Here is a 51,368-nt window from a genome sequence, read left to right on the forward strand (position 1 = left end):
TACAGAAAGATTCCAAGAAAAACTTCACGGCCTTTCCCCGATAGAATATCGGGAAAAGGCCGTGGCATAATACTCTTTTTATTACTGTCTACTTGACAGGGAGATGACCAATGTGCCTCTTTTTATTTTTTATTCAAACTAATATAGCAGATAACTTAAAAATCTCCCCTACTAAAGAAGAAATTTAATGTTCTTTATATATACGATTCAATACAAATGAAGTTATACAAATGATATTAGCCTTTAAAGCTTCTTTCGGCCAATTCGGGTATAATTCCGAAGCGCTAACATTTTTTATATACTCCTTAAAATCCACTTTATATCTTGGAGCATTTTCATAAGAATTCCCATCATGAACTATAATATATTGCGGTATTTGTAGATTATGTGCATGTAAAGGAATATCTGTAGAATACATAGAGTACTGCTGAAGTTGTCTTTCTAAATGCTGTTTAGTTAATTTATGCTGAGGTACATCAATAATTTCTATTGATTGCAGCTCTCCTGTTCGATTTATAGGAATCATTTCTACTCTTTGTTTTGCTGTAGTTCCCGCAAAAATTTGTACACCTCTAACTATTTTCACACCATAATTAGGTGCTTCAATTGTAAGGATATATTCTGAATAAGGTTTAGGGCCCGAAGGATCTGAAGCAGATTCTTTAGGGAGAGCAGATAAAGAAATGACACTTGTTAAACCAATATCATTTGTTTGAAGTGTGGTAATAATTTGACTACCCTCATCTTGCTTACGAACGAATACCTTTGCACCTTTGATTGATTTATCTGTATTCATTTCATAAACAGACACAATTAACTTGCCACTTGATGCGCGATAAGTATCCGTGTATCATAAAAAAATTGTTGATTATTCAAAAATATATTTGGTTGATAGCATAACTGCTTTCCTGTATCCCATGGATAAGAGAGATAATCAATCAAAACTATTCGCCCTGTCTCTATAACAATTCATTGCAATCACTCCTTTATATTTTTATTACTTTCAATGATTAATAATTAGGAAAGTATCCATTTTGATTATAGAATGATTGTGGGTAATGAGATATGGAGGAATTTGTCATAGAAGGTGTAGAGAAAGGATTAATAAACAATTGGTTTGTATGTTGAGAAGTTGTGTATGTTTTAATATTTGCATCTGTATTTGTCTGTACTGGTATGGGGTTATATTCCAAATCCCTTGTGGTACCTGCAGTATATTGTAATTCTTCAAGTAATCTCCATAGTTCTTTACGCACTACTCCTGTTACAGTAAAACTTTTAATTTTTTGAAATTCCTTTACTGATTTTTCAGTTTCAAGTCCAAAAAATCCATCTATTTCCCCTGTGTAAAAACCATACCTTTTCAATAAACTCTGTATCATTTTTACACTTTCTCCTTGATATCACAATTGGGGATTAGCCTTTGATGCAGCACCTTATGAAAATAATTCTATACCCTGGAATAACATCAAAAAATTTAAGCAAATGGGATATATAGGGGAACAACTTGGTCTAACTTGGGGTGGGCGCTTTACTACCCTAGTTAATTACCCGGATTTCGAATATTCTTTTGGATTAAGTACTTGGGATCTCCTTAACGGTATTACCCCTCCTATTTTAAATATATAGCTTTTCATATAACTTAAATTACATCAAGATTTTTTTCTATTTATAACATCTTCTGGAATTGAAAAATCGATTAAGGGGCCGTTGGATGACAATAAACTATTCTGTTAAGGAGCCCTTTAATTGAATAAAGGTTATTCAGTTAACAATGAGGTTGCGTATGAATATAGCACCTTAATAAACTATAGAGGGAAAATATATAATAACGTATTTTAAATTGCACCTTTAAGGAGGCGAAGTCGATGAGAAAATATTTTTATTTGATTGGGCAAAAAACAAGAGGATAACGTTTCACTAGCCCATAAACTAAGTGGTTCCTCTTCAATACTAGAAGGAGAGTATCAAATTGAAGAAAATTTATTTAAAGCCTATTGACAAAAGTAATTGGGAAGAAGCAATTAGACTGTCTGTTAAAGAAGAACAGCAAACATTTATTGCATCCAATCTCTATTCTATCGCAGAAGTTCAATTTCTAGATAATTTCTATGCAAAAGGTATTTATCTTGATAAAAAAATGATAGGATTTACTATATTTAGGATAGATCCTGCTGATAATAATTATTGGATTTATATACTTATGATTGATGAAAAATTTCAAGAGAAAGATATAGGTAAACAGGCTATATAACTGGTTATTGATGAGATAAAACAAGATAACTATACAAGCATCCCTTTAATCATGATTGGATATGCTCCTGAAAATCTTACAGCTAAATTTGTATATAAAAAGACAGGATTTATTGAAACAAAATTATCTTCTTTGGGTGAACAGTTAAGCTAAGTATTCTTTATGAGCACTTGGATTCTCCACATTGAATATTAGATTTATTAAAGTGGATATTTGTTTTTTATTAAGATGATTCTAATGTATAAATAAAAAAATAGGAGGAACCTATAGTGACAGCCCCCCTGCAAAAAAACTGTAATATACATGTTGAAAATAAATTTATTTTACTAATAATGAATATCCACCATTTTTATCATTAAATTTATACATATTCAAATAATATTTCGCTTTATAGTATTTCCTTCATCTTCACCACAAGCTACGCAATTTTGCATGCCTAATTCATGATAAGATACCCATGTCATTCCATTATTTTGTTTATTTACCACGGAGATATCCATTTCTTTTGGAACTGTAACATCAAACTTATAAACATCTGTTTGATCAGGATTAATCATACTTCCTTTTACAAGCTTATTAAACCGGAGTATCTTCTCTTCTTCAAGCGATCCATCTGTTTACGGATCTTTTTACAGTAACTTTTATTTGTTCTTTACTTTCTTTTCCTCTACTATCTTTAACTTTTAGTTCTACATTGTATATTCTTTTTCTCCATATACATGTGTAGGATTGGCTTCTGTACTTGTTTTACCCTCTCTAAAATTCCATAGATAAAAAATAATTTTTCCATTTTCACTTTCTGTACTATCGCTATGGAATTGAATTTCTTCATTAGAATCATAGGAAGGATAGCTTATTTGTTATTTAAGGAATATTTTGTGAGTAAGTTCAATTTATAATTATAGTCTTATATACATAAGGATTATTATTAACCCTCTCAATTACTTTAAGCGATGGTAACTTATCTAATTCAATGATCATAATATTATTTATCTTTTGAGATGAACTTTGAATTTTTATAATATTAATTTCATAATCACTGCATAAGGATGTTATAAAAGCGAGAAATTTACAACTATTTTTATTCCTCACCAAAATAGTTGGATTATTTTCTGATATGTTAAAATTAAAACCATTAATTTCTGAAATAAGTATTTTTCCTATATCATTTTTATATGTAACAACTTCTATACTTTCTTTTTCATTAAATAAAGAAATTTTTGCAGTATAAGAATAAGGTGTTTTTGCAAATTCTTCTACAAATTTAATTCCAGTGCTATTACCAATCCTAAAAGGAGCTTGTTCCAATATACTTTTTTCTGTAAGATTAAATATCCCTTTCAAAAAACCTATTTGCAATTCATATTTATTTGTAACGTTTTTAAAGCTTCCATAGACTGAAATATTCACTTGTTCTGGTCTTAAAATAAATAACTCTCTAGCTAACTTACCCATTTCAGTTCCTAAAATTTCAGGTGATAAATTATTAGTTTTTACAAGATCGAACATAGGACAACTCTCCATAATTAACTCCCCCCTCACTTAAAATACCCCATATAAATATGGGGTATTTTAAGTAGTAAACTACATGTAATTTTAATATTCTAAAATATCATTTGATTTATAATTAAAATAATTATATATATAAATATTATACTATTACTTGTTCTTCCTTCAAGAAAGGTATATCGAATGCAATAAATACCTCAGTCAATGCATTTGTTAATTGTATAATTTGTTCTTCAGTGTGATTTGGAGTAATATTTACCCTAAATCTCTCGGTCCCAATTGGTACAGTTGGTGAATTAATTGGTTGTAAATAAACATTATGTTTCTCAAGTAACTGACGTGCAGCAGCTTTACACTTTGTTGCATCACCAATTAAAACTGGTAATATATGCGTCTCGCTTGAATTCATAATTGGAATTCCTGCTCTTTCAAAAGAATTTCTCAACATTTCTGTTTTTTTATGTAAACCATCTCTTTCTACTTTAGAAACCTTTAAGTGCTCAACACTTGTATAACATGCCGCTACTATAGCTGGTGGTAGTGAAGTCGTAAATATAAAACCTGAGGCAAAAGATCGGATTGCATCAATCATTGGTCCCGAACCTGTAATATATCCTCCGATAACACCAATTCCCTTAGCCATAGTCCCTTGAATAATATCAACTGAATCCGCAATACCTAGATCAGCAGCTATCCCTGCTCCTCTAGGTCCATACATACCAATTGCATGAACTTCATCAAGGAATGTTAAAGCGTTATACTTCTTAGCAAGTTTAACAATTTCTTCAATTGGTGCAATGTCACCATCCATAGAATAAACTGACTCAAAAACAATTACTTTTGGTCGGCTATATGGTTGTGATGCAAGTAATTGCTCTAAATGTTCTGTATTATTATGCTTAAATATTGTACGCTCTACCTTCGTACTACGTATCCCATTAATTATAGATGCATGATTAAGTTCATCGGAAAAAACAATACAATCTTCAAATAAACGTAGTAAACACTGAAGTGTTGCATCATTTGACCCATATCCTGTCGGGAATACAAGTGCAGATTCTTTACCATGCCATTCAGCTAATGATGACTCCAATTCCTCATATTGATAATGTGTACCACCAATATTTCTAGAACCACCTGATCCCGCACCATATAAATTAATTGCGTTATGCATGGCTTCAACAACAACTGGATGTTGTGACATTCCTAAGTAATCATTACTGCACCAAACAACTACAGGCTGACTATCTTCTGATCCATTTAATTTAGCTAAAGGATATTGCCCACGAATTCGATTTAATGTAACAAACTCACGATATTGCCCACTTTTTTTCAGTTCTACTAGTTTTTCATTTAATATTTTTGTATACATATAGTGCCTCCAATTATAAGTTCTCTAACTATCAATTTAAGGGGGTAATGTAAAAAAATGTTAATAAATTTGTGGTGCTCTCTCATTATAGGCATAATACACAAAAAAAACAAACAAAAATTTTAAAAATAAAATTTTTTCGGTAAATTATATTTTTACTCTTCCTATATATATATATTTATATTAAATTTTAAGCTTTAGTTCAATTAGAAATAGTGAAAAGCTTATAAATAGAGTGTTTACAGCCACTTATCTAACAAGAAAATGATTTTTTTGTTTTTTTAATTTATTTCTAAAGAGTTAGAAAATTAATATTGATATAATATTTAAGTCGTGATAATATTTGGCTCGTGAAAACTAATTTTACAAAAAAGGTATTTTTAGGTTATTAAAATTAATAGTTAAAGATCAACTATACATTCTCAAATTAATTTTATGATTATGAAAATAATTTATCATTATATTTTAATTAAGAGATAAATATGATGTCTTTAGTCTGGTTATTTCACCCCCTAAAAATACACATTCATCACACAAAGAACTTTAGGAGGAATTTTGATTATGCAAGAAAAATTATTGATTCGTAAAGCTACTATTCAAGACACTGAAGAATTAGTGGAATTAAGAAAGATTTTATTATCTAGTGGTGACACACATTATGCAGCAAAAAGTGAAGAAGATAATTTGGCCTGGCAAAATGCTTATCGCGATTGGATTAAAGAGAATATTTCAAATGAGGATGTACTGATTCAGGTCGGTCAATATGATGAAGATGAAAAAATATGTTCATGTGTTATTGGAATAATTGATTCACGCGCTCCTATGGTAGGTGCACTTAACGGACGAGTTGGTTGGGGACAATCTCTTGTAGTAAGCAAAGATAGACGTGGTCTAGGAATTGCAGAAGCAATGATGGATGCTTTTCATAATTGGTTTAAAGAAAATAATGTTCAAAAAATTGTTGTCCAATCTAGTAAAATGGCCGAAGAGTTCAATAGAAAAAGAGGTTATCTCCAAACTGGGGAACAGTTATTATTTAAAACAATAGAATAGGAGCGTACCAAAATGAAAGTTTTAATTATTGGAATGGGTTTTTCAGGGCAAATGTTTTTAGAAGCTTTCCAGAACATCTCACCTCTCTACAATAATGATATTGATATTGCTTATACTTCAAGATCTCAAAAAGATATTGATTTAGTGTATTATCCGACTATCGAATCTGCCTTGGAAGTATTTAAGCCAGATATTTTAGTAATATCCGTTAACGACGAAAATCATGGAGAAGTATTATTTTCAATTCAAAATTTCAATGGATTTGTAATATGTGAAAAGCCTTTTGTTGATCCAAATTTCAAGTTAGAAAATGCAGAGAAACTATTAAAATACACATCAGGCTTTTGTTTAAATATGGTTGCAAGATATTCACAAGCCGCTCGATTATTAAAAGCATATGTGAATGAAAATAATTTAAAATTAGTACGTGCCAACTTCTTATGGGAAAAAAATAGAATTAATGACTATCGACCTACAACAGGAGTTATCAGTGAAATTATACACTCTTTAGATCTTGTTCAATGGATCAACGGTAATTCACCATTACAATTAAGACATATTCAAGGGGTAAAGTCTGATTATTCAATCTCTGGAAATGAAATTTCAGATAGCGTTTCTGTTATGGGTGAAATAAATGGTGCTGTAGTAACAGGATATAGTAGTTTTGTAAACTTATTCAGAAGAAGAGAATTAGATTTTGTTTTTCAAGATGCTAATAATCAATTAATTTTTGCACAACTCTCTTATGACACACCAAACTGGTATGAAGATTCAGTAAAAATTTGGACAGAAACTAGCACACAATCTGAAGAACTGTTATACTTTAATTCCCTTGAACATGAATATAATGGGGATAGAAAAATAGAGCGAATTATAAATGTAGTCAAAGATGTTACTGATTTTGTTATGCTGGAAAAAGAACCTTCTTTTGGTTTTCCAAATCTAAAAGATGCAGTTCGCTTACAGGAATTACTTAATGAAATTGATTCTAAGAAATCGAGCTTTTATAGAGTTAAATATAACAGTTCTGAGAAAAGAGTCTTGCTCAACGAAAATAGCGGATTTGGACGATTAGGATAAAAAATAGCAAGGAACTTAAAATAAGTTCCTTGCTATTTTTATAAATTCCTGAACATAATGTCCTTCTGCTTGTGTTAATTCTGTAGAATGTTTATAAGATATGTATATATTTCTATAATGCCGATCCGGTAATTCATATATCTTTATATTATCAAATGATTTTAAGAAAAGCTTTGGTCCTATAGAAATACCTATTCCTAGATCAATCATTTTCACAATTGTATTGCAGTCACTTATATACGAATGAACCTTAGGCTCTATACTGTGCTGATTCAAAAATTTCTCAACTTGATTTCTGTATGGCGCTGCTGGCATAATAATATTATTTTGATCAAAGAAATCCTTTAAAGAGCAATCATCAGGAATTAACTTTAAGTTATTTGGTGTTGCTATAACTAACTCGTCTTCCCAAAATGGGACGGATTCACATCCGAATTCCCCGTTAATTGTAAATCCCAGGTCAATTACTTTATTAATAACCCATTCTTGTATTTCATCATAAGTCCCCTCAAATATTATAATTTCTATAAACGGATACAATTTATTAAATTCTTTCATAATTGGAGGTAATATATGTTTTTTTACACTTGTAAAGGCTCCAATCCTCAGTGTTTTAGGCAATAATTGTTCATTAAAATTAGTCTCTATTAATTTACGGTTTATATTTAATATCTGACCAATATACTCATAAGCTTTAGTGCCTTGAGGAGTTAAAGTAATCGTCCGACCAGTTCTCAGGAATAAAGACGTTCCTAATTCCTTTTCTAAGCTAGAAATTGCATGGCTTACTGCAGATTGCGTCATGTTTAATTTTTCGGCAGCTTTTGTAAAACTCCCCGTTGTAATAACTGATTCAAAAATTTCATACTTAATAATACTCATGAGTTTTTTTCATCCCTTGCATTAATATTATTCATTTTATTTAATCCCATTCATTAAGTATACTAATATTAACCTACTTAAGCTAGACGAGTAATGATTATCAAATGTTATTTTACCTTAATTTAATCTGCAGATTTTTTAATTACTATGGCATTATTCAATAATTATATATAGCTCAATTATAATTGTAAGTAACATCATTATAGAGTTATATATTGATTCAATAATCATTCTCTATCTGTATAAAACTAGCAACTAGAGTGTATAAGATTGATAATTTATTATAATCTTGACAATGTAAAGGTGGCAGAACTATGAAAAAAGTTATCTTTTTAGCTATTGGTATGTTTGCCTTGGGATTCGATGCTTATATTATTGCTGGACTGGTTCCTGGAATTAGTGATACCTATCAAAAAAGTGCATCCCAAGTTGGGCAAGCGGTAAGTATATTTACATTATGCTATGCAATATCCGCTCCACTGTTTGCCTCTCTCTTAGCAGGGAAACCTATAAAAAAAGTTCTATTGACTTCAATAATTGTATTTGGACTTGCAAATGCATTAACCGCAGTATCTCCAAACTTTTCGATATTCTTAATATCAAGGGCGATTGCTGGTGTTGGTGCTGGATTATTTTCTCCTTTAGCTGTTGCAGGCTCAACTATGTTAGTACCTGTAGAAAAGAAAGGACGCGCACTTGGCTTAACAATCGGTGGCATGAGTATGGGAACTGTATTAGGTGTTCCGATAGGTCTTTATATCGCAGACAAGTTTGATTGGCAATCAGCAATGTGGTTTGTGGTAATACTTAGTTTAATTGCTGCTATTAGTATTCTTAAGTTTCTACCACATGTTCCAGTCACTGCACCACCTGCTATGAAAGAAAGACTTGCAATGTTTTTAGATAAAAGAGTTACTATCACTGTTTTAATAACATTCTTTGCAAGTATTTCAAGTTTAGGTTTATATACCTATCTATCTCCATTATTACAAGATCTTGATAGCACAAGTGATTTAACAATTTATTTATGGGCTTGGGGATTGGGTGGATTATTTGGAAGTATAACAATTGGATATTTAATTGATTACTTCAAAAAACCAAAAACTTTAATGGCTCTTATTTTAATTATTTTAACTGTCTCAGTTGTATGTATTCCTATAATGATTAATCTAACAATTATAAAATACTTACCATTTTTCATATGGGGAGCAATGGGATGGGCATCAGGAGCACCACAGCAACATATTTTATTATCCTATCAACCTAAGCACGGAAGTGCAGCTGTGGCCCTCAATAGTTCGATAAACTATCTAGGAAGTTCCGTAGGTGCCACATTAGGTGGAGTAGTAATTTCTCTTGGAATGGGGACTATGGCTCTAATCTACTTTGCGATAATTTCTATGATTATTTCATTAGGCCTACAATTTTATAGCATGAGAAGTAATACCTTTAAAATAGCTACTACTAAAAAGGCTGTTTAAAATAGATCCATTACATTTATAAAACATAAAAATGGGTATTAATTAGTCTGTATCTTTTTATAGAGAAACAAAAAGAAGACGGTTCTTTTGAAACCGTCTTCTTAAAATAATAATACCATCTATCATATAGCTAGTTATTTAATGTTTTTTATTAGATAATTTGATTAAACAATTTATATTTCTATCATTCCTCTCTTCTTTCATATTCATCTCAAATAATATTTTTATCCCACCATATTTATAAATTAGCACCGCTTTTTATATTAAATTCTTTATTTTATCTAGTTACCCCGAAAAAACAGTCTCTCAGATTCGTTTGTATCGACCTTTAAATACCACAACAATACCAAAACATACAAAATAACTTAAAGGCCTATTTTACATTGTAAAGGCGCTTAAAAAGAAACTGATTATTTTCAAATAGTTTTGTTAAGCAATTTCTATATACTATAAGCTAATCTCTCAATTTTTCATCTTTGATTTCTTCTAAGCCCTTTTTAAATCCCATTTCTTTCGTAATATGCTTCATTTTTAATTATACTAGGCTTAAATATAAACCGACATGTTCTTCATTATTTAACAAATGATTTTCAGGTATGACCACTACTTTATTCTGCGTATTAATTTTTACTCATCTGATTACAACAATTCGTTGTACAGGTTGTCCATTTCATATAGCTGTAGCAAATACTACTCAATTAAAAGAATTTCCATATGATTGAGTGTTTCTATAAGCACTTCATTAATAAATATTAAATGGTAAAAGTATTAATTTAAAACCTCTTTGGATGTTAGTCTTTAAACTTTAATTAAACCTTCATTTTCTTAGAAATTTATAAATCAGTTGAAATATTTATATCAAATTCATCTGGTATTTTAGCATCTATTTTTTCCCATCTATTGTTATCCTTGTTTTCTGTTTCGGATTTGCTGTTACCACCCAAGCATTAGGTAAATAACGATCTTCATGTGATAATGTAGAAGGTGAATTTATAACCTTGCCTCCTAAATATAGCGTAGCAGAAGAACCTCCATCCATAGCCATTGCATTTATAGCACCTTTTTCATATAGAATATCTTGACACTCTTTTAACGTAGCCCCTATACTATGCGTCTGTCTACCGTCAATGACTAGAAATATAATTGTACCATCTTCTTTTTGGGCCATAATACTTCGCGGAGCAGAACCCCAACCACCGTCTCCTTCTGTAATCATTTTTTCTCCATTTACAATTAACTGTGGCATAAATCCTGCTGCTGAAACGACTTGTTTATCCAAAAGTTGTTGTGTAGAATAATTTCCTGTTATCATTTGTCCAAACTTTGTTAAGCCTGTAATAATTGTAGGGGTATTTCTATCCATATTCGTATCAATAACTTTCCCATTTTCTATTACAATTCCAGTAGCAACATTTCCTCCACCCCTTCCTGTTTCATCTGCAAATCCACTTGCATTCACAGCAACAAGTGCATGATTACGCTTTGCCATTACGCTAATTTTTTCTCCTCTGTTAGCGCCCTGTGTTCCTTGATGGCTAACAAGTTTAACATTGAAGGGATTGCTAATAGTAACTAATTTTCCTTCAAAAAGAAAGCGACTATCTTTGTTACTTTTAATTGTTTCTACATCAATTTCTAATGGTTGATTTTTAAATTCTTCTAATCTTTTTCCTGCTATTTTTTTATAAATATGCTCATCACTATTTGACCATTTCGGATGATTAATTCTATCTTGCAATTTATCTAGTTCCTTTTGGGATAGGAATGTATATTTCGCATATTGTGGATGCTGAGAAGTTAGTATACTCCCAGCCATTGTTATGCGAAGCTCTCGGCCATAGCTAGTACCAAATAATATTCCTATGCCAATAAGCATGAAAATAGACAATAGAAGCAAAATTCGTTTGAAGATTTTTCTGAGATGTTTCATAGTTTTATCCTCCAGCATTCATTACATTCAATAAATCCATTAAAATATTATTTATCTAAAGACAAAATTGTTTGATTTCCTCATGCCTGAATTCCCAGCTATATTTTAGCAATTAGGGCAAAATACTTATTCCGAATTTCATTTTTTTCAGTGTATATTTATAAATTTAATAACGTTTTTGCAACCATGAAATAAATTACTAATCCTGTTCCGTCAACAAATGTTGTAATAAATGGACCTGAAACAACTGCAGGATCTAGTTTTAATTTTCTTAGAATTAAAGGTAAAACAGCAGCTACAAGAGAGGCCCAAATAACAATAAATAATAAAGTAATTGCTACAACTTGTGCAACTTCTGTTCCAACTCCTAACATATAAGCACGAGTGAGCCCAGCTATTCCAAGTGCAAGTCCGAGAAGCATCCCTATTGCAAATTCCTTTTTCATTACACGGAAAATGTCTTTAAATTTGACCTCTCCAATACCGATTGCACGAGTGATTGTTGCTACAACCTGTGTTCCTGTATTCCCACCAGTACCTACTAATAACGGAACAAAGAAAGCAAGAGCAACTACAGTTTCAATTTCGTCTTCAAAATACTTTAATACTGTACCTGTATATGCTTCAGCAACAAAAAGAAGTAATAACCATGGTAGACGTTTTAAGAAAATACTCCAAGTGCTAGCTTCAAAGTAAGATTGATTCAATGGTTCACTTCCGCCTAACTTTTGAATATCTTCTGTAGCTTCTGCTTCCATAACATTCATTACGTCATCAAATGTTATAATACCAATCATTTTATTATTTGCTGTTGTTACAGGTATTGCTGCTAAATTATAATTCAGAAGCTTTTTTACAACTTCTTGCTGGTCAACTTCAGCTTGTACTGAAATTACCTCTTGAATCATGATAGTAGATAATATCTCGTCATCTGCTGCTAATAATAACTCATGTATGGAAACGATCCCCTCAAGATAACCATGACTATCAAGAACATAACTATAAGATATTGATTCTACATTTTCAGAATGTTCCCTAATATACTTCAATGTCATTTTTACTGACCAAATTCCTCTAACTGCAACAAAATCACTTGTGACAAGACTTCCTGCCGTTTCAGGTTTGAAAGTCATCAATTTTTTTACGTTATGTTTTGTGATTTTATCTAAATACGCCATTAATTTAGCCTGTTTTTCCGGATGAACCGCTAGCAGTAAATCTACTAATTCATCAATCGGTTGTAAATTTAGTAACTTTTTAGCTTTGTTTTCAGATAAGCGAATTAAGATATTATATTTTTCTTCTGCACTCATATATTGAAGAATTTTAGAGCTTTTTAATACAGGTATCGTATTTAGTAATATGATTTGATCTTCAATTGAAAACTGTTTTACTTCTTGCGCAATATCATACGACGGATGATGTAAAACTTTCTCTGCATCCAAATTATTTTTGGTTACAAGTAATTCATTTAATAATTTCTTCATGTTAACTCCTCCTCATATTGCTAAGGGAGACTCTAGAGTTTCATGAGTGGTTTTGTTTTATTTTATCTGTCTTAAATTTTTTATTAGAGCAATAATAGTTACATTGCAATCAATTCATTATTTAGAATTACCTCCTTTTTGAATATAGACAAGATAAAACAAATAACATTAAACAGAAAAACCTTTACTCAAAAAGGAGTAAAGGTTTTTTACAATACAAATAAATGATTATTAAGACAGCTCTGCCAAAATCACAGAGGTGCCTTTCTATCAAATCGTATACCACTCCCTCGTTGAGTTTTAGCACTGTATAGCATAGGTTTTTATAACCAGCTACATTAAGAAGGGCCTTAATCCGACCGTTCCTGTTGACCCATTGGCGTCTCTCGACATTTTTGGGCAGCAGCGTTTCTCTATACAGGAGCCTCACCTAACAAAGTTTATTGAATTACTTCAAAATTTAAACCAGAATTTAATATTTGTCAACTGACTTTCAAATCCATTCATAAAAAATCTTTTATAGAAAATGAAATTATATTTTATTATAAATTTAAAATTCTCCTTAAAAAACATAGAATTTAAATAGATTTAATTCGAAGAAACGTTATAAAACATATGAAACTTATTGTTTTCAATCAAATTCCAACTTTATAACAGAGGATGAATGATTGGTTATTCTTTACTTCAAAAAAACATTTTTTAAAAAATCTTCTTTTATGATTAAAATCTTCTTTACTGTTTATCAAATTTATATGATTAAACTACTTAATCATACTTTACACTACAAGTCGAAAATATGTATTTATACGAAATGATTACATACATTTTCTCATATTATTTCTCAAAGGGCTATAAAGCTATAAATCATATAAAATTAGCAATACGGTTGCTTGACAAGCAAAAAAAATATATTTATGCTTGCTACACGAAACAAATACATAAAATTTATATTGCTGAACCTGTTAGGTGAGGCTCCTATACAAACACAGGCTATTGCCCAAAAATGTCGAAAGACGCCAATGGGTAGAACAGGAATTGTCGGATTAAGGCTCTTCTTAAGATAGCTAAGTAATGAATTTTCATTACTTTACGTTGTATAGTGCCAAAGCTCTACTAGGGGGAGAAAAGCCTTATTTAGTCATGCCATTTTAAATCCCTCTAGTTACATACTAGGGGGATTTTTGCGTAAAAAAACAGGGAGTAAGCGATAGAATCTTCCTAAACACAAGTCATATTTAGTAATTGACGAGAACAAGATTCTATTCATTAGCAAATGTAATATTATGTTTTGTTTTAAATCAGGAGGATATTAAAATGAAAAAAATATTAAAACTCGATTATCTATTGCTCCTTTCTCTATTCATAACATGTACTTTAGGTATTATCATGATGTATAGTGCAAGCTCCATTGTTGCTGTCCAACATTACGGTTATAACAGTAGACATTTTGTTGATTCTCAATTAACAAAGCTACTTTTAGGTACAATAGGATTAATAGTTTGTGCTTTACTCCCATATGAAATATGGAAAAAACGAATAGTCTCAATCTGTATTATGGTTGGGGGGATTTTTTTATTAATTATGGTTTTATGGAAAGGAAAAGTGGTAAATAACGCTCAATCATGGATCTTTGGAATACAGCCAGCTGAATTTCTTAAATTAGGAACAATACTTGTAACAGCCCGCTTTTTTGCATTACGACAAGAACAAGCTAAAAATAACTGGAGTGGTATCGGAAAACTTTTATTTTTTTTAGCTACAATTTTTTTTCTTATCTTTAAACAACCAAATTTAGGATCTGCACTTTTAATATTAGGTATAGGTTTTAGCATATTTCTATGCTCAGGAATAAATATTAATCTACTAATCAAAAGAACTATCATCAGTTCTATTTTGTGGTTACCTATTTTATATTTCTTGATTCAATATAGTTTGTCAGAAGTTCAAAAGACACGTATTACTACGATTTTCAATCCATTTCTTGATGCGCAAGGAAATGGATACCAGCTTGTAAATTCTTTTATTGCCATTGGCTCCGGAGGAATCACTGGTCGTGGATTTGGAAATAGCATACAAAAAACAGGTTATCTTCCGGAACCACATACAGATTTTATAATGGCAATAGTTTCTGAAGAACTAGGATTTATTGGTGTATTTATTATATTGGCTGGAGTTTTGACTATAGTACTTCGCTCCTTAAAAATTGCACAATTATGTGTAGATCCATTTGGCAGTTTTATAGCAATTGGTATAGGATGTATGATCGGTATGCAATCTGTTGTAAATTTAGGTGGTATTACAGGACTATTTCCTCTTACAGGTACCCCATTTCCATTTGTAAGTTTTGGTGGAAGTTCTTTAATGGTCAATTTAATAGCAATAGGAATATTAATTAACATTTCAATTTTTAATAAAATTGAGTTTGATAATCATAATATATAATTTTTATATATTAATTTAAAAAATTTTAAAATTCGACCTCATTAATTAATCTATATTTAAAGAATTTCTAATTATTTTTTTAACTGTATAAATATTAATATTTATGTTCGTTTTAATACGAAAAAAGGCAGGCATAAATATATGCTTGCCTTCCGTTCTCAAAATCAATTACACCTAAAACAACGTGAGGTTAACCAAATCTAGATACTGTCTTCTACGCCCTATTTTTTACTTTTCTAAAACAATTTCTGCTATTTCATTAGCATATTTTTTAGAGTCAAGTCCATCATAGTTACTTAGTACTACAACAGTCAAATATTCTTTTGGAAACCGCATGAAGTGTGAACGATAACCTGCCCAGCTACCTGAATGTTCCAAGTATCGACGGTTAAAACCTTCTGCAAGCCTTAGCCCAAAAGCATAATCTTCATTGTCAATAATCGTCTCCCCAGTTGCAGAAATTTTCGGACCTATTTCGCTCATTCTTTTAACAAGTTCTTTTCCACCAACGGTGCCTGTAGTTAAATTTTCTCCCCATCTTACAAGATCTTCAACATTTGTATGAACTGCCCCATCACCTGTATGTTCCCAAGGGCTTTCATAGATTTTATATTTTCCTTGCTCATTCTTCGAATACCCACTAATAATTGGTATAGTTGTTGGGTAGCAATCTACAATTGTTGTGTCTCTCATATGTAAAGGATCAAAAATACGCTCCTTTGTAAATTGACGTAGAGACTTGCCACTTACCTTCTCTACCACTTTTGATAATAAAAAATATCCTGTATTGCTATACTCAAATTTTGTGCCAACTGGGAACCTTGCAATTTGATGATTTTTAAGGTGCTCTAACGATTCTTCCACAGTTAATGTATCTGTAAATTTAATATTTGCTAATACAGCCAATTCCATATAATCAACTAGTCCACCAGTGTGATGAATTAGGTGTCTCAATGTTACTGGTTCAGCATATGTTCCAATAGAAGGGACAAACTTTACAATCGAATCATCTAAACTCAATCTTCCCTCTTGTTCTAAGAGTAATATAGAAAACGCTGTAAATTGTTTAGAAACTGAGGCGATATTAAAAACGCTCTTTGTGGTTATCGGTAGATTTTCCTCTATAGAAGCTAAGCCAACTGCACCTTTATACGTTACTCCACTATCAAAACTAGCAATATATGCAAAGCCAGGGGCGTTGGGTGAAAATTTGTTCAATAATTGTTTAATGGAAGTATGTGTCTTTTCATTATATGTATTATTCATCTCAATCACGTACCCTTCGCTTAAAGTGATTAAAAGTTATAGCATGAGTCGTATGGCCTATTATAAAAAGCAAACTTAATTAAGTTTGCCTCTTTAATGTTATTCCAAATCTCATTAGTTTTGATAATATATCTTTTGTTTACGCTGGAATGGATAAGTTTTAATTTCATCTGTATCTAAATTTTCATGAAATAGATGTATGGCTATAATTTGTCTACAATCATAGGTATGATAATAATATATACCAGACTCCATACACATTGCGCTTGTATAAATGGTATTATCTAATGTACCTTCTTCCGTTATCACTCCACCTTTTGGAAGCTCACAATTTGATAAGATATGAAAAATGGCCGATACCCCTTCCTCTTCATTATCTATCCCATGAATATTTTGTTTGCTATACGCCGCCCGAACAAACCTTGATGGTGGAGTGAAATCCCCAGGGATTCCCATCGAACCTGAACCTTGTCCAAAAGCACTCAATGATAAATCCCCCCATTGTGTAGGCTCATAGGGCTGTGATCTAAGACCAATATATTGTCTTAAATTTTGTAGATGCCAGTTAAACTCTGGACTATTGGTCATTACCCCTAACGGATTGTCATACACTTTTAGCCCCTCAGTTGTCGGCTCTAGTACAATACATTCTCCCCATTTATCCGCTATAATCCAATGTAGCGGCGGAGTAAGTCCTAAAATAGGTAATGGTACATCCAAAAAAGAAATACTATCAACAGACTTTCTTAACTCTTTAATAGAATTGAACTGCGTGAGACTCCAAGCCACAAAATCAAATGGAGCCAGATTCGTTTTATTGTCATCTATACTTTCATTATAAGCTGCGAAGCCTGGGAAATAGAGCGTTGCACAAGTCATACCTGCTTCATTTACTCCATCTGCCAGAATGACCCTTCCTTGATAGTTAATCCCCATCCCGATAACTGCTTGTTTCGTTTCGATGGTTTCACCAGTTATATTGTTCCATCGATAACTTCGAGGAACTATTATTACTTCTTGATTGAAATCTAATGTAAAATCCATCGTTCTTGCAAAAAGATGTTGACCGTTTTTTGTCTGTAATGTCAAACTAGTACACATAAAGAACACCCCTTTGTTTAGTTTATTTAAACAAAAACCCATTTAATTTCTATCCTTAAGTTGATAAGCACGAATCTTTTTTCTTACTCATATTTATTGATACTCCTTTCAAAATTTGAATTTTCTAATACAATAAGTCTATTACTATAAGGAAAATAAAAATGATCAAAGAGATTACTAATCTCCTTTATGATTCCCCCTAACAAGTTAAAGAGCTATTATAAACAAACTTCAATAAAAGATACCTTCTCCCTCCTTTTTTATTACTGGATTTTTAAGTGGTTGGATGTTATATAAAACAGAATTATTTATTGCATATGCTTCTTTCTAATTAATTCAACCTCCTAGTGAATAGAAATAAATGTGTGATGTGAATGTCTTAGATTTGTTAAATAGAATACAAGCAGTACTTCCTTCTATTATCGAGCGCCAAACAAATAATTAATAAAAAATTAGAGATTATCTGGAATATGTTTAGAATCACTTATTTTGCATTTTTCTTAGTCTCCTATTTAAACGGTATTTACTATGTAATTGTACATATTAACTAAATACTTAATAAACTCAATGTTACATGTGGTAAAATATATGAGAAAGGCACTTTCTATAAAGTAGGTTGTTAGAACAGAAGGCGTAACGCATCTTATATTCATGATGTAGCGTTACTGTTACCACCCATACATATGTAAACTATTTTTCAAATGAAGTCTATTGGTGTCTAGGATCCTGTTTTATAGGAAGGGTTTTTATGGGATGGGGAATATATATAGGAACATGGTTCAAGTCAAAGAAAAGGCACTCCTAGGAGTGCCTTTTCTTTGACTATTTAAATGTACGAACGCTTTCAAAACTATTAGATATAAATTGATGTACGCATTGTATTAAATGGTGCATTTATAGATGTCTTTTGGTACTCAAACGTTCCCTGTTGATGCCCAGAAGCATCCCATTTATAATACCAGCCAACGATCGGTCTTCCGCCAATTATAGTGGATCCAATACTTTTTACATTAGAGCCATTCATTTTAGCAAATGGATTTTGGCCATATCCCATTTCTTTCGTGGTAATATATAAGTATTTTCCTCCGTGATTACGTAATGTGCTAAAGCTGTTCTGGTCAATTGTTTCTACCCCGCCCAGTTCAGACTCTACTTGTACGACGTTTAGTGAAGTAAGAGGTGCTGCTGGTCCAGCAGAAGCCTCTGTTGCCATTCCTAATCCGACGAACGCTGTGATTGCTAACGTTGAAATCCCTAGTGCTGCTTTTTTAAACATAAAAAACATCCCCTTCCATCTATTGTTTTCACTTACATTGCCAATATATTCCTTATAACCTTATATATAAATAGATAACAATTGTAGAAATAATAGAAAGAACATTCCGATTTATAAACAGTGAAAATTTACTTTCAACAACTTGAATAAAGCATAAAACAATAATTCGAAGAGCTGCACGAGCAACCTCTGGTCATTTACCGCTGATTCTACCAAGCTGATCCACGAGACTTGTCAGAAAGCCAACCTCGGCATCGGAATCATCCCGAAATCTGCGTTTGAGCTGGCGAACCACAGTAGTCTGGAAATGGACAGTCCTTCCCTCCAGACCAGGATCGCGGCAATCTGAATCAAGGAACGTTACATGTCCTCATTGACCAGAAAGTGCTTGAAAAGTTTCAGTAAGGAATGAATCGACTGTCCACTCCTTTGAATTATAACCATAGGGTTCCGTGTAGCTTTGAAATAAAGATTGATAGAAAAGTGCTTGAAGCTTTATGTCCCCTTGGTTTAACAAATGATTTTTTGTAAATAATATGTTTGTTAAAAATTTAATTAAGGGGGACTTGTATGCCACAGGATCGAAAAGCAGAAGTTCAAAACGATACATACAAAAAAAGAGATTATGCCAGATAATTCACAATCTCTACCACTTCACATGCAAAAAGAGCTGCCTCACGAATTTTCTGTAAATCCTCTGTTTGCCCATGAAGGAGAATCCGTCGTTCCACGCTTTCATATATCTGATGAAGACATGTTACCCGAAACATCGTATCAAATCGTCCATGATGAAATTGCTCTTGATGGCAACACCCGCCTGAATCTTGCAACATTCGTTAGCACATGGATGGAGCCTGCCGCAGAGCAATCATATGCAAAATCATTCGACAAGAACATGATTGACAAAGACGAATACCCACAGACAGCTGAAATTGAGGAGCGGTGTGTCCGTATCTTAGCCAACCTCTGGCATTCGCCCAGCCCCCTTACGACTATGGGCGTTTCAACTGGACCGTCAGAAGCATGTATGCTCGGTGGGCTTGCCTTAAAGCGACGCTGGCAAAATGCACGTAAAAGCGAAGGGAAGCCGGTAGATCGTCCCAATATTGTGTTTAGTTCTGCTGTTCAGGTCGTTTGGGAAAAATTCGCGAATTATTGGGAGGTTGAACCACGCTATGTGAAGGTTAGCCCTGAACATCCTCAATTGGATCCTCAGGGGATCCTCGCAGCCGTGGATGAAAATATGATTGGTGTAGTACCGATTCTTGGTGAAACTTATACCGGTCTTTACGAACCGGTTGCCGCAATTTCGAAAGCGTTGGATGATTTACAGGCGAAGACTGATCTTGACATTCCCATGCATGTGGATGCAGCTTCGGGAGGATTTATAGCACCGTTTCTTCAACCAGATTTAGTCTGGGATTTTCAATTACCAAGGGTGAAGTCCATCAATGTATCCGGACATAAATATGGATTAGTCTATCCTGGATTAGATTGGATAATTTGGCGGGAAGCTGAAGATCTCCCTGAGGATCTAATCTTTCGCGTTTCCTATTTGGGCGGAAATATGCCGACTTTTGCCCTGAATTTCTCTCGTCCCGGTGCACAAGTTCTCCTGCAATATTACAATTACTTACGTTTAGGGAAAAGTGGGTACTATGATGTCCAAAAGACTTCTCAGAAAGTCGCTCTTTTTCTAAGCAAGGCCATTCAGAAGATCGAATCGTTTGAACTTTTGTCCGATGGGTCGGATATTCCTGTTTTCGCTTGGCGACTGAAAGATGGCTACACATCAAACTGGAATCTTTATGATTTATCTCGACAATTGCGTGTGTTCGGTTGGCAAGTACCCGCCTATCCATTGCCTCCAGATATGGAAGTGGTGACAATTATATTTCTGCAGTCATATGAAGCTCCTCAAGTCCTCTTTATCTTTAAATAAACTTCCATATAATAATGATTTCGTTAACCATTCGAAAAATCCCCTTTAGCAGAATAAAGATTAGTTAATTGTTCATTTCTGTTAACTTTCTGTATAACGAAGCTCTGGACACATTTGTAATTTTACAAATGTAATTTACGGTCATTCCTCCTTTTTTATATAGCTTTACTGCATAATTTATTCCCGCGTGATTTTTATGATATTTCTTTAACCGACCTTTAAACTTCCCTTCTTTCTTAGCCAGTTCAATCCCTTCACGTTGACTCATACGGATAAAATCTCGCTCTAATTGGTTAACACCACCCATAACCGTAATTAAGAATTGGCTGTATGGATTATCTTCAGCTAAATCTAGCCATGAATGGATTGGCAAGAGCTATTTTCTTCTGAAAGCAGGGTAAGCTTAGGGAAGCATCAACTGCAAAGGGCTAGTGCCTTAAATATAATCATTAATGTCATCAGTATCTGGAATACCTTACATCTAACAAAAGCAGTTGAATATCAAAAACAGGCTGGTAGTTTTAATGAAGAATTATTGCGCCATATGTCGCCTCTAGGTTGGGAACATATTAATTTACTAGGAGAATATCATTTTAATTCGGAGAAAGCGATCTCATTAGATGCTTTAAGACCACTAAAACTTTCTTAACGTTGTTAAAAACAGAGGAATCGTCAGGAAAATAAGCTTAACGTTGTAAATCTGCATTTTCCTGACGGGACCCCGTTTTGGGGATATTCAAAAATATTATACGGTAACCCTTATAAATCCATTTTTCTAATTTATGTATATTATTTAACTAATTCCCCCATTAATTTTCTGAGCTACTTTTAAATCTTTTGTTTTAAATCCGCTATTTATAGCCCATCTATAAAATAGAAATGAAACAATTGAAATAAGTACCATATCCCATCCATAAGTTATAATATTTAACCCACCAAATCTTTCACTTCCAGTGTACGATATACAAATCATAAATAATAAATACCCGACAATCCATAATCCAGCTAAAAAATTCTTTTTAAATCCAACCCATTTTGTTTTTAATTGATAATAAAAATATATAGGTAAGCCCATAAGTATAATAAACATTACTTCTCCTGTTAATGGCCATCTTGCCCAATATAATGTTAATGATGCAAAAATGAACCCTAAAGGTGCAATAATATTTAATCCTTTTATATAGAAAGGACGATGAAAATTAGGCGCTGTTTTTCTCAGAGTCATTACTGTTATAGGTCCAGTAACATATGAAATTAATGTAGCTACTGAAATAACTTCAGCTAAAACACCCCATCCTTTAAATAAAAATAAAAAAACAAAACAAATCATTAAATTAAACATCATGGCAAATCTAGGCACACCATATATAGGATGTAATTTCCCAAAAACTTTAGGAAAATATCCATTCTTCTCCATTCCGTATAGCATGCGTGATGTGGTTGCCATATAAGTAGTACCTGTACCAGAAGGAGATACAAAAGCATCTAAATATAATACAATAACTAACCAATTAATATTTAGTGCTATCGCTAAATCAGCAAATGGTGAATTGAAATTTAAATTCGACCATCCATTAATTATCATATCGGGATTTACAGCACCGATAAAAGCAATTTGTAATAATACATATATTACAGTTGCAATTAAAATGGATCCTACAACTGCCCGAGGAATAGATTTCCCTGGGTTCTTTGCTTCACCAGCCATATTAATTGGGCTTTGAAAACCATTGAATGCAAAAATAACACCAGATGTTGCCATAGCAGTTAATACATTTGACCAATTAGATACATGAAAGTCCTGATGACTAGTAAAGTTCTCTCCATGAAATCCAACAAATAGCAATGCACCAATTGTAAGACCAGGAATTATAATTTTAAATATGGTAATTAATGAATTCACTTTTGCAAATAGACTAACTGTCCAATAATTTAAAAAGAAATATATGATTATAAGTAAAGAATCAGCTGCAAGACCTTTTGAAGTCAGCATTCCATTATCCACTAAATCTTTGGCCCAACTTGCCCACTCCCAAGGCCACGAGCTCATATATTGTATTGAGGCTATAGCTTCAACCGGAATAACTGAGACGATGGCTATCCAATTAGCCCATGCAGCAATAAATCCTACGAAATCTCCATGTGAATATTGGGTATATTTTACCATTCCGCCAGCCTCTGGAATCATGGCTCCTAACTCGCTATATGGTAAGGCAATAAATAATATTACAATCATTCCTAAGACCCAAGAAAAGATAGCGGCCCCCCCGGATATTTTGGCGGCCTTCCATGCACCAAATAACCAGCCAGATCCTAAAATCGAACCAATCCCAGTCATTGTAAGCGCAAAGGTTCCTAGCTTACGTTTCATATTTTTCATTTTTCACACGCCCCTCGTTTACAAAATAAATAGAATCCTCTTATTCATTAACCTTTTACTCATATATACTCCCCCCTTTTATTTAAAGTAAGAATGTAAGTTTTATAGACTAATTCACTATAAAGTTTATCTCCAATCAACTCTTTATAATGTATGTATACCCCCTATAACTCTCTCTAAACCTAAAAACTTTTAACTACATTTGTTACGGAAAAACATCGTAATCTAGTATGCCTCTATATTGAGGCTTCAACGAATCGTGTTAGTGAAGCACTAATAACCACATTTGTAAGAGTCTACCTCTGCATTAAGAATATTTTAGTTCTAATAGACAAATTTCATCTTGTCAATGTTCTTAATTTGATAGGCATGGGATGTTCCCCCAGATGCATTCAAGATAGACAAGGAAATGAAGGAAACTGTTATAGAAATTTCTATATTTCTTTGGTAATTTATCGCTCCTTTCTTACAAAAAACTCAACTCTATTACGTCAAAAAGGTTCTGTATGAAAATATGTAGAATTAGCACATATAAGGTATTTTATAAATAAAGAGGTGATTGTGTTGAAGTATTTAACAAAATCAAAAAACTCATCAACAGGTCTGAGGGGATATTTGGAATCCTATCCGTTAACTTCATTTTTTGTAATGGCATATTTATTCTCATGGATTGTATTAATTCCATTTATCTTATCTCAATGGGGTATTTTCCCTAAAACAAAGGCATTTGATATTTTCTTTTTTGCCAATGCATTTGCAGGCCCTATGTTAGCAGCGTGTATCATGTTGCGAACCCTTGAAGGCAAAGAGTCATGGAAAAAAGTTAGAAAAAGTATTCTAACTACTAAGGTCGGTTTGAATTGGTACTTGTTTACTCTCATCGTTATCCCAGCTGCAATGTTTCTGGGGATGGTTATAGTAAATGGAGAGATACCTACTTTCCGTGACCTTAATTTTGAATTTTTTATAACCTATCTCTTCTCTTTTGTAGCAATTTTCTTTCTCGGTGGGCCTCTACCCGAAGAAATCGGATGGCGTGGTTTCGCTCTGCCTCGATTACAATCGAAATTTGGACCGTTAAAAGCTACATTACTACTTAGTGTTTTGTGGACTTTTTGGCATCTTCCACATTTCTTAACGGCTGCACAAAGGGGTGGCCCGGGTTCTGACCTTTCTCTTCTATATATTCATTTACCAATTTTTATTTTACTATGTTTGCCGATCTCAATTATTCTTACTTGGGTCTATAACTGCAATCACGGTAACTTATTTATTGTCATGCTAATTCATGCGAGTGTAAATACGTTTAGTTTAGCACAAACTCATTCCACCAACCCTGTTTTAAAGAATACGGATATGTTTGTAGTGATAGGATTGGGATTTGTCGCTTTACTTATTCTTATTTTCACACGAGGCAATCTAGGGTATAAACAAACTTTTACTGAAGTAGAGTTCAGTAACAATGAAAATATAAGTAAATAAAAACAAAAATCATAGAATAATAGGTTGATGACAATAGTGTACAGACACACTGCTATCAAGTTAAAAATCATATTCTTCTCCAAAACAAAAAACGTCATTCTTTATTCAAGGTGAAATATTATTGTTTGCAAAGAGATTCTCCCGATATTTGGTATCATATACCTTAGATAAATTAGATAGAAAAATAGGGTCTTTTTAACAGGAAAAGAATTTATAGTGGAAAGAATATATTTATATTGATTATAATAATTTATTTTGAATTGTACCTTTAAGGAGGCGTTGTCGATGAGAAAATATTTCTATTTGATTGGGCAAAAAAACAAGAGGATAACGTATCACTAGCCCATAAACTACGTGCTTCCTCTTCAATATTGGAAGGAGAGTATCAGATTGAATAAGATTTATTTAAAGGCTATTGACAAAAGTAATTGGGAAGAAGCCATTAAACTTTCTGTTACAGAAGAACAACAAACATTTATTGCATCCAACCTTTATTCTATCGCAGAAGTTCAATTTCTAGATAATTTCTATGCAAACGGTATTTATCTTGATGAAAAAATGATAGGATTTACTATGTTTGGGATAGATCCTGATGATAATAATTATTGGATTTATAGACTTATGATTGATGAAAAATTTCAAGGACAAGGTATAGGTAAACAAGCTATACATCTGGTAATTGATGAGATAAGAAGAAATAATAACGCAAACATTTCCATAATAATGATTGGATATGCTCCTGAAAACCTTACAGCTAAATTTGTATATAAAAAAGCAGGATTTATGGAAACTGAATTATCATCTTGGGGTGAACAGTTGGCTAAGTATTCCTTATAAGCACTTGAATTCTGCACATTAACTTTTAGACTTATTAAAGAAAAGAGTCTAATAGTATAGTAATGCAGATAGGAAATGATTAAACTTTTTTATAAAAGAATAAACCAACTGAAAATATTAAGAGCGTGTTTTGATTTACCTTTTTCAAAGCACGCTCTTTTCTATGATTGTTTATCAAGATTATTTAGTATTAATTTGATTAAAATTTATTTAAGGGCAACACAATGTCTAGAATAGAGAAAAAATACCCTCCGAGTCATAAAGCAAACATAAGAAGTATCTTGTTTCACCATGTGGATCTTCTACTTTTTATCTTTCTGAACATGATAGTTAATTAAAGATATTTACTATAGACAAATTACTTTTATTCACATGAAATTACATCTAAATTGAACATGCCATCCAGCCACAATTTGCTGTTTTCTAAACTCAAAGTTTACCTCTCTAATAAATGGAAATAATAGATCTATAAACCATTGGATGGAGGATATATATTGACAAATAACAATAATTACGATGGAATATTACCCCATAATGCCGAATCTTATTGGACGAGCAGTATCGATTTACCAAAATACCCTTCCTTGGAAAATGACATGCAAGTCGATGTTATTATTGTAGGTGGAGGAATTACTGGCATTACTTCTGCCTATCTTTTAGTAAATGAAGGTTTAAAAGTCGCAGTTATAGAAGCGGACAAATTATTAAATGGAACGACTGGACATACGACAGCTAAAATTACTGCTCAACATGATATGATTTATGACGAGCTTATCAGATATACTGGAAAAACTACCGCAAGATTGTATTACGAAGCAAACATAGATGCTTTAAATTTCATTCAAGCCACAATTAATAAACATCACATTGATTGCGATTTCACTCAACAAGATGCTTATCTGTATTCCACAACAGAAGAATATGCATTTAAGTTAGAAAAAGAAGCAGAAGCTTATAAAGAGCTTCGTATTGAAGGCGAACTTGTAAACAAACTTCCTATTAACTTAAAAATACACAATGCACTTGTTATGAGAAATCAAGCACAATTCCATCCCCTTAAATATTTAGCCCATCTTTCAAATATAATTACAGAAAAAGGTGGATACATCTTTGAAAATACCACAGCAGTAAATATAAAAACAGGCGAGCAACCTGTGGTTCTTACCCGTGGAGGAGCTCAAATTACAGGAAAGTATATTCTCTCTTGTTCCCATTTCCCTTTTTATGAAGGCGCAGGACTTTACTCTACAAGAATGCATGCAGATCGCTCCTATATAATTGCTGCTAGAACAAAAACAGATTATCCAGGAGGTATGTATATTAGTGTAGATGAACCGACACGCTCTCTCCGTTCTACAACAATCAATGGAGAAAAATTTATTCTTATCTCTGGAGAAAGTCATAAAACGGGACAAGGCGGAGAAACACTAAAACATTATGAAGCCTTGGAAATATTCGGGCAACAAGTTTTTGGGCTTGAAAATATTGCATATCGTTGGTCAGCTCAAGATTTAATTACACTAGACAAAATTCCTTATATCGGAGAAATCACCTCCGATCAGAGAAATATATTAATTGCTACTGGATACAGAAAATGGGGTATGACTAATGGGACTGCAGCTGCTCTTTTATTCCGAGACATCATATTAAAGGAAAAAAGCAAATATCGGGAATTATATACTCCCTCTCGTTTCCACATGAATCCTAGTTTAAAGAATTTCTTAGTCGAAAATGCCAATGTTGTTGGTCACTTAATTAAAGGAAAGTTAGAGATTCCTCAAAAATGTATTCATGATTTATCTAACGATGAAGGAGCCGTCATTGATATTGATGGCCATAGAAAAGGAGCTTACAAAGATGCAGAAGGTAAACTTCATATTGTAGATACAACTTGTACTCATATCGGATGCGAAGTTGAATGGAACAATGGTGAACGTTCTTGGGATTGTCCATGCCATGGTTCACGATTCTCGTATACAGGAGAAGTACTTGAAGGGCCTGCTGAAAAACCATTGCAAAAATACGATTATAAAATGATAGATAATCTTACTTCTGAAGACTCTGGTTACTAACTAAATTTATAAATGAGTGATATTGAATTTACAATATAAAACCAAGATACCCCGTTTGAGGGTAACTTGGTTATATTAGCTTGATGATGTCGTAACCATCCCCCTAAAATTGACAACTTATAAGGGAATATCTTTTCACCTTCTATCCTAACTAACAAGTCGTGAAATTCGTTTCTTTTTCCATGAAAATTTATAATATCCATATTGCAAAAGTAAACTTACAATAAATGCAGCTGGATATCCAATCCATATTCCTTTTATACCAAGATTTGTATGATAAGAAAGGTAATAAGCAACTGGGACTTCTACAAGCCATATCGATACAACACCGATAATAGTGGGCCATAATACAGTTCCACTTGCTCGCATTGTCGCACCAATAATTTGAGCATGGCCGAAAATTAAATAACTCCAAAGTGTAATCATCACCAAACTATGTGCAATTTCGATTGTATTCGAGCTCGTTAAGAATAACGATAAGATTTCTCTTGAAAACAAGTAAATAAAAGCAATTAATATACCACCAATTATATAGTTCATAACGATTCCAGCACGAATAACTTCCTGTAATCGATTAAATTGCTTTGCACCAATGGATTGCGCAGCGAAAATGGATACTGTTATTCCGAGACTGACTGCAGGCATCTGAACATAACTTGCAACCTGGTTTACAACCCCATATGCAGCAGTCGCATCAGAACCGAAACGATTCACAAATGCGATTACCGCAATCTCAGATAATGAAACAAGAATCATATTAATACTCGCTGGAATTCCAAGGCGTAATAATAGTTTTAACAATTCCCAATCCATACGAAGATATTTCCGTACGGTCTCATCTAATTGCAGTGGATGATTCTTCTTCTTTAAGTAAATAAGCATAACAATAAATGTTACAATGGTTGAGATAACAGAAGCATAAGCAGCTCCATATACACCAAGTTTGGGTGCTCCTAGCCAACCAAAAATTAGAATAGGTAATAGAATTATATTTAAGAATGTACTAACAATTAAGAAATAAAACGGTGTCTTAGAATCTCCTGTACCCCTAATAAACGTTGTATAAGAGAAATATAGAAATAAAACTGGCATAGAAATAAATAAAATACGTGCATAATGCACACTCATATCAATTATATTTTCTGGCGTACCCATAAGACGCATAATGTTCAGAGCAAATACATTTCCCACTATTGCCAAAATAATTCCTATTATAAAGGTAAATGTTAACGTCGTACCAACAATGGCTTTTAAACGCTCTTCATTACGGGCACCAAATGCCTGACCAATTAAAATCGAACTACCTGATCCAATCCCAATTACAAACGAAACAAGTAAAAAGAATAATGGGAAAAATGCTGAAATGGCAGCTAATTCCTTCACACCAAGCCATCGCCCTACTACCACCATACCAAATAATTGTCCAACTGATTGTAATATGTTACTTAAAAGCAAGGGAACTAGAAACATAGACATTGATTTCCATGTTGCTTTCTCATCCTTTTGTTGATTTTTTAATCTTTTACTTTCTTGAATACTATCTATCGATGATTTCATATTTGATTTCTCCTTTAATTTGGAGGATTTATATCATTTTGAGAATAATACGTTAATGATGAAAAAAATTTCAAGTTAACATTATAATCTTATCTACAGATTCCCCCCTACGTAATAATGATTTTTGAGAATTTGTTGTCATTCTTTTTTCTACACTTCTCCCTTTGGATTTACTCTTCAACATGTGCAACAGTTGGGTTAATTTTCCTTGCCCCGTTTATTTTAATAAAATTATTTATATTATTAAATGTAATAAACAATTAATAAATATAATTGGTATAAAAAATGATTTTTGTAATTAACAAAAGTCATTTTTTACTTTTAAATATTGTAATTACTTAATAGTAGTTTATTTAAGAGTTAAAAAATAAATATTCTTCCCTTGTTTTGGTGTTCATTATAGCGGTTAACATAGATTACTGCTCTTTTATGTTTTCTTCTATGTTGTATACTTTTTAATAATTTGTCCAAAATATAACTAACCTGTTTTAGAACAAATTGGTTACCGAGTAGTTAGCTTTTGCTAGCTGCTCTTTTTACTGTAATTACTAAAAATACACCTAATCATCTTTTTCAAAAATATTACTTTTAATACTCACTTACGAAGCAGGTGAATACTATGCCATCTGTTATACCTAAACTTCTTGTTCAAAATACATAATTTAATAAATATAGGGGATTTTTATAATGTTTCTCCAAAAGAAAATACAAAAGGGTATTATGGTCCGAGTGCCTCCAATGTTGGTTCATTGTGAATGCTTTTAATGGAGTTTGTGCAACAAACATGTTTGATAGTGATGTTATAGACCAAGACACAGTCGTAATAAATTAAGATAATTCAACGTCTGAATAAAAACTAATATTTCATCTATAATAAACATTACAACCTGCTTCTTACCCAGGTTGTATTAAATAGAGCAGTTGCTACAACTAACTGCTCTATTTTAATTTTAGTTACATAAATTTGAAACTTTTGTGCATACTATGTGTACTCCTTAAATTCATAGATGTAATGTTCTTATGGCAGTTAGCTTTTGCTAACTGCTTTTTATCATTAAGTATGTTCCAAAATGATGAATTTCTAACTATTAGGTTAGCTCATGCTATCTAGAAAAGGAGTTTGACCTTTTACTTAAATCTCCTGAAGAGACTCTGCCCAGATATTTTCCAATAAAAAAGGAGAGATATATAATCTCTCCTTTTCATCCATTTACTATAAAATTAGCGAGTGAATCCACCGCCAAGTTGTTGTTCAGCCATTGCTACTAGACGTTTTGTGATTTCACCACCAACAGATCCATTTGAACGAGCTGTTGCGTCTGCACCAAGTTGCACACCAAACTCTTGTGCGATTTCATATTTCATTTGATCGATTGCACTTTCAGCACCACGAACTAATAATTCGTTACGGCTTCCACTATTATTGTTTGCCATTGTGTATCACCTCCTAGTTTTTAATATGCATAAAAACATCTGAAAATATTTATCTTTTTTTTAGAATTTTTCATTTTATTTTTTTACATAAATTTTACTTATACTTCACAAATTAGTAGTGTGTAGGAGAATGAAATACAAAATACATGCCATAGGATATCATGTAATAAATGAGCCACTGTCACAAAACGAAACGGTTACGCTTTTATATAGCGTAACCGTTTCGTTTTGTTGTTTGCCATCATTACGTATACTCGTTAATTTTCATGTCTATACTGTTTAGAGAAGGTATTCCATGCCATTCGGATTGACCTCCAGCACATGATAAGTTTATAACCGTTCCTATAATTAGGAACGGTCTTATTTCATTTAACTGTCCTTTTGAATTACAGTAACTGTTTTTTGATAAGCATTTATACATATCGGATATGAATTTATTTTACAAATAATGAATATTCACCATTTTTATCATCGAATTTATAAACATTCAAATAATATTTGCCTGGTTTCGCTACGAATTTCCCCTTTATAGTATTTCCTTCATCTTCACCACAAGCTACATAATTTTGTATGTCTGATTCATGATAAAGTACCCATGTCATCCCAATATTTTGTTCATTTACCACAGAAATATCTACTTCTTTTGGATCTGTAACATTAAACGTATAAACATCTGTTTGATCAGGAGTAACCAGATTTCCTTTTACAAGCGTATTAAATGGGAGTACCTTCTCCTCTTCAAGAGATCCACCTGTTTGCGGATCTTGTTTTACAGTAACTTTTGTTTTTTCTTTACTTTCTTTTCCTCTACTATCTTTCACTGTTAGTTCCACAGTATATGTTCCTTTTTCTCCATATACATGGGTAGGATTGGCTTCTGTACTTGTTGTACCATCTCCAAAGTTCCATAGATAAGAAATAATTTTTCCGTTTTCACTTTCTGTACCATCGCTATGGAATTGAATTTCTTCATTTACTATCCCGCTGTATGGTCCATTCATATTTACTATAGTATTTGTTTTTTCCTTTTCCTCTGTTGCAACACCATGAAAAACAATATCATATTCAAACTGGTTAGCTGCATTCACACGATAGTTTACGAAATAGGCTGTAACTGTTTTATAACCACTCCAACCTTTTTGGGATAACTGCTCCAAAGTTCGATTTACTTGTTTACTCATCGTTTTCCAATCTTCAGACTCACCTTTTGATGTACCACCTGTGTACTTGCCTTCCACAGTAAATGTATTAAAGAATTGCGACTCATATTTTGTAATTTTTGCATCTTTTATATTTGCTACATCCACAATTTCGTTTTTCACTTCAGCTAACGACTTTGGTGCGTGTTGAATTAAATAATCATTTGTTACTTGCGGTACATTATATTTATCTTGATTATCAATCAACTGCTGCATATACGCTTGATATTCTGCATTCAATTGTGTATTGTTGCTCAATGATTCACGATATGAGTCATAATTTTTCACATCGTTTGCACGGATTAAATCTTGAAGCTTCTCAAATGTTTCAAATTGATGATTATACAAATATGACTGTAGTGCAAAGGAATACTTATAAAAGTCCCATGATCCATATTTTGAGAACAAAGTTTGCTTTGCTGTATAACGGCTTGCTGGATCAGATGATAAGCCACTTATCATACTTTTACGCGGAACAACATTATCTGTACGTGTAGATCCTGCAAAAAATTCTGCATTCCCTTCTTGGAACCAAGTTAATCGTTCATTTTGATACATTTCTCCGCTTCCAAATAAACCAGGAACCTCATATCTTCCTTGTAAATAATGAGTAAATTCATGACGGAATAACTCTTCTAAACTATAAATACTCTGCTTTGGCGTACGCTCATATGTAAAGAAGGTCCCCTTCTCTTCAATATAAATTCCACCGTTGTTTGTTTCATATCCATATAATTGTCTATTTAATTGATATTCATCTGGATTATTATAAATTACTATTGTTAGTACATCATCAGCGTTACCCGGTTCTAGTGCTTTATCATTACCAATTACACGGTGATATTGTGCTTTTACTTCTTTGGCTGCCCAATATAATCTCTTAATTTTTTCTTCTGTTACTTTATCTCCTGTTTTGAAGACAATTGATCCGTCATCAAATGTATATGTTTTAGGTAAGTATTGTCGTTTCCCTTCTTCACGTACTTTCTGTAGATCTACTGCATTTCCACTATAATCTTTTCCACCATAGTTTGTTTTAATTTGTTCTACTGCTACAAAATAAGGTCCACTTAGACGAGGATACAAGCTCATCGCTTGTGTAATAACTTCCAATCCTTTGTATGGATTACTATGAAATTTCCCTAAACGACCTGCATAATAAATGCCATTATTAATTAGCCAACTATTTTCATTTGTTATATTCCCCACGAGAGCAATTCTATTAACCTCATTTATAAAGTTATCAATCTTTCCATACCACATTGTTTCATTAGGTTGCTTATTCGTATCCTGCAAATAAGACTGTATATCATAATCAATTCCTTTTACAATTTCATATACGGCTTGTCCTTTCGCATAATTGCTTACATACGTTGAAAGATTATCATTATATTGTTTTAAAACATTTACCGCATACTGTACTGTTTCAGTATCACTAGAGGCATTACCAATTAATTTTCCATACGCAGCTACTACTCTATCTTGCTCAGCTGTACCTAATGTAAAGTTTGGATTTTTCGCAATCGCTTTCAATGCTGGTAAACATTTGTCATGGAAGCTTCTCTCTTTTAAGTAACTTAATTCATTATTATAATATCCCACATAAAAAGCAGAACGTAATACTTCAACAAATGTTTCAATGCCCTTTGAGTTTTCTTTCGTAAACGTCTTTCCTCGTTGTCCTAATTCATTAATGATAACGTTCATGCGTTCTTTATTCTGATAAAATGCTTTCGTATCTTGATTGAATTGAAATAAATCCGTAATTTGATTCCAAGAAATTTTTGATAATGTATCAATGAGTTCGCTATTAGGCATTTTATTCAGTTCTGCCAGAGTGTAGCTTTGCTTTAATTGACTTTCATCACGTTTCATAACTAGAGTAGGACGTTGTGAAAAATCGCCTACTTTTAAACGCTCTTCAAAAGTCAATGTTTCGTCCGCTGTTGTAGCATGTACAATTTCATCTTTTGAAGTTTCTGTCCCCATTGGTTTCATCTGTAAGATATTATAGGATGCTGTTTCTTCTGCTGATACCTGTGTTTGAATACTTCCAAATGATAATGCCATCGTGCTAATCCCGATCATCATTTGAGTAAATTTTAAATTCTTGTTCATTACATTTCCTCCATTTATATATTCCACCCAAAAATATAACATTTTATCTTAATAAATAATTATAATATGTATTATTTCATATTTTATCACTTGAATTTCTTTCTTTTTTTCATCCTTACCCATGAACTGGGTATATCTTTTGTTTGAAATTTACGGGTTCGTCGTAAGAAATCAAACTCTCTGGCAAGATTTCGTCAGATATTTAACGATAAAAAGCTTTGTATTTCTTATGCAAATAGTTGTAATTCATTGGATACAGAAATAGACGTACAAAACCGCCATCCTTTCTTATAATTTTACACTTTGACAAGTATTTTTTATAAAAAATACTTGTCAAAGTGTAAAACAAAAAGGGCTATCTCAGCCCTTTTTGTTTTATAAATTCTCTATATCATATTCGGTATATCCCTCATAATAGTAACTAATATTAATTCCTTTCATGAATATTTCACGACTATTTATTTCATCTACTAGTGCATTTTGGAGTAAATGCTTAATTTCAATATCTATAATTGGGCTGCGTTCCATTGCCAATAAATAATCTTCTTTATCAATTTTATTCCAGTCGGCCACCTGATGAAGTTCATTTTTAAAGATTAAATCTAGCCATATTCTAGTCGCTCTACCGTTTCCTTCTCTAAAGGGGTGGGCAATATTCATTTCAACATACTTTTCAACAATTTCATCAAAGGTTGTTTGTGGCATAGTGCTAATATGCTCTAATGAATGGTTTAAGTACATAACAGGGGCAAAGCGAAAATTCCCCTTCGCTATGTTGACCTTTCGAACCTTTCCAGCAAAGAAATAAATATCCTCCAATAGGTATTTATGCATGTCAGAAAGACCCTTGAATGTACCAACTTCTATGTGGTTTATCTCTCCTGAATCATATAAATTTTTGATTTTCATTTTTGATAGTCGTTCTTCCACTCGATTCAATTCCAACTGATTTTTGATATCTAATTTATTTTCTAACACAACCATTCTCCTCTTTTTTTGCAATTAATTCTTTTTCTTCTTTTGTAGCTAGATTCTTAATTAAGCTTCTAGCCATAGTTTTTTAATTGTGGTATTTTGCTTGTTCTGGATTGCGTTTTTTATAGTTTTTGTGGTTTCGTTTTGTGCCTTGCTGAATGCCATTCTATCCACTCGCTTTCAAGCCTATAAGCACATTATATATATTAATTAGTAATTTGTTTCAAACAAAAAACAAACTAGAGCCGAAGCCCTAGTCTATAGCCATATCAAATATATATTTAGTACCTTTCATAATTTTAAAAACAACTATTTTACTAATCGTACGAAAGGCTTCCTAGCTATTTTTACGGCACCTCTAGGTGATCCTATTTTGCTCTTTTAGCAATAGAGACAAAAAATCTGGTTCTGATGTAAAAACTTCAAATTAACCACAATTATTCTATAAAACTCAGACATACCAATGAACAAGCATTCAAACGATTCCAGGCAGTTTAAATTTGATTATAGAACTATTTCTCACTAGCAAAATAAAGCAAGGCTATGGTCGGAAAAGCGATTCCTATCCATAATGTTAGATTCCATCCTCCTAAGGCATATGCCCATCCTCCAATAAAGGATCCAACAGCACCTCCTAAAAAGAACATAGCCATAAATAGCCCGTTTAATCGACTACGAATTTCTGGACTCAACGAGAAAATTAAACGTTGGCTAAGCACAAGGTTTGCAGATACTCCCATGTCTAACAGAATTGCAGCAAATACTAAAACACCTATTCCAAAGGGCGAGCTACTTTGAATAAAAAGTGGTAGTAATAAAGAAATAATAACAACAGTGAGAGCTATCCCAGTGGCGGGTCGAGTCCAGCCACGATCAGCTAGACGACCACCTATTGGAGCGGCTATTGCACCTGTAATTCCAACAAGTGCATATAATGCTATGGCAGTCTGAGAAAAATGAAAAGCAGGACTAGATAATAATAATGGAACAGTGGTCCAGAATAAGCTGAAAGCCCCAAATACACAAGCATGATAAATGGCACGACGACGTAAAATTGGAGTAGTTCGTAGCAGTTGCCACATTGAATTAAGTAAGGCTATATAATTTGTTTTTTCCTTTGGTTTCCTAGTAGGGAGTACTTTAGATAATACAAATACCAAAACAATAATTACAGTAGCAGATAAAGCAAATATTGCATTCCATCCCCACATATCGGCTACTAGACTAGATATCGGTCGCGCAAGCATAATACCTAATAACAGACCACTCATGACATTGCCAACTACGCAACCACGTGCATTCTCCGATGAAAGATATGATACAAGAGGTACGAGCACTTGCGCTGCGACTGACCCCAGTCCGATAAAGAATGAAGTAATTAACAACAAAATTGCGCTTTTTACAAAAACCATGGCAATGAGTGCAAATGCACTTAAAAATAACAACATAAGTATCAATTTTTTATTCTCAACAATATCCCCCAAAGGTACAAGAAATAGTAAGCCAACAACATATCCAATTTGAGTTAGCGTTACAATTAATCCAGCGCTACTATTAGAAAGTCCAATTTCATTACTAATTACCCCAATTAAAGGCTGTGCATAATAAAGATTAGCCACAATAATACCACATGCAGTTGCTAAAAGAATGATTAAACCTGATGAAATATCCTTATCAATTGCTTTATTTTTAAAATTAGACATAACTATTTCCTCCCATACTTTTATTTCAAAATTACTAAATCGCCTTGGTAACTACTACTGCGATGCCATTTTTTATTGTAATAAATTAAGTCTAAACTACTTTCCATTCTGCTATTAAAAGGTCCCATTTCATCTCTTTTTTATTCCCCTTTTCTAAATGTTTTTTAGCAATTTAATTTGTGATTTTTGGAATCTAAATATATCCATACCATTACAAGATGTTAGTTAGTTAGTTAGTTAGTTAGTTAATTAATAAACTGAACGTTCAGTTCATTAATTAACTAAAATATATACTAAACGTTCAGTTTTGTAAATAGGCTATTTTGTTTTTTTGTTCATATTAAGTATACTAAACGTATAGTTTATGTTTTGAAAGGAATGATTAATGTGCAAGGTAAACGAGGTCGACCACGTAATATTGAAACCCAAAAGGCCATACTTTCTGCGTCCTATGAGTTATTATTGGAAAGTGGCTTTAAAGCAGTCACAGTCGATAAAATTGCAGACCGTGCTAAAGTCAGCAAAGCTACGATTTATAAATGGTGGCCAAATAAGGCTGCTGTGGTAATGGATGGTTTTCTTTCTGCTGCTGCTGCCAGATTGCCTGTACCCGACACAGGTTCAGCATTGAATGATATTTTAACTCACGCTACAAGCTTAGCCAGTTTTTTGATCAGTCGAGAAGGAACTATTATCAATGAGTTAGTTGGTGAAGGGCAATTTGATTCGAAACTAGCAGAGGAATATCGTGCTCGATATTTCCAACCACGTCGACTGCAAGCAAAGCAACTTCTGGAGAAGGGAATTAACAGAGGAGAATTAAAAGAAAACCTCGATGTTGAATTAAGCATCGATCTCATTTACGGACCAATTTTTTATCGCTTGCTAGTAACCGGTGAAAAGTTGGATGAATCCTATGTACATGACTTGGTTATAAACGCATTCGAAGGGATACGTTTGAAGTAATTAACATATAAACAAAGATTTAGATTTCCAACGTTTCCTATACTGATGTAACTCGCATTAACTTGATAAATAAAGTATCTAATGTTTTAAAACTGATGTTTATGGGATTGTCCCCCGTATACATCAGTTTTAAAACAGACTTAATCTACAAGCTAATCACGCTTCCTTTTTGATTTTTGGAAGGTTGTAATATTTATGAGTTATTGATTTTTCATTTAAAAACAGATTAAAACCACATAAGAACCCTGAATTTGTATTTTATACAGTTTACCTATTCTATTTAGTTTGCATCAAATAAATCAATGGTTTTAATTTGTCTACAATCGTAGGTATGATAATAATATGCGCCAGACTTCATGCACATAGTGCTTGTATAGATGGTATTGTCTAATATACCTTCTTCCGTGATTACTCCACCCTTAGGAACTTCGCCATTTGATAAGCTATGAAAAACAGCTGATATTCCCTCTTCTTTTAAATCGTGACATATTTAAGATATTGATGTCATTGGATTAAAGTAATAATTACTTAAAAAATTAATAAATAAAAACCCTCCACAACAAGGAGGGCTTAGTATTCTATATAAGTAAATCTTTAAATGGTAAACTTAATATTTTATTGTATTGGTCCTAATAATCTCATAATTTCTTCAGCTTTTTGGTTTTCGATGCTATAGTAAATTTCTAACCCCTGACGATTTCCTCTTAGAACCTTCCCTCTCATTTTAGATAAGTGTTGGGAAACTGTTGATTGTGGAATGTTTAAAATTTCGGTCATTTGGGTTACATTTAGTGTTTTATGTTTAGAAAGCTCATTGATCAGTTTTAAACGCATTGGGTGTGCCATAAGTTTTAAAAGCTCTACATCCTCTTCTAAAATCGTGTTCTCTACATGCTGATTCGCAAATCTTGTCATAGTATACGCTCTCCCTTATTTGTTTTCTTCTAATGTAGTGTAACTTCCATATTACATAATATTAGTATGTTCGAATGTTTATTGTTGAAAAATGATACTTAAAGTATACAACTGTAGTTTGTGCTAGTAGTGGAGTTAATGTGTGGTTTGTATGAAGTTTTCATTTACTATTAATCTAGTCTGTTTAAGCTAGTATAAAAGTTATGCATATAATTAAAAAGACAAACTCTCCAAGATGAGGAGTTTGTCCAAAACCATGATCTCTTTAGTTCAACAATATAGAGTTCAGTTCCGATAAGAATTTTTATTTTTTTCATATCCCATGTTTTTTGCATCAGTACTAACAACAGTGGATTAGAATAATGACTGAATACTTGCTAAGACAGTAAGGATACCTATAATAATGACAAATACATTGCTCGCTTTCCCTTTGTATTTAGCAAGTACTGGTACTTTATGGATCGCATACATTGGTAATATACATAAGATAGCAGCAACTAGCGGACCGCTAAGGGCGTCAATGATTCCAAGAATACTTGGATTTGTATAAGCAACATACCAGCATGTTAATACGACAAAAGTAAGAATTATTGTCTTAACTGTTTTTTCTCCTATATCTTTCCCACGTTTTTTACCGGACTTGATAATCATGTCACGCATTACCTCATACGCTCCTATATAATGGCCAAGGAAAGACTTTGTAATAGCCACAAACGCGATGATAGGAGCTGCAATAGTGATTACTGGCGAATTAAGCTCATTAGCAAGATATGATAGGATTGACAAGTTCTGTTCTTTTGCCACCATAAGATCATTTGGAGTCAAACTTAAAGTACTGCTCCAAACAAAGAACATAACAACAGCGAATGTCATGATATAACAAACTTCTTGTATTTGAGCACACTTGGCATCAGTAGCTTCTATTCCATAACTAGCTCTCTGCTTCACAACAAATGATGAAATCATAGGTGAATGATTAAACGAGAATACGATGATTGGAAGTATCATCCATATCGTTCCTAAATATCCTGTTCCTGTTGAGGCAGTAGAAACACTTGAAAAACTAAGCATTGACGTATTCCACTGTGGAATCAAAGATATTGCGATAAAAAGTAGAGAAGCTATAAAAGGATACACTAGCATGCTCATGATCTTTACAGTTATATCTTGACCAAAATTTAGTATAGCGATAAGACCAAGTACTAAGATAAGTGATAAAATGGCCCTTGGAGGCTCCGGCATGTGCAATTGATGCACGATAAAACTACTAGCGGTATTTGTAAGTGCGACCGAGTACATCAGCACAATCGTATAAATGGAGACGAAATATACAATGTTAAAAATAATACTTGCCTTATTTCCAAAATACTCTCTTATAGTACCTGTAATCCCCTCATCGGCAGAGTTCGAAGCGTAAATCATTTTAGCAAGCGCCCTATGTGAATAATACATAACAGGATAGGCAAGTATGGTAATTAACAGCAATGATAATAAACCACCTGAACCTGCATTAATCGGTAAAAAGAGTACCCCTGCTCCAATTGCTGTTCCAAAAAGGCTCAATGCCCAGGTAGTATCCTGTTTATGCCACTTTTTAGGGTCTAGATATTTCTCATCTTTTACTGCAGTATTATCAGCTTGAAATTCTATGTTTTTTGCAGTATTCCCATTCATGTAATAATTCCTCCTCGTGTCCTATTCTTAATTCTCTATTTAAGGTATAGGAATATAGACTGTTCTTGAAAAATGAATTGCTTATATAGTGCATCACAACGAATATCCCTCTTCTAAATTAATCAATAGCGAAGCTGCAACCCCAAGGGTTTGTTACCACTTACAAAATATTTTAATTATATAGTAGTATATTTTATTGATAATTCCCCCAACATACAGACATCCTTAGGCGAACAATAGAGTACATATTGTTAAATATTTCACAATATTCTCGATAGTTGTTTATTGATTTGATTATTTCTCCCCAAAGATTTTATTTTTAATGGCAATCCCTGTAGGTGTAGCCGCAATTCCGCCTAAACCTGTCTCTCTTAACTCACGAGGCATCTGTCTTCCAACCCTATACATTGCTTCAATAACTTCGTCAGCATTGATGATATTGTTTACGCCGGCTAATGCGATGTCTGCTGCTGCTAAAGCATTTGTCGCTCCAATGGCGTTTCTCTTTACACAAGGAATTTCTACCAAACCAGCGACCGGATCACAAACTAAACCGAGTAAATTTTGTAATGCGGTCGAAAAAGCTTCAGAAGATTGCTGTGGGGTTCCACCCGCAGCTTCTACCGCAGCTGCAGCCGCCATCGCTGAGGCACTTCCTATTTCAGCTTGACATCCTCCGTACGCTCCTGAAATACAAGCGTTGTTTGCGACTATCGTTCCAAATAACGCTGAAGTGAATAGAAAATGAATCATATCTTCATGATTTAACTGCAACGTATCTTTAATACTAAATAGGACTCCCGGAATCGTCCCACTCGCACCTGCTGTTGGAGTTGCACAAATAGCTCCTAATGCAGCATTTACTTCATTAACACCGATAGCACTTTGAATCCCTAACACCATCAAATCTCCAGAAAGAGTTTTCCTATTTTCTCGATAGTTTTTAAGTTTTACAGCATCCCCTCCGGTTAACCCAGTTGGAGAAAATACACCGTCGCCTTCAATACTTTTATTTATTGCATGTTGCATAGTCGTTAAATTTCGTTCCATTTTACTCCAAACTTCTTCATAAGAAATTTTAGTTTGTTTGATTTCCTGTTCGATTGCTAATTCATAAATTGGCTTTTGGCTTTTATTAGCTGCATCCACAATCTCTTTTATGGACATATACATATTTTTCACTCCTTAATGTAACTAAAGAATAATAAGGTTAGCTATATTGCTTAAATCTCCTAATTCCTTCTGAACAGTACCAGGTAATATCGAATCCAAAGCGAATGCATATAAATATCTTGTTTTATCTTCCAAACTATGAAAGCTGTTAATTTCCACATCATATTGTTTAAAGATCCTGCGTAAAACAAATTCAAAGTCAGCTCTTTCCGAAATCGCAATAACAACTGGCAATGGCCCCTGCAGATCTAAGCTAAAACCATCAATTTCAACATGTTTGACTTCAATCAACCCACCACCGACCGAAATACCCATCGTTCTAATACTTCGACTTTCATCCTCTACATATACATCTGCCGTATTTGGATGACCGGCAGGACTATTACCCGATTTTTCAATAAAGGTAATGTCAATTCCCTTAGACTCTGCTATTTTAATAGCATCTGGCACTTTGCTGTCATCGGCAGCAAAGCCTAATATACCAGCAATAATTGCAAAATCAGTTCCATGACCTTTATGGGTTTCAGCAAATGATTCATAATACTTTACTACAACTTTTTTTGGAAGACCTTGAAATAATCTATTAGCAACTGTTCCGATAGCCAAAGCACCTGCAGTATGTGAACTTGAAGGACCTATCATTATGGGCCCAATCACATCAAAACAACTTTTATATTTAACAATCTTTTTTTCTTTAATAGATGCTACATTCATGTTCATATAAACACCCCCATAATTTATTATTTTTAATTACAGTTGAATCTAATTTATTGGAATGACCAATTTAAAATAAAATTTGTTTGATAGCGCTTTCTTTATTGAGTTGAATAAACTTCCCTTCTGATTCACTACCCTCCGTATAGTAATCATATCAATATATCAAATCTTTAAAAATTACTGGCAAGTTCTTTAGAATTTTCAAACCCAAACGAGGTTTGTTATTTTCTCTAAAGGTATTGAATTATGTCTCGACGCCCTCATTATAACTTGTATATTTATAAGTTTAATCTTTTTTTATTTTTAGAAAGATTGAATAGACAGAATTTTGAATGGGTAATAAATTACACTTAGTATGTAGCAATTGTGTCCTTTGTTTGAAGCTGTATTAGTTAGTAAAAAAGCAAAAATAACACAGAGTTTCTTTCATAAACACATTGATTATATTGGAAAATCATTATAAAAATACTTATATTGCCCTTAGTTTGGATATCTTATTTTGGACGGGAAACCTGTTGCAATAAATAATTCATGCAGATGAAAAGGAATACATTAATGAAATATAAAACCCTTACGTATATTAATCACATAATTAGTATAAATATTAATTATCAGAAAAAAGGAACTTTTTTTATGAACCTTAACATAAAGGATACGTTCCAAATAAAAAGGGGATTCCTAGTAGGTTCCTTTTTATGCTGTTTTTATATGAAAAATCCTCTTCAAAATGAAAATAAAAAGGGCTATTTCAGCCCATTTTTATTTATAAATCCTCTATATCATATTCAGTATATCCCTCATAATAGCAATTAATATTAATGCCTTTCATGAATACTTCACGGCTATTTATTTTTATCTACTAGTGCATTTTAGAGTAAATGCTTATTTACGCTTTTTATTTAGAATAATCTTTCATATGTAATTAAGATTTTTCACTCTCTGTAAAAAGTGATTTATGTTCTACTGGAGAAGAAAGCACTATTAAGGTTGTAGGCTTTCCATACTCTAAGCACAAATTAATATAGTTTTCGAGTGTATGTACTGATTCTGTCACTACCTTTGTTAAATAACTATATAAACCGGCAATACGATGGCATTCGACTACATCTGGATGTTCCATTGCAAATTTTTTATATTTGTTGCAATCTCTTGGTTCCATTAAAACAAACGCGGTAATATGTTTTTTTAATTCTTTCGGATTAACAATTGTACGATAACTTATAATGACACCCTGTTCCTCTAGTCTTCTGACCCGCTCTGTAACAGAAGGGGAACTCAAACCTACCAGCTTTCCTATTTCAACCATACTTAAACGTGCATTTTCCTGAAGATGTGAAAGAATCTTTAAATCTGTTTGATCCATTAATGTATCTCCCCTTGATTAATTAAGAATACAATTAATAATTCTTAAATTTTTTAAGAAAATTATAATTAATACATAAATTATAGCATGTTATCTTTTTTTAAAACTTTATATAATTGATATCAATTAACGAAAGAGAGGCTGAATATCTTGACACAACAATCATTGAAACGTTCAATTACTTGGGTACAAGGGACTGCATTAACCATAGGAGCTGTGTTGGGTTGTGGAATTCTTATATTACCCTCAATTACTGCAAATAGCGCTGGACCAGCTTCGCTTTTATCTTGGGTTATCATGTCTATATTAGCTTTTCCCATTGTCGCAACTCTGGCGCGTCTTGCTAAGATGATTCCTAGCGCAGGAGGAATTACAGCTTATGTTCAAATGGCATTTAATGCAAATACGAGTGCCATCCTAGGGTGGATTATGTTAGGATCTATTCCTATAGGAGTACCTATTATCGCTTTAACAGGTGCCCAATATATTGACTATGTTTTTCCAATAAGTAATGCAGGAGTTATAGGCATTGCGGCAGTAATTTTGATTACTTCTTTACTCTTACATATTAAAGGAATTGAGTTATCATCAAAAGTGAGTGTGTTTGTCATTTGTGTAATTTCACTTCTAATAATTGTGGCTGTTGTCGTTTCTATCCCCTATGTAAAATTAAGTTCTTTTACACCTTTTGTACCAAACGGATGGTCTTCTGTTGGAGCTTCTTCTGTAATTATCTTTTTCTCATTTGTAGGATGGGAGATGATAACCCCATTAGCTGAAGAGTTTAAAAGACCTGCTAAAGATATTTCCATTAGTCTATTTTTAGGGGCAATTTGCATCTCAATTATGTACATTGCAATATCTTTTGTAACAATAGGGACTCACTCATATGGTGATAAGAACCAGATAGCTTCCCTTAGTATTCTAATATCAAAAGGATTAGGACCAATAGGTACATATATAACCACTATTTTAGCAATTTTCATTTCTTTTAGTGCTGTACATGCTAACATTGCAGGTTTTTCAAGAATGATTTATGCCCAAGCTAGAGAAGGACATTTCCCTTCCTTCTTTGCTAAATTACATTCTAAATTCCAAACTCCAACTAGAGTTTTACTAGCTTTAGGCGGAATTTTTAGTTGTATTTTAATTTTTTATGGTATAGCACGACCAAATTTAGAGATGCTTCTAAAAGGCCCTAGTGTAATTTTTATTACCTCGTATATTTTTACAATGCTAGCCGCTCTTAAGTTATTAAAAGTTCAAGATATAGGTCGGTGGATGGCCTTCCTATCTTTGGTTATATGTATTTTTGTATATTCATTTAGTGGTTGGGCGATTTTCTATCCAGTAATCTTATCATTCATAGGTGGGATCTATATACTTATGAATAAAAAGTCCAGCACTGTAATCGATCATCAATTAGATACACCTAATGAAAAATAGTTTCATAATCTCTATAAACTAATTCTACAAATTATATAATGTTATTAACACTATCAAGATTGGAATAGATATAAATTCTACTAACTTATAATTAGCTCAAATTAACTTTATGAAATATGAATAATTATGTGTATTTAAGAAAAAACCAGGATAACTTTTTAAAATCATCCTGGTTTTTTCTGTATAAAATGAATTTCGTTATTTTTATTTATTTCCTCAATTATATTTTTCTTCACAACAAATAACCAAACAGATACATCATTTAATTATGTAAAAAATATATAATTAAATACCCATATAAACTACATAAAATTTAAACCAGCATATCAGCGAAAGTGGATCCAACGTTATTTTTACGCTTCATATGCTTTTCTAAATATATTTTAGTCGTTTGAATATTTTCATGGCCAAGTGTTTGCATTAAATGATATAAATCTGCATTACCTTGTTCTACTGCCATAATTGCAAAAGCATGACGGAATGTATGCGCCGTTACTGGATTTTCACGATACAGTAGAAACTCTAAGTTTGTCTTTTTTATCATATCTGTTACTTGATTCGATAATGTTTTAGAGTTATAAGTATTTCCTCTTTGATTTATAAATACCGGACTCTCATCCCCTTTATCCAATACCGTTTGGCACCCTCTTCTCAGCCTCATTTCACAAATACATTGATATAAATGTTCCGAAATAAAAAGTTCACGCACTTTATCCCCTTTTCCAGTGACTTTTAACCAGTACTTTCCGTCATAATGTAAATCTTTCACTCTCGCGGTGCACAATTCTTGAATTCTTGCACCAGTACTTGCTAGAGCCAGTAAAATTGTATAGTTTACTAAATGTCCTCTTTCTTTATAAAATCCTAAAATTTTCATAACCTCATCATAGGATAGGTCCCGATTTGGCCGATCCTGCTCATTCACATTTGCGCGCTGTAGTTCTTCATGAAGAGGCTTTTCAATATAAGAAAATACATGTAGATGTTTTAGAAAAGAACGAATGAGCACTGTTTTCTTTGCAAGTGTCGCGACTGCATACGTTTCACCATTCCTACCGTTCTCTACCCGTTTCAACCAAGAATTGTATTTACGTATATGCCAAGGTTGCAATGTTTTCAATAAAGAGTCCTTTTGCTGTACCTCTTCCCCATTCAATTCAAATTCTTCTGCATGCTGCACCATGCACTGACAAAATGATAAGATTTCTGAGATATAACTCTTTTTCGTATCCTCTTTTCTATTCTTCTTCTCATCCATATCTTTTTGTAAATGTACGAAATGATAAATGACTTCTATGTCACTTAAATACGTATATTTACCCTTTCCTTCTTTTTCTGCAACCTCCATCTTATCTTCCACCATATCTATATAACTGTTGTTATATAGATATGGAACGATATCTTTTATATTCTCTACATATGTATCCATATACTCACTTTGATTGTTTATAATTAATAAATTTTCTTTTACATTTTTTTTATTCATATTTCGAATTCACCACTCCTATAGAAGATTATGAATACAATTCTCTTTATTACCTATAATTATTATTTTATTTTACTTCTATTAATTATACAAATGATAATTCATTTTCTTTCTGTAAGAACGTTATATTCTTCTTCATTTACTTATAATTATATTTTTTTATAATTTATTAGCAAATAGATAATATTTAATAGTTAACTACTTAAAATTCATAGTGATCTTATAATAAAAATAACTATGAAAATTCATTTACATATAAATTGAATGAAAAAGGCTTTCAAACCATAACAATGAATACAATATTTAATAAAATCTATTTCTTATTTTAAATATAAATCAGATTCTGATATGATATATACATACCTAAAATATTAACAAACGATAGTTATGGAGGTGTCCTTTCATGACACAAGATTTATTGTTCATTACAAAACCTACTGTAACGACAAAAGAGGCAGCCGACTTATTAGGAGTAACGGTACAAACAATTTTAAAAAAAGAAAAAGATGGATTAATAGAATGTGTATATAAAGATAACTGGAAGCAATTCGGTAGTAAGATTTTCTATTTAGAGGATATTGAACGTTTGAAAAATAAAAATGAGGTTAAAGGCCTTAGCACGAAAGATGTAGCTGAAATTCTTAATGTTGCACCATCTACTATCTTTACATACATCAAATCTGGAAAATTACCCGCAACAATGGTAGAAAAACGAGGAAAACAAGTATATATTATCGATGAGGAAGAGCTAGAAATTTTTATGCTTGATTATGAAAAAACTAAAACAAAAGAGCGAAAAACATTTATTACTAAGATTCAAGATGAAGATATATATTTATATCAATTATTAAAACATCTACACACTGGAAAAACCGCTAGGGTAATAGAGATTAATGGAGGAGACGGCAAGATTCTTACAGAGGACGAAGAAATTTTCCCTCTATCCACTTATAAGGAACATGATTACTCCTTTGAACCTTTCAATAAAAAAGCGGTAATTACTAAACGAGGGTATTTATCTTTTTCATTTAAAAAACCTCAATTATTTAATTCCATTACTTATAATTTAATAAACTTATTTTATAAGGAGCTAGGTTTCACAAATATGCGATTGAGTATTACATCAGATACTATTAGATTAGAGATTAAGCCTTTTGTATTACAAGTAGATCCATTGCAGTTTCAAGAGGAGATTAAGTACTTACATTCTCATATGAAATCTGGCACGATCCTTCCACATGTAGAAGGTATTTACTTTAAAAGTAATGTAGAGCCATTAACTTTTCATGTAGATCATCAATTCAAACAAAAAGTAGTTCAGATGGCAGCCGGTGCCGGTATGGGGCAGGAAGAATTCTTATTGCAAGCTGTAAAATTTTATATAACAAATTTAGAAAAACATTAAATTTGTTATAAATTAGAAGAAGCGTAGAAATTAAACCTTTCTACGCTTCTTAAATTATTCAATTTAATCATTCTATTCTATGGGAGCGTCACGCCCCGCGACATTCTTGTTTCCTCATTTTGGTTCTTATTATTCAAATTACCCACGTATTTTTATTCCCAATGGGTGCACCTGTCTTCTTTTGTTCTTACACCTTTTCTGTCCCATTGGTATTTGTTCTTCTATAATTTTATGTTATTATCACTTACATCATATTTCTCAACTACATCCTTATACTTCATACCTTACATTTTATCTTCTTGAGCTAATTCGTGTTTCGGTTTTAATTCATATCACCGGCCACCTTCTATATAATAGGAAGAAACTCGCTATAAGTGCCCTTTATAGTAAGTCACTTGTAAATCTTTTTATTTAAATTCACATTAATACAGAAAGTTAAAATAATTTAGATTGAATTGGGAATTTTAAACGTAAAGTATATATAAATTCCGCAAATAGACAATTCATATATAATAAGAACGGATTGATAATTTGCTGGATTCTTCTTTATTTATTTTTACTTGCTAGTCCATTTGGAGATAATTGGGTAATGAAACTCTTTTCCTTGTAATACATATATAATCCCTTTAAAAGGCCCAAAAACCAATAAAATAACTATGATTATATATAATGGTACTGTCCACAATATCATTGACAAACTACTCTTATTCATATCTAAATGGAACATAGAAAACATTAAAATCCTTATTATAAAAGCATTTTTATTGTTGAAGTAACGTTTTCTGTAATAACAAGTTTCGCAATAAAATATAAACTATAACTAATTTTAATTATGATATAATATAGCTAGTAACTGAAGGCGTGTGGTGGGAGGTTGCAGCCTTTCTTTCTCTTAATTTAGAGGGAAAGGAGGTGTAACCAATATGGAATTTTTACAACAATTATTACAGGACGCTACGAAACTATTCGTAACAGTGTTCATAACAACTTTTGCAACAGCTTGTGCTAACAAGCTAGTGGCAAAACGTAATAATAAAAGTAAAAGAACCACCCAGACGTCTGCCAAACGTAAGAAAGGTGGTTCAAAGAAGAAATAATTAAACTTTGCAATCTACCACCTAACGGCAGCAGTTACAAATTAGACGGGATGTTACCAGCATCTCGTCTTTTATTATTATGCACATAGTTAGTGAGTTAAAACCTTTAATAAAAGGTTTATGTCTACACTCTCATTATACATTTTATCTCATTGGAAAACAATATCATCTTGTTTGGTATTTTTTATAATGAATTATAGATTGATACTGCTTAAGGCTTTCTTATTTTGGTGAGCTCTTTTCAATTACTCCTTTCTTTTTATACATGTCTTTTAATACCGCTTCATTTATTTTCAAATCCGATTTATCAACAAATTTCTTATATATAGGATTGTCCTTTTTATCTTTGCATTCCTTTTATGACAATTTGAGATGCATTGAGTTGGTAACTTGCACTACCTTAGCAAAATTAATTAATTCAAGCTAATCCGAACACATCAGATCTAAATTTTTAATAATTTCCCTCTACAAATAAGAATTTCATTCGTTTCTGCATTCGTAAGGTAACAAGTGCACAATGTCACCAGTATGGCTTGGAGTATCTCTAGTTCTTCTATCTCTAAGTTTGGCTATCTTGTCGCTCAATAGACAAACGAATAGAATTTCATGGTAAAATAGTAAATGTTTTTAAATAAGGGGATGGAGTGATTTTAAGTGATACTTAGAAAGATTTTTATGATTTGTTTTTTATTTATATTCACATTAACTATTGTGACTGGTTGTAGTTCTTCACAAAGTTCTACAACTGTAAAAAATGGAAAGGCATCTTCGTCTTCGAAGAATGTGGAAATCGAAGTTGAAAATGCTGAGTACGTATTACCATTAAGTGGGTCAATGGGAGGAATAAATAAAGATAAAGTATTGAAATTCAAAGTCAGTTTGAAAAATAAAGGGAATGAAATGTTAGAGATATCACCTTATCTCTTTACACTATATCAAGGTGATGAAAAAATGAAGAAATATGATAAGGCTGATTCAGATAAATTACGTTTAATAGAATTAGAACCTGGTAAAAAAACATCGGGGATTCTCTACTATGAAGTGAATAAATCCTCATCATATGAGCTCGTTTATTCCAATGAAGAAACAAAAAAAAGAGACGAGAAAACAGAAAAAGTTTCTTTCAAAATTGATACACAAGAAATAGAAAAGAATACAAAAGACTTAAACAAACCAGCTGAAGCTCTAAAAACCTATATAAACGCTGTTTATTATGATAAAGATATAGACAAAATTAATGAATTGTCCGGTGAAGATGGAAAACAATTTACTCAAAATATACAAGAAGAATTTAAAAAAGATGCAATGTCCAGTACGCATAACGGAATTAGTGACCAAGAATTTGAAAGCTATTATAAAAAGTTAAAATCTGTACTGCAGGAAAAAGTTACATTTAAAGTAAAATCAGTAGGTTCTTCTCCTGAGGAAGATAAAGTTGAAGTGGAATTAAAAGTAAAACCATTATTATTAAGCGAGTTGCAGCCAAAATTAAATACGGAAAATGAAAAATTTTTAAAAGAAAATCCAGGAATCGAACAGTCTAAATTATTTAGCCAATCGTTTAGTTACTTTATATCTATTTTGCCAGAAGCAAAAGTTTCAGATAAAGAAAAAGTAATAAAGGTTGAGATGGAGCGATATGGAAAAGAACAATGGCGTTTTTCTAAAGGTAAAATAAGTGATTCAGAGGACGTAATGGAAATAATGGGAGAGTTTTTAAAACAATAAAAAGATATAAACGAAAACGAAGTTTGCAACAACCAAACTTCGTTTTTTCGATTTTAATAACTTACAACAACTGTTACCTCCAAACGATAAAAACACAAACTTTCCATTTAGATAATTTTTTAAAATCTTAGCTTGATGGATATGGGGTTCTACATTTTATGCCGCACTAAAACAGTCTTCAATAATCAAAATTAGATTACATAGTTTTTTCTTTTATCCTCTCAACAAATCTCTGTAAAGCAGGTGAAAAAAGCAACAGAATTTTTATAAATATATAACAAAAAATAATCTATTCACCTATATATAGTAGACGCATAGATTATTTTTTAATAGACTTTAAAGTTTGTCCGCATCAGGATCTAACAAATGATTCCAAGTAATTATTGCTTTCAACATAATAAATTTTTAAACACATAATTGCATTTCTATTATTTATTTTACCACTTGAACAGATGCTGGTTTCCACCCCTGATTTTCTACCCAATCAATATTAACCTTATATTTTTTATTATTTTGCTTATCTCGTACATTACCGTAGGCTTTATTATTACCATTATTCCCAATAA

At 32.4% G+C, this 51,368-nt stretch carries 33 protein-coding genes, 13 pseudogenes and 2 riboswitches; of the genes and pseudogenes, 18 read left to right on the plus strand and 28 right to left on the minus strand.

Features of this window, described 5'->3' with window-relative positions; all coding sequences use genetic code 11:
• A partial coding sequence (locus MR143_RS33610; RefSeq protein ID WP_325782447.1) for an IS3 family transposase occupies positions 1–70 on the plus strand: 70 nt, incomplete at its 5' end.
• A 117-nt stretch (positions 71–187) separates the two neighbouring features.
• Here the strand turns inward: MR143_RS33610 and MR143_RS29880 are convergent.
• A pseudogene (locus MR143_RS29880) lies at positions 188–942 on the minus strand (SpoIID/LytB domain-containing protein); the annotation flags it as partial.
• A gap of 68 nt (positions 943–1,010) precedes the next feature.
• Positions 1,011–1,400, minus strand: a pseudogene (locus tag MR143_RS29885) (peptidoglycan-binding domain-containing protein); the annotation flags it as partial.
• Position 1,401: 1 nt separating this feature from the next.
• On the opposite strand from MR143_RS29885, the pseudogene MR143_RS29890 reads away from it, so the two are divergent.
• Together MR143_RS29890 and MR143_RS29895 are read left to right on the plus strand one after the other, a co-directional pair.
• Positions 1,402–1,629: pseudogene (locus MR143_RS29890) on the plus strand (M15 family metallopeptidase); the annotation flags it as partial.
• 343 nt (positions 1,630–1,972) lie between these two features.
• Positions 1,973–2,420, plus strand: a pseudogene (locus MR143_RS29895) (GNAT family N-acetyltransferase).
• Between the two features lie 152 nt (positions 2,421–2,572).
• Here the strand turns inward: MR143_RS29895 and MR143_RS33340 are convergent.
• The 3 genes and pseudogenes from MR143_RS33340 to hemA all read right to left on the minus strand — a co-directional run.
• Positions 2,573–3,087, minus strand: a pseudogene (locus MR143_RS33340) (PKD domain-containing protein); the annotation flags it as partial.
• A 55-nt stretch (positions 3,088–3,142) separates the two neighbouring features.
• Positions 3,143–3,778 carry an ACT domain-containing protein gene (locus MR143_RS29905; RefSeq protein WP_000443211.1) on the minus strand — a complete coding sequence of 212 codons (636 nt, stop codon included), beginning with the start codon at positions 3,776–3,778 and terminating at the stop codon, positions 3,143–3,145.
• Positions 3,779–3,905: 127 nt separating this feature from the next.
• A complete protein-coding gene (hemA, locus tag MR143_RS29910; RefSeq protein WP_000288160.1) occupies positions 3,906–5,135 on the minus strand; it encodes a 5-aminolevulinate synthase in 1,230 nt (409 codons plus the stop codon).
• A gap of 561 nt (positions 5,136–5,696) precedes the next feature.
• On the opposite strand from hemA, the gene MR143_RS29915 reads away from it, so the two are divergent.
• Together MR143_RS29915 and MR143_RS29920 are read left to right on the plus strand one after the other, a co-directional pair.
• Complete coding sequence (locus MR143_RS29915) at positions 5,697–6,188, plus strand: GNAT family N-acetyltransferase (protein ID WP_001156573.1); 492 nt, start codon at positions 5,697–5,699, stop codon at positions 6,186–6,188.
• 12 nt (positions 6,189–6,200) lie between these two features.
• Entirely contained in the window at positions 6,201–7,268 is a 1,068-nt protein-coding gene (locus tag MR143_RS29920; protein WP_000866048.1) for a Gfo/Idh/MocA family oxidoreductase, read from the plus strand.
• Positions 7,269–7,283: 15 nt separating this feature from the next.
• Here the strand turns inward: MR143_RS29920 and MR143_RS29925 are convergent, their stop codons facing one another.
• Positions 7,284–8,150 carry a LysR family transcriptional regulator gene (locus MR143_RS29925; protein WP_000022502.1) on the minus strand — a complete coding sequence of 289 codons (867 nt, stop codon included), beginning with the start codon at positions 8,148–8,150 and terminating at the stop codon, positions 7,284–7,286.
• A gap of 314 nt (positions 8,151–8,464) precedes the next feature.
• Here MR143_RS29925 and MR143_RS29930 point away from each other — a divergent pair, with 314 nt between their 5' ends.
• Positions 8,465–9,631, plus strand: a complete 1,167-nt coding sequence (locus MR143_RS29930) for an MFS transporter (protein ID WP_000755603.1) — start codon at positions 8,465–8,467, stop codon at positions 9,629–9,631.
• Between the two features lie 833 nt (positions 9,632–10,464).
• Here the strand turns inward: MR143_RS29930 and MR143_RS29935 are convergent.
• Positions 10,465–11,561: pseudogene (locus tag MR143_RS29935) on the minus strand (phosphodiester glycosidase family protein).
• A 158-nt stretch (positions 11,562–11,719) separates the two neighbouring features.
• Positions 11,720–13,048, minus strand: a complete 1,329-nt coding sequence (mgtE, locus tag MR143_RS29940) for a magnesium transporter (RefSeq protein WP_242281228.1) — start codon at positions 13,046–13,048, stop codon at positions 11,720–11,722.
• A 279-nt stretch (positions 13,049–13,327) separates the two neighbouring features.
• Positions 13,328–13,493, minus strand: a riboswitch (M-box (ykoK) riboswitch).
• Between the two features lie 506 nt (positions 13,494–13,999).
• Positions 14,000–14,176, plus strand: a riboswitch (M-box (ykoK) riboswitch).
• 186 nt (positions 14,177–14,362) lie between these two features.
• On the opposite strand from mgtE, the gene MR143_RS29945 reads away from it, so the two are divergent.
• Positions 14,363–15,490, plus strand: coding sequence for an FtsW/RodA/SpoVE family cell cycle protein (locus tag MR143_RS29945; RefSeq protein WP_000722125.1), 1,128 nt, complete (start codon positions 14,363–14,365; stop codon positions 15,488–15,490).
• A 228-nt stretch (positions 15,491–15,718) separates the two neighbouring features.
• Here MR143_RS29945 and MR143_RS29950 read toward each other — a convergent pair whose 3' ends face one another.
• The 3 genes from MR143_RS29950 to MR143_RS29960 all read right to left on the minus strand — a co-directional run bounded on the left by MR143_RS29950 (position 15,719) and on the right by MR143_RS29960 (position 19,133).
• A complete protein-coding gene (locus tag MR143_RS29950; RefSeq protein ID WP_242281229.1) occupies positions 15,719–16,756 on the minus strand; it encodes a serine hydrolase domain-containing protein in 1,038 nt (345 codons plus the stop codon).
• Positions 16,757–16,870: 114 nt separating this feature from the next.
• The gene (bsh, locus tag MR143_RS29955; protein WP_000337606.1) at positions 16,871–17,857 is read right to left on the minus strand and encodes a choloylglycine hydrolase; all 987 of its coding nucleotides are present in this window, start codon (positions 17,855–17,857) and stop codon (positions 16,871–16,873) included.
• An 853-nt stretch (positions 17,858–18,710) separates the two neighbouring features.
• Complete coding sequence (locus tag MR143_RS29960; protein WP_131250751.1) at positions 18,711–19,133, minus strand: DUF4879 domain-containing protein; 423 nt, start codon at positions 19,131–19,133, stop codon at positions 18,711–18,713.
• Positions 19,134–19,703: 570 nt separating this feature from the next.
• Here MR143_RS29960 and MR143_RS29965 point away from each other — a divergent pair.
• Positions 19,704–21,027 (plus strand): annotated as a pseudogene (locus tag MR143_RS29965) (glutamate decarboxylase); the annotation flags it as partial.
• 112 nt (positions 21,028–21,139) lie between these two features.
• Here MR143_RS29965 and MR143_RS29970 read toward each other — a convergent pair.
• Positions 21,140–21,436 (minus strand): annotated as a pseudogene (locus MR143_RS29970) (helix-turn-helix domain-containing protein); the annotation flags it as partial.
• On the opposite strand from MR143_RS29970, the pseudogene MR143_RS29975 reads away from it, so the two are divergent.
• Positions 21,430–21,724: pseudogene (locus MR143_RS29975) on the plus strand (Tn3 family transposase); the annotation flags it as partial. The pseudogenes MR143_RS29970 and MR143_RS29975 sit on opposite strands and share 7 nt — an antisense overlap.
• A 144-nt stretch (positions 21,725–21,868) precedes the next feature.
• Here MR143_RS29975 and MR143_RS29980 read toward each other — a convergent pair.
• Positions 21,869–23,455, minus strand: coding sequence for an APC family permease (locus MR143_RS29980; protein WP_242281230.1), 1,587 nt, complete (start codon positions 23,453–23,455; stop codon positions 21,869–21,871).
• Between the two features lie 564 nt (positions 23,456–24,019).
• Between MR143_RS29980 and MR143_RS29985 the strand changes: the two genes are divergently transcribed.
• The 3 genes from MR143_RS29985 to MR143_RS29995 all read left to right on the plus strand — a co-directional run bounded on the left by MR143_RS29985 (position 24,020) and on the right by MR143_RS29995 (position 27,846).
• Positions 24,020–24,937, plus strand: coding sequence for a CPBP family intramembrane glutamic endopeptidase (locus MR143_RS29985; protein ID WP_000876424.1), 918 nt, complete (start codon positions 24,020–24,022; stop codon positions 24,935–24,937).
• Between the two features lie 390 nt (positions 24,938–25,327).
• Positions 25,328–25,774, plus strand: a complete 447-nt coding sequence (locus MR143_RS29990; RefSeq protein ID WP_199718148.1) for a GNAT family N-acetyltransferase — start codon at positions 25,328–25,330, stop codon at positions 25,772–25,774.
• A 494-nt stretch (positions 25,775–26,268) separates the two neighbouring features.
• A complete protein-coding gene (locus tag MR143_RS29995; RefSeq protein WP_131250757.1) occupies positions 26,269–27,846 on the plus strand; it encodes an FAD-dependent oxidoreductase in 1,578 nt (525 codons plus the stop codon).
• A gap of 147 nt (positions 27,847–27,993) precedes the next feature.
• Here the strand turns inward: MR143_RS29995 and MR143_RS30000 are convergent, their stop codons facing one another.
• Positions 27,994–29,322, minus strand: a complete 1,329-nt coding sequence (locus tag MR143_RS30000) for an MATE family efflux transporter (RefSeq protein WP_374267714.1) — start codon at positions 29,320–29,322, stop codon at positions 27,994–27,996.
• Between the two features lie 700 nt (positions 29,323–30,022).
• Between MR143_RS30000 and MR143_RS30005 the strand changes: the two are divergent.
• Positions 30,023–30,235 (plus strand): annotated as a pseudogene (locus tag MR143_RS30005) (spore germination protein).
• 389 nt (positions 30,236–30,624) lie between these two features.
• Here MR143_RS30005 and MR143_RS30010 read toward each other — a convergent pair.
• The 4 genes from MR143_RS30010 to MR143_RS30025 all read right to left on the minus strand — a co-directional run bounded on the left by MR143_RS30010 (position 30,625) and on the right by MR143_RS30025 (position 36,832).
• Positions 30,625–30,837 (minus strand): alpha/beta-type small acid-soluble spore protein, encoded by a 213-nt coding sequence (locus MR143_RS30010; protein WP_000002845.1) that lies wholly within the window; start codon positions 30,835–30,837, stop codon positions 30,625–30,627.
• 434 nt (positions 30,838–31,271) lie between these two features.
• A complete protein-coding gene (gene colA / locus MR143_RS30015) occupies positions 31,272–34,154 on the minus strand; it encodes a collagenase ColA (RefSeq protein ID WP_131250759.1) in 2,883 nt (960 codons plus the stop codon).
• Positions 34,155–34,529: 375 nt separating this feature from the next.
• Positions 34,530–35,138 (minus strand): protein adenylyltransferase Fic, encoded by a 609-nt coding sequence (fic, locus tag MR143_RS30020; protein WP_003303862.1) that lies wholly within the window; start codon positions 35,136–35,138, stop codon positions 34,530–34,532.
• Positions 35,139–35,641: 503 nt separating this feature from the next.
• The gene (locus MR143_RS30025; protein WP_131250761.1) at positions 35,642–36,832 is read right to left on the minus strand and encodes an MFS transporter; all 1,191 of its coding nucleotides are present in this window, start codon (positions 36,830–36,832) and stop codon (positions 35,642–35,644) included.
• 378 nt (positions 36,833–37,210) lie between these two features.
• On the opposite strand from MR143_RS30025, the gene MR143_RS30030 reads away from it, so the two are divergent.
• Positions 37,211–37,798, plus strand: a complete 588-nt coding sequence (locus MR143_RS30030; RefSeq protein ID WP_003303864.1) for a TetR/AcrR family transcriptional regulator — start codon at positions 37,211–37,213, stop codon at positions 37,796–37,798.
• Between the two features lie 283 nt (positions 37,799–38,081).
• On the opposite strand, the pseudogene MR143_RS30035 reads toward MR143_RS30030, so the two are convergent.
• From MR143_RS30035 to MR143_RS30060, 7 genes and pseudogenes are all read right to left on the minus strand, one after another.
• A pseudogene (locus MR143_RS30035) lies at positions 38,082–38,279 on the minus strand (linear amide C-N hydrolase); the annotation flags it as partial.
• Positions 38,280–38,413: 134 nt separating this feature from the next.
• Positions 38,414–38,713: a transcriptional repressor PagR gene (pagR, locus tag MR143_RS30040; protein WP_131250763.1), complete on the minus strand. Its 300-nt coding sequence runs from the start codon at positions 38,711–38,713 to the stop codon at positions 38,414–38,416.
• Positions 38,714–39,067: 354 nt separating this feature from the next.
• On the minus strand, positions 39,068–40,387 hold the full coding sequence (locus MR143_RS30045) for an aromatic amino acid transport family protein (protein WP_242281231.1): 1,320 nt from the start codon (positions 40,385–40,387) through the stop codon (positions 39,068–39,070).
• A 294-nt stretch (positions 40,388–40,681) separates the two neighbouring features.
• The gene (gene sdaAA / locus MR143_RS30050; RefSeq protein ID WP_000281941.1) at positions 40,682–41,560 is read right to left on the minus strand and encodes an L-serine ammonia-lyase, iron-sulfur-dependent, subunit alpha; all 879 of its coding nucleotides are present in this window, start codon (positions 41,558–41,560) and stop codon (positions 40,682–40,684) included.
• A 21-nt stretch (positions 41,561–41,581) separates the two neighbouring features.
• Entirely contained in the window at positions 41,582–42,280 is a 699-nt protein-coding gene (sdaAB, locus tag MR143_RS30055; RefSeq protein ID WP_001057004.1) for an L-serine ammonia-lyase, iron-sulfur-dependent subunit beta, read from the minus strand.
• Positions 42,281–43,040: 760 nt separating this feature from the next.
• Positions 43,041–43,146: pseudogene (locus MR143_RS33615) on the minus strand (protein adenylyltransferase Fic); the annotation flags it as partial.
• A gap of 53 nt (positions 43,147–43,199) precedes the next feature.
• On the minus strand, positions 43,200–43,640 hold the full coding sequence (locus MR143_RS30060) for an Lrp/AsnC family transcriptional regulator (RefSeq protein ID WP_000372881.1): 441 nt from the start codon (positions 43,638–43,640) through the stop codon (positions 43,200–43,202).
• Between the two features lie 150 nt (positions 43,641–43,790).
• On the opposite strand from MR143_RS30060, the gene MR143_RS30065 reads away from it, so the two are divergent.
• Positions 43,791–45,086, plus strand: coding sequence for an APC family permease (locus tag MR143_RS30065; protein ID WP_242281232.1), 1,296 nt, complete (start codon positions 43,791–43,793; stop codon positions 45,084–45,086).
• A gap of 313 nt (positions 45,087–45,399) precedes the next feature.
• Here MR143_RS30065 and MR143_RS30070 read toward each other — a convergent pair whose 3' ends face one another.
• On the minus strand, positions 45,400–46,572 hold the full coding sequence (locus tag MR143_RS30070) for a tyrosine-type recombinase/integrase (protein ID WP_131250766.1): 1,173 nt from the start codon (positions 46,570–46,572) through the stop codon (positions 45,400–45,402).
• Positions 46,573–46,975: 403 nt separating this feature from the next.
• Here MR143_RS30070 and MR143_RS30075 point away from each other — a divergent pair, with 403 nt between their 5' ends.
• Positions 46,976–47,977: a helix-turn-helix domain-containing protein gene (locus MR143_RS30075; RefSeq protein ID WP_242281233.1), complete on the plus strand. Its 1,002-nt coding sequence runs from the start codon at positions 46,976–46,978 to the stop codon at positions 47,975–47,977.
• 556 nt (positions 47,978–48,533) lie between these two features.
• Here the strand turns inward: MR143_RS30075 and MR143_RS33345 are convergent.
• Positions 48,534–48,737 (minus strand): annotated as a pseudogene (locus MR143_RS33345) (hypothetical protein); the annotation flags it as partial.
• A gap of 163 nt (positions 48,738–48,900) precedes the next feature.
• Between MR143_RS33345 and MR143_RS30080 the strand changes: the two are divergent.
• Positions 48,901–49,074: a hypothetical protein gene (locus MR143_RS30080; protein WP_000395068.1), complete on the plus strand. Its 174-nt coding sequence runs from the start codon at positions 48,901–48,903 to the stop codon at positions 49,072–49,074.
• Between the two features lie 654 nt (positions 49,075–49,728).
• Positions 49,729–50,802, plus strand: coding sequence for a DUF5105 domain-containing protein (locus MR143_RS30085; RefSeq protein ID WP_088349148.1), 1,074 nt, complete (start codon positions 49,729–49,731; stop codon positions 50,800–50,802).
• A 432-nt stretch (positions 50,803–51,234) separates the two neighbouring features.
• Here MR143_RS30085 and MR143_RS30090 read toward each other — a convergent pair.
• Positions 51,235–51,368, minus strand: a 134-nt coding sequence (locus tag MR143_RS30090; protein WP_242281234.1) for a DUF1510 family protein, incomplete at its 5' end; no start/stop codon positions are given.

The sequence above is a fragment of the Bacillus cereus group sp. BfR-BA-01347 genome (genome assembly GCF_022663835.1).
In the GTDB taxonomy this organism is placed as follows: Bacteria; Bacillota; Bacilli; order Bacillales; family Bacillaceae_G; genus Bacillus_A; species Bacillus_A thuringiensis_K.

What these genes read in the sequence shown, in the direction of transcription:
- MR143_RS29925 (WP_000022502.1), bottom strand. Translation starts at nt 8,150, where the DNA reads ATGAGTATTATTAAGTATGAAATTTTTGAATCAGTTATTACAACGGGG.
- MR143_RS29950 (WP_242281229.1), bottom strand. Translation starts at nt 16,756, where the DNA reads ATGAATAATACATATAATGAAAAGACACATACTTCCATTAAACAATTA.
- MR143_RS30080 (WP_000395068.1), top strand. Translation starts at nt 48,901, where the DNA reads ATGGAATTTTTACAACAATTATTACAGGACGCTACGAAACTATTCGTA.
- MR143_RS30070 (WP_131250766.1), bottom strand. Translation starts at nt 46,572, where the DNA reads ATGAATAAAAAAAATGTAAAAGAAAATTTATTAATTATAAACAATCAA.
- MR143_RS30000 (WP_374267714.1), bottom strand. Translation starts at nt 29,322, where the DNA reads ATGTCTATGTTTCTAGTTCCCTTGCTTTTAAGTAACATATTACAATCA.
- MR143_RS30030 (WP_003303864.1), top strand. Translation starts at nt 37,211, where the DNA reads ATGATTAATGTGCAAGGTAAACGAGGTCGACCACGTAATATTGAAACC.
- sdaAB (WP_001057004.1), bottom strand. Translation starts at nt 42,280, where the DNA reads ATGAACATGAATGTAGCATCTATTAAAGAAAAAAAGATTGTTAAATAT.
- colA (WP_131250759.1), bottom strand. Translation starts at nt 34,154, where the DNA reads ATGAACAAGAATTTAAAATTTACTCAAATGATGATCGGGATTAGCACG.
- MR143_RS29915 (WP_001156573.1), top strand. Translation starts at nt 5,697, where the DNA reads ATGCAAGAAAAATTATTGATTCGTAAAGCTACTATTCAAGACACTGAA.
- MR143_RS29960 (WP_131250751.1), bottom strand. Translation starts at nt 19,133, where the DNA reads ATGTTTAAAAAAGCAGCACTAGGGATTTCAACGTTAGCAATCACAGCG.
- MR143_RS29920 (WP_000866048.1), top strand. Translation starts at nt 6,201, where the DNA reads ATGAAAGTTTTAATTATTGGAATGGGTTTTTCAGGGCAAATGTTTTTA.
- sdaAA (WP_000281941.1), bottom strand. Translation starts at nt 41,560, where the DNA reads ATGTATATGTCCATAAAAGAGATTGTGGATGCAGCTAATAAAAGCCAA.
- mgtE (WP_242281228.1), bottom strand. Translation starts at nt 13,048, where the DNA reads ATGAAGAAATTATTAAATGAATTACTTGTAACCAAAAATAATTTGGAT.
- MR143_RS30010 (WP_000002845.1), bottom strand. Translation starts at nt 30,837, where the DNA reads ATGGCAAACAATAATAGTGGAAGCCGTAACGAATTATTAGTTCGTGGT.
- MR143_RS29980 (WP_242281230.1), bottom strand. Translation starts at nt 23,455, where the DNA reads ATGAAAAATATGAAACGTAAGCTAGGAACCTTTGCGCTTACAATGACT.
- MR143_RS30045 (WP_242281231.1), bottom strand. Translation starts at nt 40,387, where the DNA reads ATGAATGGGAATACTGCAAAAAACATAGAATTTCAAGCTGATAATACT.
- hemA (WP_000288160.1), bottom strand. Translation starts at nt 5,135, where the DNA reads ATGTATACAAAAATATTAAATGAAAAACTAGTAGAACTGAAAAAAAGT.
- fic (WP_003303862.1), bottom strand. Translation starts at nt 35,138, where the DNA reads ATGGTTGTGTTAGAAAATAAATTAGATATCAAAAATCAGTTGGAATTG.
- MR143_RS30075 (WP_242281233.1), top strand. Translation starts at nt 46,976, where the DNA reads ATGACACAAGATTTATTGTTCATTACAAAACCTACTGTAACGACAAAA.
- bsh (WP_000337606.1), bottom strand. Translation starts at nt 17,857, where the DNA reads ATGTGTACTAGTTTGACATTACAGACAAAAAACGGTCAACATCTTTTT.
- MR143_RS30025 (WP_131250761.1), bottom strand. Translation starts at nt 36,832, where the DNA reads ATGTCTAATTTTAAAAATAAAGCAATTGATAAGGATATTTCATCAGGT.
- pagR (WP_131250763.1), bottom strand. Translation starts at nt 38,713, where the DNA reads ATGACAAGATTTGCGAATCAGCATGTAGAGAACACGATTTTAGAAGAG.
- MR143_RS29930 (WP_000755603.1), top strand. Translation starts at nt 8,465, where the DNA reads ATGAAAAAAGTTATCTTTTTAGCTATTGGTATGTTTGCCTTGGGATTC.
- MR143_RS29945 (WP_000722125.1), top strand. Translation starts at nt 14,363, where the DNA reads ATGAAAAAAATATTAAAACTCGATTATCTATTGCTCCTTTCTCTATTC.
- MR143_RS29905 (WP_000443211.1), bottom strand. Translation starts at nt 3,778, where the DNA reads ATGGAGAGTTGTCCTATGTTCGATCTTGTAAAAACTAATAATTTATCA.
- MR143_RS30060 (WP_000372881.1), bottom strand. Translation starts at nt 43,640, where the DNA reads ATGGATCAAACAGATTTAAAGATTCTTTCACATCTTCAGGAAAATGCA.